Below are 55,937 nucleotides of genomic sequence, written 5' to 3' on the forward strand. Positions count from 1 at the left end.
TCCGGATCGGATCGTCCTGTTCCGCGAGCCGCACCTCGCGCAGTGCGAGACGGAGACGGAGCTGCGCGACGAGATCCACACCACTCTGGTGCACGAGATCGCGCACTTCTACGGCCTGGATGACGAGCAGCTCCACGAGATGGGCTGGGCATGAGCACTCCGGTCGCGCTCCCGGATCTCGAGGAGATCACCGACCTCCACGCCGCGCCCATGGAGCCGTGGGAGGTGGTCGTGTGGAACGATCCGGTGAACCTCATGAGCTACGTCGTCCGGGTGTTCCGCACGTATTTCGGCTACTCCACAGAGCGCGCCACGGCGCTGATGCTCGCCGTCCATCACGACGGACACGCGATCGTCGCGACCGGTCCGCGCGAGACGATGGAGGTGCACGCCCAGGCGATGCACGACTACGGCCTCTGGGCGACGGTGCGGAAGGTGTCCGGATGAGCGCCCGTGAGGTCGTCCTCTCGCTCGCCTTGATCGAAGGGGCGCATCTCCTGAGGCTCGTGGACGAGTTCGGCGAGCTGCTCCGTGCGCGCTCGACGGACGATCCGGCCGTTCGACGGTTGACGCCGACGGCTTATCCGGATGATGCGGAAGCGGCGGCAGCCTTCGCCGAGACCACCCGTGACGAACTCCTCGATCGGCGGCGCAGCGAGGCGACGACGGTGCGCGCGGCGCTCGCACCGTTCGACATCGAGATCGATGCCCTGTCCGAGAAGGACGCTCTGGAGCCACGCGATCTCGTCATCGCGGAAGACGATCTCGACGCCTGGCTGCGCACTCTCACCGCGATCCGGCTGGTCATCGCCGACCGTCTCGGGATCACCACGGAGGATCACACGAGCGATGACGGCCGCGGAGACATCTACGATTGGCTCGGTTACCGCCTCGAAGTGTTGATCCAGGCCGCCGACGAGATCGACGCGCGACGCGGCCGTTGATTCCCTAGGGGATCTCGACGATCCTGGTCGCCAGCGTCCGCGGGTCGTCGCGCTCCACGTGGAGGCGCTCCTGAGCCGCCCAGCGATCCCAGTGCGGACGATAGGTCTCTCCGTCGCGAGCGAGTGCGCGTGCCTTGCGCGCCGGCTCCCCGGACTCCACCCAGACCCGCACGTCCCCGAGACCGACCGTCGACGGCGTCAGGATGCCGCTTCCCTCGACGATGACGCCCAGGGCAGGATCGACGGCGTGGCTCTCCGCCTCCGTCTCGCGCTCCCAGTCCCATCGTCGCCAGGTGCCGAGGTACCCGCGTCCGTGCGGGCGGAGGATCCACTCGAGCGCTCGATCGACACCGGCGTCGAGCCCGTCCCATCCGGGGTACAGCGAATCCAGCGCGATGAGCTGCACGCGTCCGGCCAGCGGCCACCGTGCTGCCAGCCGTGCGGCGAGAGAAGTCTTCCCCGCGCCGCTGCGGCCGTCGATCAGCACGACGGGGTTCGCCGCCGCGAGAGCGAGGACGTCCTGCTCGATCAGCGTCGCGGCGCGATCGAGCGCGGCCGCGACGGGATCGTCACTTCTTGAGGGCACGGATGATGCGCGAGAGCGCCCGCCCGGTGACCCAGACGAACGGCACAGCAACGGCCAGCAGGGTGACGATGTTCGGCTCGAACCGCAGCCCCTCTTCGCGACGGACGTATACGCCGACCGGGATCGAGACTCCGCCGCCGCCACCGCCCTCGCCGCCTTCCGCGCTGCCGCCGCCGAAACCGGAGTAGGTGAGAGACACCGGAGTGATGCTCACCCCGTCGACGTCCTGCGGCTCACCGTACGCGCTCTTCACGCCGAAGGACGCGATCTGCTTTCCCAGTTCCAGTGCAATGTTCGGCATGGTCCCACGCTAGCCCACGAAACAGGGCGGCGTGCGGTCAATCCACGCCGTGCGCCTTCGGATGCTGGGCGGCGCCTCGCCCGTCACCCCGACCGATGTGACGTGCGCGACTGATCGTGGCCGTGCCGAACCGCGCGACCGCCTCGTCGACGGCCCCTTCGACCTTCCGCCAGTCCTCGTCGTCGTCCCAGAGCCCCAGGCCCCCACCACCGGCCGGTCGCAGGTTCTCGGCGCGCACACCGAGGAGGCGCACGGGATCGCGGCGGTCGATCTGCTCGTACAGGGCCTGCGCGGCCTCTCCGATCCGCTGCCCGACCGCTGAGGGCTCGCTCAACGTCTGGGAGCGGTTCAGCGTGCGGAAGTCATCGAATCGCACCTTGATCGCGACCGTGGCCGCCTCCCACTCCGCGCGACGGAGACGGGCCGCCACGCGGTCGGCGAGACGGAGCAGCTCGGCCCGGAGGAAGGCGCGGTCCAGGATGTCGTGATCGAAGGTCTCCTCGTGCCCGATGCTCTTCTCGATCCGCTCCGTGTCGACCACACGTGGGTCTTCTCCTCTGGCGAGCTGCGCGAGGCGGGCGCTCAGGGCGGCACCCACCGCACGGTCGAGCATCTCGGGCGACGACTCCCGGATGTCGTGGATGGTGCGGATGCCGCGGGCTTCCAGAGCCTCGGCCGCCTTCGGCCCCACACCCCACATCGCGCGAACCGGGCGCGGAGCGAGGAAGTCGAGGGTGTCGCCCGCCGCGACCACGAGCATCCCGTCGGGCTTCGCGATCGTGGACGCCATCTTCGCCACATGCTTGGTCGCGGCGACGCCGACGCTGCAGGTGATCCCGACCTCTTCGAGCACCCGGGCTCTGATGAGTCCGGCGATGCGCGCCGGACTCCCCCAGAGCCGCCGTACGCCCTGCACGTCGAGGAACGCCTCGTCGACGGAGAGCGGCTCCACCAGCGGCGTGAACGATTCGAAGATCGCCATCACCTGGCGGGAGACCTCCTGGTAGCGGTGGAAGTGCGGCAGGACGATGCGAGCGGTCGGACACAGACGCAGCGCCTGGGAGACCGGCATGGCCGCGCGCACGCCGTAGCGACGAGCCTCGTAGGACGCACTGGACACGACCGATCGTCCGTCCGGCGCACCGATGATCAACGGCAGACCGCGGAGGCTCGGGTCGTCGAGCACCTCGACCGCTGCGTAGAACGCGTCCATGTCGACGTGCAGGATGCGGGTTCCGGTGTCGTCGGCGTCGGTGGGCGAGGTGATCTGCCCTCTGCCGTCGCCGTGTCCCATGGATCCATTCTCTCCCGGACTCCGGACACGGGTGCGTCGACGGGCCCAGCGCGCCGAGGCGGCTGAGCCCGTCAAACCGCTACTGCGCGGCGCGCTCGAGGATGAGCTCGCGGACGCGTGCAGCGTCCGCCTGGCCCTTCATCGCCTTCATGACCGCGCCGATCACGGCACCGGCGGCCTGGACCTTGCCGTCCTTGATCTTGGCGAGCACGTCGGGCTGCGCGGCGAAGGCCTCGTCGATCGCGGCGATCAGCGCACCGTCGTCCGACACCACGGCGAGCCCGCGCGCGTCGATGACCTCCTGCGGGGTGCCCTCACCGGCGATGACGCCCTCGAGCACCTGGCGCGCGAGCTTGTCGGTGAGCGTCCCCGCGTCGATGAGCTTCTGCAGAGCGACGACGTTCTCCGGGCTGATCAGCTCGGCGGCATCCTTCTCCTGCGCGTTGGCCAGGCGGGAGATCTCACCGGTCCACCACTTGCGAGCCGTCGCGGGAGTCGCTCCGGCGGCGATCGTCGCCGCGACCTCTTCGAGGACGCCATTGTTGCGCACATCCTGGAACTCGAGGTCGGTGAAGCCCCACTCCGTCATCAGGCGACGACGACGGGCGACGGGCTGCTCTGGCAGCGCGGCGCGCAGCTCCTCGATCAGCTCGGCGGCCGGCTGCACGGGCAGCAGATCGGGCTCCGGGAAGTACCGGTAGTCATCGGCATCCGACTTCGGCCGTCCCGGCGACGTGGTGCCGGTGTCCTCGTGCCAGTGCCGCGTCTCCTGCGTGATCGTTCCGCCGTCGGCCAGGATCTGCGCCTGACGCTGGATCTCGTACCTCACCGCGCGCTCGACCGAACGCATCGAGTTCACGTTCTTGGTCTCGGTGCGCGTGCCGAGCTTCTCGGTGCCGCGCGGACGGAGCGAGATGTTGGCGTCGCACCGCAGGTTTCCGCGCTCGAGCCGAGCCTCGGAGATGCCGAGACCGCGGACGATGTCGCGGATCGTCTGCACGTACGCTTTGGCGACCTCGGGGGCACGGTGCTCCGTGCCGGTGATCACCTTCGTCACGATCTCGACCAGCGGCACACCGGCGCGGTTGTAGTCGACGAGCGAGTACTCCGCACCCTGGATGCGTCCGGTCGCGCCGCCCATGTGGGTCAGCTTGCCGGCGTCCTCCTCCATGTGCGCACGCTCGATGGGGATGGTCACGGTCGTGCCGTCCTCGAGCTCGACCTCGACCGACCCCTCGAACGCGATCGGCTCGTCGTACTGCGAGATCTGGTAGTTCTTGCCGAGGTCGGGGTAGAAGTAGTTCTTCCTCGCGAAGCGGCTGGACTCCGCGATCGAGCAGCCCAGCGCGAGGCCGAGGCTGATCGATGAGCGGATCGCGGTCTCGTTCACGACCGGCAGCGAGCCGGGAAGACCGAGGTCGACCGGCGCGATGAGCGTGTTCGGCTCGGCCGCGTGATACTTCTCGTTGGCCGGGTTCGGCGCATCCGAGAACATCTTCGTGTTCGTGTTGAGCTCGACGTGCACCTCGAAGCCGAGGACGGGCTCGTACAGCTCGAGCGCCTTGTCGAAATCCATGAGCTTGGCGGTGGCCATCAGCGGGTTCCTCCGTCCGTGGGTCCCTGAGCTTGTCGAAGGGCGGGTGCGCGGCTGAGGAGCGGTGCTCCCCAGGCGTCGAGCAGCACGGTCTCGAGCGCGGCGCCGACCTTGTACAGACGAGCGTCCTCGCGGGCGGGAGCCAGGAACTGGATGCCGACCGGCAGCCCGTCCTCCTCGGCGAGTCCGCTGGGGATCGAGATCCCCGGGACGCCGGCGAGGTTCGCGGGGATCGTCGTGACGTCGTTCAGGTACATCTGCAGCGGATCGTCGATCTTCTCGCCGATCTTGAAGGCGGTGGTCGGCGCCGAGGGCGTCGCGATGACGTCGACGTCGGCGAACGCGTTCGCGAAGTCCTGCTGGATGAGGGTGCGCACCTTCTGCGCGCTGCCGTAGTAGGCGTCGTAGTAGCCCGCCGACAGCGCATAGGTGCCGAGGATGATGCGGCGCTTGACCTCGTCGCCGAACCCGGCGTCGCGGGTCGCCGACATGACGTCCTCGACGGTCGGGTTGCCGTCAGGAGTGACGCGCAGCCCGAAGCGGACGGAGTCGAACTTCGCCAGGTTGCTCGAGGCCTCAGCGGGGAGGATCAGGTAGTACGCGGCGACACCGTACTCGAAGTGCGGCGCGCCGATCTCGACGATCTCCGCCCCCTGCGCCTCCATCAGAGCGAGCGCGCTGCGGAAGGATGCCGCGACGCCGGGCTGGAAGCCGCTGTCCGGCAGCTCCCGGATGACGCCGACCCTGAGGCCCTTCAGCACGTCGCCGCGGGCGCCCTCGCGAGCGGCATCCGCGAACGACGGCCAGGCATCGCGCAGCGACGTGGAGTCCTTCGGGTCGTGCCCGCCGATGACATCGTGCAGCAGACCCGCGTCGAGCACGGTTCGCGTGACGGGGCCGACCTGGTCGAGGCTCGAGGCCAGGGCGATCGCCCCGTAGCGGCTCACACCGCCGTAGGTGGGCTTCACGCCGACCGTGCCGGTCACGTGTGCGGGCTGACGGATCGATCCGCCGGTGTCCGAGCCGAGCGCGAGGGGTGCCTCGAAGGCGGCGACGGCGGCCGCGGAACCTCCGCCGGAGCCGCCGGGGATGCGGTCGAGATCCCACGGGTTGCGGGTGGGGCCGTAGGCGGAGTGCTCCGTGGAGGAGCCCATCGCGAACTCGTCCATGTTGGTCTTGCCGAGCGGGATGAGGCCGGCGGCGCGCGAGCGTGCCACGACCGTCGCGTCGTACGGCGAGCGGTACCCCTCGAGGATGCGCGATCCGCTGGTGGTGGGCTGATCGTGGGTGACAAGCACGTCCTTGATGGCCAGCGGGACGCCGGCGACCGGGCCGAGGTTCTCGCCGGCGGCGCGCTGCGCGTCGACCGCGGCGGCCGCTTCGAGAGCGCCGTCGTTCACATGCAGGAACGCGTGGACGTCGCCGTCGACGGCGGCGATACGGTCGAGGTGGGCCTGCGTGGCCTCGACACTCGAGATCTCGCGGGATGCGAGCTTGTCGGCGAGCTCCGCTGCGCTCAGTCGGATGATGTCGCTCACTGCTCTTCTCCCAGGATCGCGGTGACGCGGAAACGGCCGTCCGCGGCATCCGGAGCGTTCTGCAGCACCTGCTCGTGCGTCAGGGTCTCTCCGACGACGTCAGGACGGAAGACGTTGCTCAGCGGAATCGGGTGGCTGGTCGCGACGACGTCGGAGGTGGCCACCTCCGACACCTTGGCGATGTTGTCGACGATGGCGTCGAGCTGGCCCGTGAGCCGCGTCACCTCGTCGTCGTTCAGCTGGATACGCGCGAGCACGCCGAGATGGCGCACGAGATCAGGGGTGATTTCAGACACACCTCCAGTCTAGGTCGTGGCGCCGACCCGTCGTGGCGTGCGCCCGACGCGGTACTCGTCCGTGACGACACCGCTCGCGTCGCGATGGCTGGCGACCAGTTCGAGCGGAGACCGTCCCGTCTGCGGCGGCGCGACGGGTCGACCGGAGCCCAGCAGCATCGGCACGATCCGCAGGCGGAGGATGTCCACCTCACCAGCGCGGAACAGAGCATCGGTGAGCTGGAGGCTCCCCCAGATCGCGATGGACCGATACTGCGTCTTCAGGGACCGGACGGCGTCGACAGGTCCGTCGCGCAGGATCTCGATCTCACCATCGCCCCACGGAGCCCGGTCGAGCGTGCGACTCACGACGAACTTCGGCAGACGGTCGATCGGCGCGGCCACCGCGTCTTCCGACGGTTCCGTCTGAGGCCAGTAGGCGGCGAACAGCTCGTAGGTCCGCCGACCGAAGAGGATCGCGTCGACGCCGGCCAGCCACCGCATCTGCTCGGTGTCGGTGCGGGTCTGATCGCCGAAGTCGACGTCGTCGAAGAAGTCGATCCCGCCCGCTGCATCCATCGCGTATCCGTCCGCGGAGACGATCTGCTCGATCGTGATCTCACCCATGTGCTCCACCCATCTCTCGTCCGAGCTCGGTGACGGCCTCCCGCCATCCCGTCCACACGCTGTCCTCACGCCCGGTGTCGTCGACGTGTCCTCGCAGACGGAACACCATCTCCGTGCGTCCGCCGTCGATCGTCGCGAGCCGGACCTCGAGTTCCGCGACGGGTTCGTCGGGCGCACCCCACGTGCACCGGAGCAGCTCCGGTTCGCGCACCTCGAGGTACTCCCCTCCGCTCGCGTGAGCCGTGCCCGCCTCGTCGACCATCGAGAATCGGAACCGCCCGCCTGCGCGAAGGTCGACGAACACGGATTCCTCGGGTGTGCGCAGACCGTGCGGATGAAGCCAGCGCGCCATCACCGACGGCTGGGTCCAGGCGCGCCACACGCGCTCCCGCGTGGCGTCGAAGACGCGCGTGATCTCCAGCTCCCGCTCGCTCATCGCCCGGGCGCCGTCTGCTCGGGATCCGCTTCGGCGAGCACCGCGTCGAGCTGATCGAATCTGGTCTGCCACGCCTGGCGATTGCGCTCCACCCAGGCCGCGGCCTCGTCCAGTGGCTCATGCGAGAGCGAGCACACGCGCCACTGCGCCCTGGCCCGTCTTTCGATGAGCTTGGCCTTCTCGAGCACCCGCAGATGTTGCGAGACGGCCGGAGCGCTCATCGAGAAGGGGGCACCGAGCTCGCCCACGGTCGCGTCTCCGCGGCTGAGTCGTTCGAGCATGCTCCGTCGGGTCGGATCCGCGAGCGCATGGAACACCATGGACAGTTCGTCCGTCGCCGTGGGCATCGTCACCTCCTGATTAAGTACTTTCTTAATTACACCTGGCGTCCGAGAAGCTGTCAAGTCTCCGCCGCCTTATGCTGGGCTCGTGAGCCCGTTCCAGCCTCCTCGTCCATGGGTCGCCAGCTACGCCGCCGGTGTTCCCGAAGACCTCGCTCCCGTCGAGGGATCGCTGATCGACATCGTCGCGGCATCCGCCAGGGACTACCCCGAGGCCCCTGCTCTGCAGTTCTTCGGCAGAGAGACGACGTACGCCGAGCTGCAGGATGCGATCGACAGAGCCGCAGCCGGGCTTCGTGATCTGGGCGTGCGGGCCGGCGATCCGGTCGCGATCGTGCTGCCCAACTGCCCGCAGCACATCGTCGCCTTCTATGCGGTGCTCCGCCTCGGTGCCGTGGTGGTCGAGCACAACCCGCTCTACACCCCGCGGGAGCTGCGCAAGCAGTTCGAGGACCACGGCGCGAAGCATGCGATCGTCTGGAACAAGGCCGTCGCCACGGTCCAGGAGTTCCCCACCGACCTCTCCGTCACGAACCTCATCTCGGTCGACGTGACACGGGCGATGCCGTTCCTCACCCGCTTCGCCCTGCGACTGCCGGTCGCGAAAGCGCGGGAATCCCGCGCCGCACTCACCGAGAAGGTACGCGGCACCGTCACCTGGGACGCACTGGTGGCCTCCGCGCCCATCCCCGCGTCGCACCCGAAGCCGTCCACCGACGACCTGGCCATCATCCAGTACACGTCCGGGACCACCGGCACGCCCAAGGGCGCCTCGCTCACCCACCGGAATCTGCTCGCGAACGCGGCGCAGGCGCAGGCGTGGGTCCCGTCGATCCAGCGCGGCAAGGGCTGCGTCGTGTACGCGGTGCTGCCGATGTTCCACGCATATGGCCTCACGCTCTGCCTGACCTTCGCGATGTCGATGGGTGCCCGGCTCGTGCTCTTCCCCAAGTTCGATCCCGACCTCGTACTCGATGTGGTCAAGAAGCACCCCGCGACGTTCCTGCCGCTGGTGCCGCCGATCGCCGACCGCCTCCTCACGGCCGCGAGGGAGAAGGGTGTCTCCCTCGAAGGCATCGAGGTGGCGATCTCCGGCGCGATGGCGCTGCCGCACGAACTCGTCGTCCCGTTCGAGAAGGCCACGCACGGCTATCTGGTCGAGGGCTACGGCCTCAGCGAGTGCTCTCCGGTGCTGATGGCCAACCCCGTCGCCGAGCACCGGGTGCCCGGGACTGTCGGGCTCCCCCTGCCCGGGACCGAATGCCGCGTCGTCGATCCGGAGAACCCGACCGTTGACGTCCCCGATGGGACCGCCGGTGAGCTCGTCGTCCGCGGACCGCAGGTCTTCTCCGGGTACTACGGCAAGCCCGAGGAGACCGAGGCGGTCTTCGTCGACGGCTGGTTCCGCACCGGCGACATCGTCACGATCGACGACGCCGGTTTCATCCGCATCGTCGACCGCATCAAGGAGCTCATCATCACCGGCGGGTTCAACGTCGCGCCGACCGAGGTGGAGAACGCGTTGCGACAGCATCCTCAGGTGGCGGATGCCGCGGTGGTCGGACTCGCGAGCGAGCACTCCGGAGAAGAGGTCGTCGCGGCGATCGTCGTCGACAGCGGAGCGGACGTGGATGTCGAGGCGATCCGCGAGTTCGCCCGCGGCATCCTCACCCCCTACAAGGTGCCACGACGCATCTTCGTGGTCGACGAGCTCCCGAAGTCGCTCATCGGAAAGGTGCTCCGCCGGCAGGTGAAGGAGAAGCTCGTCGCGCTGACGACGGGCTCCTGAGGACGCCCTCACAGGCGCCGACATCTTCGGGGCGCTACCCTTGGGAAGTGACTCCTGAAGATGCAGTGCTGACCGACGCCCCCGAGGACTCCCCCGCGACCCCCGGATTCGAGGAACTCGGCATCACCGGGCCCGTCCTCAAAGCCATCAAGGACCTCGGATACGAGACCCCTTCTCCGATCCAGGCCGCGACGATCCCGACCCTGTTGTCGGGACGCGATGTCGTCGGCATGGCGCAGACCGGAACCGGCAAGACCGCCGCGTTCGCGCTGCCCGTGCTGGAGCGACTCGACGTGTCGCAGAAGATCCCCCAGGCCCTGGTGCTGGCCCCGACGCGAGAGCTCGCGCTGCAGGTCTGCGAAGCCTTCGAGTCCTACGCCTCGAAGATGAAGGGCGTCCACGTGCTCCCCGTCTACGGCGGTCAGGGCTACGGCGTGCAGCTGTCCGCGCTCCGCCGCGGTGTGCACGTGATCGTCGGCACGCCCGGGCGCATCATGGACCACCTCGCCAAGGGAACCCTCGATCTGTCCGAGCTGAAGTACCTCGTGCTCGACGAGGCCGACGAGATGCTGAAGATGGGCTTCGCGGAAGACGTGGAGCAGATCCTCGCTCAGACGCCCGCCGAGAAGCAGGTGGCCCTCTTCTCGGCGACGATGCCGCCCCAGATCCGTCGCCTCGCGCAGAAGTACCTGCAGGACGCCGAGGAGATCAGCATCACCTCGAAGACCGCGACCGGCACCAACATCACCCAGCGCTACCTCGTGGTGTCGTACGCGCAGAAGGTCGACGCGCTCACGCGCATCCTCGAGGTCGAGAACTTCGACGGCATGATCGTCTTCGTCCGCACGAAGAACGAGACCGAGACCCTCGCCGAGAAGCTGCGAGCCCGCGGATACTCCGCCGCCGCGATCAACGGCGACGTGCCGCAGGTGCAGCGCGAACGCAGCGTGAACCAGCTGAAGGACGGCAAGCTCGACATCCTCGTCGCCACCGACGTCGCCGCCCGCGGGCTCGACGTGGAGCGCATCAGCCACGTCATCAACTTCGACATCCCCACCGACACCGAGTCGTACGTGCACCGCATCGGCCGCACCGGACGCGCAGGCCGCTCGGGCGATGCGATCAGCTTCATCACCCCGCGCGAGCGCTACCTGCTCAAGCACATCGAGAAGGCCACCCGTCAGCAGCCGGCGCAGATGCAGCTGCCGAGCACCGAGGACGTGAACACCACGCGCCTCAACCGCTTCGACGACGCGATCACCACGGCGCTGTCCGAGACCGGTCGCATCGAGGCCTTCCGCGACATCGTCGCGCACTACGTGCGCCATCACGATGTCCCCGAGGGCGACGTCGCAGCGGCACTCGCGGTCGTGGCGCAGGGCGACAAGCCGCTGCTGCTCGACCCGGCCAACGACCCGCTGACGCGGGCGGTGGAGGCCGACAACCGTCCGCCGCGTGAGCGCGCCGGACGCGATGCCCGGGAGCCGCGCACCGAGCGTCGCGGTCGCGGGGACTACACCGCGTACCGCATCGAGGTGGGCCGACGTCATCGGGTCGAGCCGCGTCAGATCGTCGGCGCGCTCGCGAACGAGGGCGGCCTCGGTCGTGACGACTTCGGCGTGATCAACATCCGCCCCGACTTCTCGACGATCGAACTGCCTTCCAACCTCAGCCCTGCCGTGCTGGAGAAGCTGCGCGACACGCGCATCTCGGGACGCCTGATCGAGATCAAGCCCGATCGGGGCCCCGCGGGCCGTCGCAACAGCGGTCCTCGCGAGGGCGGTTACGAGCGCCGTGATCGCGACGACCGCCCCGCGCGCAGCGACCGCGAGGACAAGCCGTTCCGCAAGCCGCGTCACAAGGGCTGAGCGAGAAAACCTCTCAGCATCGCCCGAGAACGCCGCACGGATCCCGCCGATCCGTGCGGCGTTCCGGCGTCCGGTCGGTGCCGGCACCCCGGCGCTACACCGATTCGCGGGCGAGCTGTGCGGCGATGTCGATCAGCGGCTCAGGATGCGCGAGCAGGGCACGCTGCTCCGGATTCGCGATGAGATGCGCGAGCAGACGATGCGCACCGTCGACCGTGGGCGCCCAGTAACCTCCGACGTGGTGGCGACTCAGCGGCATGACCTGCTCTTCTCCGTCGACGGTCAGCGTCAGGGCTCCATCATCGGGGTCGACTCCGAGGTCGGAGAGCGCGACCGCGGTCAGCGCCCCGAGCACGATCGTGCCGACGAGACCGGGGAGCCGGACCCCCTCCCGGAGGATCACCGCATCCGGCGTGAGTCGCAGGTGGTTCCGCCCGGGGTCGCCGACGGCCAGCGCATCGGGGACGGCGATCAACGGTCCGTAGCGCTTCATGCGAGGGCGTCAGGACCCTCGGTCACGAGGATGTGGAACTGCGCCGCGTCGAGGATGCGGATGCCGAGCTCCTCGGCCTTCCCGAGCTTCGAGCCGGCGCCGGGGCCGGCCGCGACGAAGTCCGTCTTCTTCGAGACGCTCGAGGCGGCCTTGCCGCCCGCGTTGATGATGGCCTCCTGGGCGCCGTCGCGGGTGTAGCCGTCGAGGGAACCCGTCGCGACGATCGTGAGCCCTTCGAGCACACCGCCGGCAGCGACCGCAGCGCCGGGACCAGGATGCCCGGGAGTCGCCCACTGCACACCCGCCTCGGCCCACTGCCGCACGATCTCCTGGTGCCAGTCCACATCGAACCAGGCGAGCAGCGAATCCGCGATGATCCCGCCCACTCCCTCGACCGATGCCAGCTCATCGCGGGAGGCGGCGCGGATCGCATCGAGTGAGCCGAACCACTGCGCCAGCGCCCGTGCGGCGACAGGACCGACGTGACGGATGTTCAGCGAGACGAGCAGCCGCCAGAGTTCCTTCGTCTTGGCCTTCTCGAGCTCAGCCAGCAGGGTGACGGCCTGCGACGACGGCTGCGGACCCTCGGCTCCGGCCTTCTTCTCGGCCGCGGTGGGGTTGCGCCGGAACGGCGAGCGGGTCTTGACGAGGCCGTCGTCGTCTTCCTTCGGGAGCCCGGTCTCGGCGTCGCGGACGAAGAGCTCGATGGGCACGAGCTGGTCGATCGTGAGAGCGAACAGCCCTGCCTCGGTCTCGAGAGGAGGCACGGCAGGCGACGTGGGTTGCGTCAGCGCGGCGGCGGTCACCTCGCCGAGCGCCTCGACGTCGAGCGCGCCGCGAGACCCGATGTGCTCGACACGACCGCGCACCTGCGCAGGGCAGGAGCGCGCGTTCGGGCAGCGGAGGTCGATGTCGCCCTCCTTCATCGCCCGCAGCGGTGTTCCGCACTCCGGGCACTCGACCGGCATCACGAACTCGCGCTCGGTCCCGTCGCGCTTCTCGACCACCGGTCCGAGCACCTCGGGGATCACGTCGCCGGCCTTGCGCAGCACGACCGTGTCGCCGATCAGCACGCCCTTGGCCTTCACCACATCCTTGTTGTGCAGCGTCGCCTGGCGCACCACGGAACCGGCGACCTGCGCCGGGGCCATCACGGCGAACGGCGTCGCACGACCGGTGCGGCCGACCGAGACGACGATGTCGAGAAGCTTCGTCTGCACCTCCTCGGGCGGGTACTTGTACGCGATCGCCCAGCGCGGCGCACGGCTCGTGGCGCCGAGTTCGTCGTGCAGCTCGAGCTCGTCGACCTTCACGACGATGCCGTCGAGCTCGTGCTCGATGTCGTGCCGGTGCTCTCCGAAGTACTCGACGAACGAGGCGACCTCGTCGATCGAGGCGCACACCTTCGTGTGCGGGCTCGTCGGCAGGCCCCACCCGGCCAGCAGGTCGTAGACCTCGCTCTGCGCCCCGACCGGCGGATTCGCCCAGGCGCCGACGCCGTGCACGTAGAGGGCGAGCGACTCGATGCGCAGGAGCCCGGCCTCGAGCTCGAGCCCGTCCTTCTTGTCGATCTGCTGCCGGAGGCCGCCGCTCGCCGCGTTCCGCGGGTTCGCGAAGGACGGGAACCGCCGTGCGGCCGCGGTGCGGGCCTTCTCCTCATCGAAGGGCTTCTTGGCGCCGCCACGCGCCTCCCAGCGCGCGAGCGCGTCGCCGTACGCCCGGTCGCGGAACGCCGCCTGCGCGGCGTTGAGTCGCTCGAACGCCGCGACGGGAATGAAGACCTCACCGCGCACCTCGACGATCTCCGGGTGCCCCTCCCCGCTGAGCCGCTCGGGGATCTCGGGAAGCCGGAGCGCGTTCTCGGTGACGATCTCGCCCACGCGCCCGTCTCCTCGCGTCGCCGCAGAGGTGAGCACGCCGTTCTCGTAGCGCAGGTTGATGGCGAGCCCGTCGATCTTCAGCTCGGTGAGCCAGGCGACCTTCCGTCCCGCAGAGGCCTGGGTCTTGGCCGCCCACTCGCGCAGCTCTTCGATCGAGAAGACGTTGTCGAGGCTCAGCATGCGCTCGGCATGCTCGATCGTGGCGAGGCCCGTCGCCTCGGCGGCGCCGACCATCTGCGTCGGAGAGTCCTGCCCCTGCAGCTCGGGATGCAGTCGCTCGAGCTCCTCGAGGCGATGCATCCAGCCGTCGTACGTGAAGTCGTCGACGACGGAGGTGTCTCGCCCGTAATAGGCGTCTTTCGCCTCGAGGATGCGAGTGGTCAGCTCTTCGGCTTCGGTTCGGGCGTCTTCCAGCGAGATGTTCTCCGGCACCCCGTCAGTCTACGAGCGGGCGCCGACATCCAGCGAGAGCTACGCGCCGACGGGAACAGCCGACACCGTGGTGTCGATCGTGAACTGACCGAGCACGCGGGTCCCCACGTAGAGCACCGCGGTCTGCCCCGGCGCGACGCCGTCGAGCGGGATCTCCGGCACGACGCGCACGCCGTCGTCCGACACGGTGGCGACGGCCGCGACGGGCTCGGAATGCGCCCGGATCTGCACGTGGCAGTCGAAAGACGACTCGACGGGCCCCGCACCTGCCCAGCTGAACCGCTCCCCTGCGATCTCCGCGATCGCGAGGGCCTCCTTCGGGCCGACGACGACCGTGTTCGACACCGGGCGCACCTCCAGCACGAACCGCGGCTTGCCGTCGGCTGCCGGCACGCCGAGCTTGAGTCCTCGGCGCTGTCCGACCGTGAAGCCGTGCGCCCCCTCGTGCGAACCCACGACGGCGCCGGAGCGGTCGACGATCTCACCGGTGGCGGTGCCGACCTTCTCGGCCAGCCAGCCCCGGGTGTCGCCGTCGGGGATGAAGCAGATGTCGTGGCTGTCGGGCTTCTGCGCCACCGTGAGGCCGCGGGCCTCCGCCTCCGCGCGCACGATCGCCTTCGAGGGGGTCGTGCCGAGCGGGAAGTAGGTGTGCGCGAGCTGCTCGGCCGTCAGCACCCCCAGCACATAGGACTGATCCTTCGCGTTGTCCGAGGCCCGATGCAGCTCCAGTCCCTGCTCGCCGTCGATCAGGGTGGCGTAGTGCCCGGTGCACACCGCGTCGAAGCCGAGCTCGATGGCCCGCTCCAGAAGAGCGGCGAACTTGATCTTCTCGTTGCAGCGCATGCAGGGGTTCGGGGTGCGTCCGGCCTGGTACTCGGCGATGAAGTCATCGATCACGTCGTCGCGGAAGCGCTCCGAGAAGTCCCAGACGTAGAACGGGATGCCCAGCAGGTCGGCGGCGCGGCGCGCGTCCAGGGCGTCCTCGATCGTGCAGCATCCGCGGCTTCCGGTGCGCAGGGTGCCGCCGGCTCGCGAGAGCGCCAGGTGCACGCCCACGACGTCGTGCCCCGCCTCCACGGCACGTGCGGCCGCGACGGCGGAGTCCACTCCACCGCTCATGGCTGCAAGGATCCGCATGAGACCAGTCTACGAGCGCGCGCCTGTGCCGGACCCGGATGCCCGATCGTAGGCATCGGCGATCGCGGCGAGCACCGCGTCGACATCGGCATCCGTCGACGTCCGCCCAAGCGAGAACCGCAGCACGCTGCGCGCATCGCGCTCGCTCCGCCCCATGGCCATCACCACGTGCGACGGCTCCGCGACGCCCGCCTGGCAGGCGGAGCCGGTGGATGCCGCGACACCCGCGACGTCGAGGAGGAACAGCAGACTCTCCCCCACGGCTCCGGGGAACAGCATGTGCGCGTTGCCCGGAAGCCGGTGGACCGGATCGCCGAGCAGCTCGGCTGCGGGGACGGCCGAGCGGATGCCCGCGACGAGACGGTCGCGCAGTGCGGACAGCCGGACGGCCTCGCCGGCGCGCTCCGTCTCGGCGAGCTCCAGGGCGGTCGCGAAGGCCGCTGCCCCGGCCACGTCCTGCGTCCCGGCGCGGAGTCCGCGCTGCTGGGCGCCGCCGCGCAGCATCGCCGTCAGCCGGGCCGTCCTCGCCGCGACCAGGATGCCGACGCCGACGGGCGCGCCGATCTTGTGGCCGGCCAGGCTCAGTGCGACGAGCCCGACGCCGGGGGCCGCATCCGCCCGCAGCCCACGGAAGGAGAGGGGAAGATGGCCGAGGGCGGCGACCGCGTCGAGATGGAGCGGCACTCCGGCGGACGCGCTCGACGAGGAGAGCACCGCCGCATCGTTGACGGTGCCCGCCTCGTTGTTCGCGACGAGGGCCGTGGCGAGGGCTGCTCCGGGGAGCTGCTGAGCGAACGCGTCGACGTCGATGCCCGCCAGCGCGGTCACACCGACGCTCCGCACCTGCGCGCCCTCGTCGATCAGGGCAGCGACGGTGTCCATCGTGGCGTGGTGCTCGGCATCCGGCAGCACGATCGCCTCCGTGCCGTCGGGACGTGAGCGCCACAGTCCCTGCAGCGCGAGGTTGATCGACTCGGTGCCGCCCGAGGTGAAGACGATCTCGATCGGATCGGCATCCAGGACGGCGGCCACGCGCTCGCGCGACTCCTCGAGCAGACGCCGGGCGTCCTGCCCCGCGCCGTGCGTCGACGACGCGTTGCCGACCGTCTCGGTGGCAGCCAGCCACGCATCGCGCGCCTCAGGCCGCAGAGGCGTGGTCGCCGCGTGGTCCAGGTAGTGCCGCATCCCTCGATTCTCTCGCGAATCCGCGCGGCAGAGGCGACTGCGCGATGGAACCGAGTGCGATCTGTCATGGGACTGCAACACATCCCGCCTATGGTGTACTCATGCCCGAGTCCCGAGACTTCACCGCGCCCGGCGGTCCAGCCCTCGACAACCTCGGCGTCCGTCTGCACGACGGCGTCGGGACCCTCCGTATCTGGTCGCAGAACGCCTCCTCCGTGGAGCTGGTCGTCTTCGACGCGACCGACCTCGACTGGGCGACCGACGAGGTCCCGCTCGAGCGACGCCCCGGCGGCATCTGGGAGGTCACCACGCCGCTCCTGCAGCCCGGCGTCCGCTACGCGATCCGCGTCGGCGGTCCGCACGGCCCCGGCAACACGTTCAACCCGGAGAGCCTGCTGCTCGATCCCTACGCGCGGGGCCTCGCCCAGGGCGACGGCTACGAGGAATGGCGCTCTGTCGTCATCGTCGACGGCTTCGACTGGGGCGACTCGCAGAAGCCGCGCGTCCCCCTCGACCGGACCGTGATCTACGAAGGCCACCTCAAGGGCCTCACCAAGAGGCACCCCGACGTGCCTCCGGCTCTGCACGGGACGTATGCCGGACTCGCCCACCCGGCGATGATCGAGCACCTCCACTCGCTCGGGGTCACCTCGGTCGAGCTCCTCCCCGTGCACGCGTTCGTCCCCGAGCCGCGCCTGCTGGAGCGCGGGCTGACCAACTACTGGGGCTACAACACCCTCAACTTCTTCACCCCCCACACCGCGTACGCCACCGAGGAGGCCCGCAAGGAGGGCCCTGAGGCCGTGCTCGCCGAGTTCAAGGGCATGGTGCGCCTGTTGCACGAGGCCGGGCTCGAGGTGATCCTTGACGTCGTGTACAACCACACCTCGGAGGAGGGCATCGGCGGTCCCCGTTCGAGCCTGCGCGGCATCGACAACGCGAGCTACTACCGTCAGGACGAGACGGGCAGGTACATCGACACGACCGGCTGCGGCAACACGCTGAACACCTCGACGGATGCCGGGGCGCGGCTGGTCCTCGACTCGCTCCGCTACTGGGCTCAGGAGATGCAGATCGACGGCTTCCGCTTCGATCTGGCCGCCGCGATCGCCCGGGACGGCGCGCACACCTACACGCCGGAGCATCCGCTGCTGACGGCGATCGCCAACGACCCGGTCCTCGCCGAGACGAAGCTGATCGCCGAGCCGTGGGACGTCGGAATGGGCGGCTGGCAGACCGGGAACTTCCCGGCGGGGTGGCATGAGTGGAACGATCGCTACCGCGACCGGGTCCGCAACTTCTGGCTCAGCGACATCGACTACGCGCGGCGGGCCTCCGCCCCTGTCGGCATCGGCGGCTTCGCCACCCGGCTCGCCGGGTCGTCCAACACCTTCAGCGAGGCACGTGGTCCCCTGGCCAGCGTGAACTTCGTCACCGCCCATGACGGTTTCACCCTGCATGACCTCGTCGCCTACGACGTCAAGCACAACGAGGCGAACGGCGAGCAGAACCGCGACGGCGCCGACATGAACCGTGCCTTCAACCACGGTGTCGAAGGGCCCACCGACGATCCGACCATCCTGGCGGCCCGCCGCAAGGCGATGCGCAACCTCCTCGGCACCCTGCTCCTCTCCGCGGGCATCCCGATGCTCACCGCCGGGGACGAGGTCGGACGGACACAGCGCGGCAACAACAACGCCTACGCGCAGGACTCCGCCATGACTTGGCTCGCCTGGGAGTTCGAACCCTGGCAGAAGGATCTCCGCGCGCACGTGGCGCGGTTGATCAGCCTGCGCGCCGAGAACCCCGCGCTGCGCCCGAGCAAGTACGCGCGGCTCGGCGAGCACATCCCGAACGCCTCCGTCATGGACTGGTTCGATCAGAACGGCGAGACGATGGAGAGCGCCCAGTGGGCGGACCCGCGGAACCGTACGCTCCAGTACGTCGCGGCCTCCACGCCCGACAAGGAGGCGGCCAACCGGATCCTGCTGATCGTCCACGGAACCGAATCGCCCATCGATGTGCGTCTCCCCGACGAGATCGAGGACGCGACGCGTTTCGTCTCGCTGTGGTCGAGCGCCGAGGAGCGCCCGTCGGATGCCGCGGAGGTGTTCGCCCCCGGTGACGTCCTGCCCATCCCCGGCACCTCCATGCGCCTGTTCCGGGTCGAATGACATCGGTCTCCGACCCACCCCGGTGATCGCTTCCCGCGACTACCGCTGGGCGGTACGTTGAGGGGGTGGCTGCACGTGGTGGTACTCGGTCCTCGGCTCTCCGGAGCCCCGCTCAGATCCCGACGCGCCCCGGCGACGCCGTCACGATCGCGGAGGACACGCGCACGCCGCGCCTCCCGCTCCTGAACGGCTCGCCCGCGGTGCCGGGCGGGTTCCCCGCGAAGGCGTTCGTCGGCGAGGTGGTCCCGTTCAGCGTGGTGTCGTTCCGCGAGGGACACGACATCATCGGCGTGCATGTGCGGCTGACTGCTCCCGACGGGGAGGAGACCCTGCATCGGCTGTCCCCGCGGCTCGACGGCACCGACACCTGGTCCACCGAGATCGCACTCGATCTCCAGGGTCGGTGGAACTATCGGTTCGAGGCCTTCTCCGACGACTTCGCCACCTGGGCCCATGCCGCAGAGCTGAAGGTCGCCGCCGGCGTGGACGTGCCGATCATGGCGGCCCTCGGAGCACAGCTCCTCACGAGGGCGGCGGCAGAGAAGGATCGACCCGCCGCGCAGCGCAAGCGACTGCAGGCCGACGCCGCGTCGCTGGGTGGTGGCGACGCCGCGACGACGATCGCGCTGTCGACGGATGCCGCCCTCGCGCAGATCTTCGCGGATCGGCCACTCGCGAGCCTCCGCTCCGTCTCGGCACCGCAGACCCTGCTCGTCGATCGCGTCACCGCGGGCGTCGGCGCCTGGTACGAGTTCTTCCCCCGCTCGGAGGGCGCGCGCCGTCTGAAGGACGGCAGCGTCAGGACCGGCACGTTCCGCACGGCTGCGAAGAGACTTCCGGGCGTCGCGCAGATGGGTTTCGACGTCCTCTACCTGGTCCCCATCCATCCGATCGGGACGACGAACCGCAAGGGGCGCAACAACACCCTGGTCGCGGAGCCGTCCGACCCCGGATCGCCCTATGCGATCGGCGCCGCGGAAGGCGGGCACGACGCGATCCACCCGGATCTGGGCACGGCCCAGGACTTCCGCGCATTCGTCCGCGCCGCCCGGAAGGAAGGGCTCGAGGTCGCGCTCGATCTCGCCCTGCAGGCGTCGCCGGACCACCCGTGGGTCGCCGAGCATCCCGAGTGGTTCACCACGCTCCCCGACGGCACCATCGCCTACGCCGAGAACCCCCCGAAGAAGTACCAGGACATCTACCCGCTGAACTTCGACAACGATCCGGCCGGCATCTACGCCGAGATGCTGCGCATCGTCCGGCACTGGGTCGCGCAGGGCGTGAAGATCTTCCGGGTCGACAACCCGCACACCAAGCCGCTGCAGTTCTGGGAATGGCTCATCGGGACCGTGAACGCCGAGGACCCCGACGTCATCTTCCTGGCCGAGGCGTTCACCCGCCCGGCGGTCATGCGCGCGCTCGCCGCCGTCGGCTTCCAGCAGAGCTACAGCTACTTCACATGGCGGAACACCAAGGCGGAGCTGGAGGAGTTCCTCACCTCGGTGTCGCACGAGACCAGCGACTACATGCGCCCGAACCTCTTCGTGAACACGCATGACATCCTCACCGAGTACCTGCAGTTCGGCGGCAGGGCCGCATACCGGATCCGCGCGTGCATCGCGGCCACGGCAGCGCCGATCTACGGCGTGTACGCCGGGTACGAGCTGTTCGAGAACGTCGCTCGACCGGGCTCAGAGGAGAACATCGACAACGAGAAGTACGAGTTCAAGGTGCGGGACTGGGCGGGTGCGGAGGCGCGCGGCGAGTCGCTCGCCCCGCTGCTGCGTCGACTCAACGAGATCCGGTCCGCTCATCCTGCGCTGCGGCAGCTCCGCAACTTCGAGACGCACTGGAGCGACGACGACTCCGTCCTCGTCTACAGCAAGCACCTGGACGCGGCGTTCACCGGCACAGGCGCGGCCGACACGATCATCGTCGTGGCCAACGTCGATCCGCACTCGGTGCGCGAGACGACCGTCCATCTCGACACGACGCGCTGGGGCGTGCCCCTCGGCGAGTCCTTCGAGGTGGAGGACCTGCTGACGGGGGCCGTCTGGACGTGGAGCGATCACAACTACGTGCGGCTCGACGCCTTCGCGGAACCGGTGCACATCCTGAAGGTGAAGGAGCGATCATGAGCTACGTGGAAGACGCGACAGCGTCCGCCGACTGGGAGGCCATCGCCTCGGCAGAGCACCACGATCCGCACTCCGTGCTCGGCGCGCATCCGGTCAAGGATGCCGCCGACCGCACGGTCACCGTCGTGCGCGCCCGCCGTCCCCTCGCCGCATCCGTCGACGCGGTGTTCGGCGACGGGAGCCGCCTCGCGCTCTCGCACGTGGCCCACGGCATCTGGGAGGCCCAGCACGCCGGCCCGCCGCTCTCCTACCGCCTCGCCACCGCCTACGGCGACGACGAGGAAACCGTCCAGGGCGATCCGTACCGGCACTCCCCCGCGCTCGGAGACATCGACCTGCACCTGATCGCCGAGGGGCGCCACGAGCGGCTGTGGGAGGTTCTCGGCGCCCATCCCCGCACTCTCGACGGCGAGCAGGGCGTCTCCTTCGCCGTCTGGGCGCCGAACGCCTCGGCCGTCCGCGTCGTGGGAGACCACAACGGCTGGAACGGCGAGACGCACGCGATGCGTTCCATGGGCGTCAGCGGCGTCTGGGAGCTGTTCATCCCGGATCTTCCCGAGGGCACGAAGTACAAGTACCAGATCCGCACCCGGGAAGGCGCCTGGATCCTCAAGGCCGACCCGATGGCGCTCGCCGCCGAGGTGCCGCCCAACACGGCATCCGTCGTCACGTCGTCGTCGTACGTCTGGACGGACGGCGCATGGATGACCCGACGGGCGGCGACGCACGCGGTCGCGCAGCCGCTGTCGGTCTACGAGGTGCATCTCGGGTCCTGGCGACATGGTCTGGGCTATCGCGACATCGCCGAACCGCTCATCCGGCACGTCACGGATGCCGGCTTCACGCACGTCGAGTTCATGCCGCTCGCCGAGCATCCCTTCGGGGGCTCCTGGGGCTACCAGGTCAGCGGGTACTACGCGCCGACCAGCCGATTCGGATCCCCCGATGACCTGCGATACCTGATCGACCGGCTGCACCAGGCGGGCATCGGCGTGATCATGGACTGGGTGCCCGGCCATTTCCCCAAGGACGCCTTCGCGCTCGCGCGATTCGACGGGCAGCCTCTGTACGAGCACCCCGACCCTCGGCGCGGCGAGCACCAGGACTGGGGCACGCTCATCTTCGACTACGGCCGGAACGAGGTGCGCAACTTCCTGGTCGCGAACGCCCTCTACTGGTTCAGCGAGTTCCACGTCGACGGTCTGCGTGTCGACGCGGTCGCCTCGATGCTGTACCTGGACTATTCGCGGAACGCCGGCGAGTGGGAGCCGAACATCCACGGCGGTCGAGAGAACCTCGAGGCCATCCGCTTCCTGCAGGAGGTCAACGCGACCGCCTATCGTCTGCACCCGGGCATCCTGATGATCGCCGAGGAGTCGACGAGCTTCCCCGGCGTGACGGCGCCCACCGACCACGCCGGTCTCGGCTTCGGCTTCAAGTGGAACATGGGGTGGATGAACGACTCCCTCCAATACATCGAGCGCGACCCGATGTACCGCTCCCACCACGAGGGCGAGATGACGTTCTCGTTCGTGTACGCCTTCGGCGAGAACTATCTGCTGCCGATCAGCCATGACGAAGTCGTGCACGGCAAGGGCAGCCTGCTGGCGAAGATGCCGGGCGACCACTGGCACAAGCTCGCCAACGTCCGCGCCTACCTCGCGTACATGTGGGGGCACCCGGGCAAGAAGCTGCTGTTCATGGGACAGGAGTTCGGGCAGATCGCCGAGTGGTCCGAGGGCCGCGAGCTCGACTGGTGGCTGCTGGACCAGCCCTCGCACGTGCAGCTGCAGAGCTTCGTCGGGGCGCTCAACCACACCTACCGGGCCCAGGCGCCGTTGTGGGAGCGGGACAACGACGGATCGTCGTTCTCGCGGCTCGGTGCACCGGCGTGGGAGCCGACGGTGATCGCGTTCGAGCGTCGCGACGCGCACGGCGGCAGGCTCGTCGTCGTCAGCAACTTCGCCGGTGTCGAGCGCACCGGCCACCGCCTGGTGCTGCCGCGCGAGGGCGTCTGGCAGGAGATCCTCAACACGGATGCCGCGGACTACGGCGGCCGAGGCTCAGGGAACCTCGGCATGGTCATCGCCCACGCCGAGGGCGACGGTGCGCCGACGGCCACGATCACGCTGCCGGCGCTGTCGACGCTCTGGCTGCGTCACCAGCCGGAGCCTCACGTGCCGACGATCACGAACGGTTGAGCGAGGGAGCGCTCCTTCCGATCGGGATCGTCCCGGTCGTGACTCAGCTGCTCAGAAGAGCAGCGACGACAAGCGGTTGCGCGCGGTGATCACCCGCGGGTCTGCCGCGCCGATCAGCCCGAACAGCTCGACCAGACGCTCCCGCACGGGCGTGCGCTCGTCGGAGGGAAGCTGCGCGAAAAGATCGAGCAGACGACCGAACGCGTCCTCGACATGGCCTCCGGCGAGATCGAGATCCGCGACCGCGAACTGCGCCTGGACGTCCAAGGGCGCATCGGCGGCAACGGCACGCGCCGCCTGGAGATCGAGGCCCTGCACACGATCGAGCAGGCGGACCTGTCCCAGACCTGCCAGCGCATCCTCGTCGCGCGGGTTCTCCGCGAGCGCCTTCTCGTAGGCGCGGATGGCGGCTGCGTAGTCCCCCGTCTCGATCGCCGCGAACGCCTCGGCGTGCAGCGGAGGCAGCGGCGGCTCCTCGGCCGGTTCCGCGTCTCCGGCGTCTTCTCCGACGGAGAGCGAACCCGTCACGCCGTTCTGGGCGGCGACCTGGAGCAGCTGGGCGAAGACGTCGCGCACCTGCTGCTCGGGGACGGCACCGGTGAACATCGGGACCGGCTGACCGGCGATGAGCGCGACCACCATCGGGATCGACTGCGCCCGGAAGCTCTGCGCGAGCTGCGGGTTGGCATCGACGTCGACCTTGGCGAGCAGCACGCGGCCGCCGAGCTCCCTGGTCACCTTCTCGATGATGGGACTCAGCTGCTTGCAGGGTCCGCACCACTCGGCCCAGAGGTCCACGACGACGGGCACCGTGCGGGAGAGCTCGAGGATCTGGCCGAAAGTCTCGTCGGTGGCATCCACGACGACGTCGACGACAGCGGGCGCCGGAGCGCCGGCCGGCGCAGGAGCCGGTCGGTTGCGGAGGCTGGACAGGTCGACGGCGCCGCGCAGGGCGGCGGGAGAGATCTCACTCATTCGATCACCTTCACGGACAGCAGGTCCTGGCGGACGGCCAGAAGCTTGATCTGCTCCGTCGATCCCTGCGCCGGGACCGAGAAGAACAGCTGGAACTCGTACGTCGTCTCGACGCCCTTCGCGGACTCCGACACACCGGTCAGCGCCTTGGCCTGGGCGTTCTCGCCGAAGCGGATCACGGCATCCGTCGTGGTCGGCGTGACGCTCTCGGTGTCGGTCAGGGACACGGCCACGATCGCGCCGCTGTCGAGCGTCGTCATCGACACGGGCACCGAGGTGGTCGGCGCCATGTCGAACGCCGCCTGCGACGTCGCGGACGCCCCGTTGTCGGCGAGCGTCTGCACGACCGCCTGACGGCTGTCGACGATGGACTTCGCCAGGTTCAGCGACAGGTCGTCGAAGAGGCCGTAGGAGGCGCTCTTGTCACCGGAGTCGACGACGTCGGCGAAGGCGGCGGACAGCTCGCCGGGCGCGACGCGCAGGAACGCGGAGTCCTGCGGGACGAGAGAGGTGCCCAGCCACGCGGCCGCCACGTCCGGGAAGACGGCGTCGGCCGACATCTCCGCCATATCGGTGACCTTGTAGTTCGACCACGGGTCGGCCTGGGTCATGGTGAGGATGACGGGCGGGACGGTGTCGTCGCTCGCTCCCTTGGAGAGCATGAGAACCGTGCGGGGCCAGCGGTCGGTCGCTTCGGGGAGCACGACCTCGACCTCGTCGGTCGGGATGACGGACGGGAGCGGAGAGTCGGTGATCTGCGTGCGCAGCGCGTACTCCGTGGTCCGCGCCGCGAGGGCCGGTCCGTCCAGACGGGTCGACGCCAGATCGATGTCGAGAGCGGTGTCGGCCTCTTCGAGTGTGCCGGAGATCGTCTGCAGGATCCGTGTGGCCTGCGCCTCGGTGACGGCGGGCGGCTTCTGATTCTCCGGCGCGATCACGGTCGGGCTCGGCGATGGCGACGGCGCGCCCTCGTCGAACTGCGGCCACGAATCCGAAGAGCAGCCGGCGACGAGTAGAGCCGTCACGCCGAGAGCCGGGAGCGCCAGCATGCGGCGCCGACGGGCAGGGCGTGCGGCGCGCATCTGGTTCCTCGCACCCGGATCCTTGCCCTCGTCCACGATCTCCGCGTCTTCGATCTTCTTCTCCTCGGACGCGTCCGTCGGCGCAGCGGGCTCGGTCGACTCGATCGCCTCCCGCTCGGCCGGAGGCAGCGCGGCGACATCGATCGGCTGCGTGACCGGAAGCGGGCCGGGGCCCTTGCGACGGGGACCGCGCCCGCGACGCTGGTGCCGGATCCCGAGAACGTAGAGGATGAGCCCGACCAGGAGCACGGCACCGCCAGCGGCCATGAGCGGTCCGGCCCACGGCGTGGAGGTGTCGAGCGGCCAGGAGACCGCGATGTCGTCGGGTGCATCCTTCGTGCCGTCGTAGGCGATCAGGACGCTGGTGCCCTCCGGGAGCTGCATGTTGTCCGCGATGAGCGCGTTCTCGTCGCCGAAGGAGTCCAGCCAGAGGTCGGATCCCGCCGGGTTGCGGCCCGAGGACTCCTCGGTCGTCGCGTCGGAGCCATCCGTCCCCGCCTCGGGAGCGGTGGTCTCCTCGGGCACGGGCGTCTCCTCGGGCGCAGGGGTGGCATCCGAGTCATCCGATGCGGCCGCTGCCTCGACGTGCTCGACGTCGAGCGTGCCATCCTTCGCCACCGTGACGTGGTTGTAGTCCGAGTCGGCCAGCCACGCCTCCATGTCGGGCGTGCGTCCGTAGCTCGCGAAGATCTCTCCCTCGCCCCGGACGAGCAGCGTCTGGGCACCGGGGTTGGTCCGGAGCACATCGCCGTCGAGGAGCACGAACGGCGCCGATTCCGCGATCTCCACCTGGGTCTGCTGCGACGGCGGCCCCAGGAAGATGGTTCGCTGGGCGATCCCTGCCCCGATCAGCACCGCGGCCAGCACGAAGGCCACGACGGCCCATACGAAACGCACGAATAGTCTCCTCACGCATCCCGGATATCCACCCGAGACGCAACACTCGACATTTCAGACTAGCGAAACCTCCTGTGTGTTGCCCACGAGCAGCTCCGCTCCATGTCCGACCGGCACGTCGCACGGTCCGCCGAGACGCGGCTCGATAATCTGAGGCCACACGTTCCGAGGAGCCGAGATGAAGATCCACAATCCCTTCCGCACCGCCCTGGTGGCGACGCTCGGCGTAGGGCTCGGCATCCTGCTGATCGGCAGCGTCGAGACGCTGTCGACCGTGCTCCTGTATCTCGGCACCGCCCTGTTCCTCAGCCTCGGCCTCGATCCTCTCGTGTCGTATCTCGAGCGCCGTCGACTCCCCCGCTGGCTTGCCGTGCTGGTCACGATCCTCGCGGTGCTCGCGATCTTCGTCGGCATCGTGCTCATCGTCCTTCCTGTGCTCGTGAACCAGATCTCCCAGCTGATCGCCCAGATCTCGGCGATCGTCCAGCGGGGAACCGCGATCGACGATCTGAAGGACTGGATGAAGGGCGCCTTCCCGAACCTTCGCGTCGACGACGTCTTCAGCTACGTCGAGGAGTGGCTCAACACGAACCTCACGGAGATCGGCGGCTCGATCGGTCAGGGAGTCCTCGTGGCGAGCGGCGCCGTGCTCAGCGGCCTCTTCGGCGCGTTCATCGTGCTCATCCTCACGATCTACCTCACGGCCTCCACGCCCTCCCTCAAGCGCGCCGTCTACCAGCTGGCCCCGGCGTCGAAGCGCGACCGATTCATCGACCTGGCCGACCAGATCACCGACTCGGTCGGCTACTACGTCATGGGGCAGGTCACCCAGGGCGTGATCAACGGCGTGCTCAGCGCGGTGTATCTGTCGATCATCAAGGCGCCGTTCCCCGCCGTGCTCGCCGTGGTCGCCTTCTTCTTCTCGCTGATCCCGCTCGTGGGCACGCTGACGGGCTCGACGATCATCGTGCTGGCGTGCCTGATCCCGGGACTGGGCTCGCCCGCCACGGCGATAGCAGCGGGCATCTACTACCTGATCTACATGCAGATCGAGGCGTACATCATCTCGCCGCGCATCATGAGCCGAGCCGTGTCCGTGCCCGGCGCCGTGGTCGTGGTCGCGGCTCTCGCCGGCGGCAGCCTGCTGGGCCTGCTCGGCGCACTCATCGCGATCCCCGTCGCGGCGAGCATCCTGATCATCTACCGGCAGGTGCTCATCCCACGCATGAACGAGCTCTGACGTCCGCTCAGGCGGGCGGCCAGTGGGTCGCCAGAGGCAGCGCGGGCGCGTTCACCGCGGCCACGATCTCCGTGAGGACGCGTCGCGTCTGCGTCTCGCCGACCCAGAGGTGCTTGCCCCCGTCCACGGCGATGAGCTGCGCCTGCGGGATCGATGCGAAACGCTGTCGGGCTTCTTCCGGGCGGAGGTAGTCGTCCAGCTCGGGCACCAGGACGACGACGGGCAGATCCGTGCTCGCCCAGGCCGCCACTTCCTCTTCGGTCGCGCGGTGCAACGGGGGCGAGAGCAGGATGATGCCCTCGATCTCGTGCTCACGGCCGTACTTCAGCGCCAGCTCGGTCCCGAACGACCACCCCAGCAGCCAGGGGCGGGGAAGGCCGCGCTCGTGGACGAAGTCCATGGCGGCAGCCACATCGAACTGCTCGGCGGCGCCGCCGTCGAACCCGCCCTCGCTCGTGCCGCGGGGGGAGGTCGTGCCGCGGGTGTTGAACCGCAGCACGGCCAGGTCCGCGAGAGCCGGGAGGCGGGCTGCGGCCTTGCGAAGGATGTGGGAGTCCATGAACCCACCGCCGGTGGGAAGCGGGTGCAGCGTCACGAGAGTGGCGACCGGTGCGGTGTGCTCCGGTTGGGAGAGCTCCCCCACGAGCGTCAGCCCGTCGGCCGTCTGCAGCTCGATCTCGTCACGTCGGGCGGGGAGCTCCAGCGGCCCCCGGATCTCGATGCTCAAGCGACCCTCCAGCAATGCGTGTGCCAATGACGTCGTGCCGCGAGGTCCGCGGCATCTCCCAGAACTCCGTCAGCGCGCCACGCCACCAGGTGCGGCGTGCCGGGCTCGATGTCCTGCGCGCACCCGGGGCAGCGATAGGCCTTCTGCGCCTGGGGGGCGGAGACGGGCTGCACCGTCCACTCGCTGCCGCGTCGGACTTCCGTGCGCTTCCAGCCGGCGAGCAGGCGCTCGAGGGAATCCTCGGCGTCAGGGCGCGCCGGACGGCGGCGGTGGGAGCGTGGCACGATGCCGGCTCACCACCAGTGGTTGTTCGTCCAGAAGGCGTGCGCGCCGGCCCAGCTGCCGTAGCGACCCGTCGCGTAGCCGTTGGCCCAGCGCAGATTGTCCACGGGGTCGTAGCCGTTGCCCGGCACCTTGCTGCACGGCAGCGCCTGAACGAGACCGCAGGCCCCCGACGACGAGTTCGTCGCGTTGGGGTTCCAGCCGCTCTCCTTGGACACGATGTAGTCGACGTAGCCCCAGTCGCTCTCGGCGATGCCTGCGGCGGCCATCCACTCGGCCGGTGCTCCCCCGCCGGTGTAGTACAGGGGCCCGCTGCCCGACGACTCGTCACTCGAACCGGATGCCGCGGCGGGCACCGGGACGGGGACCGGCTTGGGCTTGACGTACACCTCGAACGTGCCGCGCACGGCCGGCGTGATGGGCGTTCCCTCGACCGTGACGGTGAGGTTCTGCGTGTCGGCGAGAGCGACGGAGTATGCCGAGTCCGGGGTCTCCTCCTGCACCGGCTCAGCCAGTGCCACTCCCGTGGGAGCGACCAGCGCGCCGGCGAATGCGACGACGGCGAGAGCACTGAAGACGCCGACGACCCCGCGGCGGCGTGACCACCGACGAGTGCCCTTGCGCGCGGAATTGACCGTCGCTGCGGGCACCAGCGACGAGTCGTTTCGTTCGAGTGTCATGTCGTTTCGGGAGTTCACGATGAGTGACAGTCTACGCAGACCTTGCTGAGACGGCCATCAGAAACGTCAACGAACGGCGAGGATGACGTCGATCGCCGCGTCGAGAAGGGCATCGACCTGCTCTTCGCGGTATCCCCCGCGCTGCATCCGGAACGCGGCCGACCTGAGCTGCTCAGCGGTCAGACCCTCGCCGTCGCGGAGGTAGCGCACGATCCGCGTGGTCACGTGATCGACCTCGTCGATCCGGTAGCCGAAGGTGAGCAGACCGGTGCGCGCGAAGCGGTGACGACGGGGGCGAGCGAGATGATCCAGGATGAGCTGGGCGTCTTCTCGTGCCTGCTCCACCCACGCCCCCGCTCCGCGCGAGCGCACGACCTGCTCGCGCTCGCGCGCGGCGAACGCGTCCTCGACGCGGCCCAGCGCGGCGTCCACATCGGCGACGACGTACCCGCCCTTCACGAGCGGGAAGGACGCGGTGCGCACGTCGACCGCGCCCATCTCGTCACGACCCGTCTCGAAGGCGCGTCGAGCCGATGCGAGGAAGGTGTCGACCGCCACGCGGTGATAGCCGCGCGTGCGACCCGTCGTCAGAGCGAACGCTGGCGGCGCCTGCGGCGCCGTCTGCTCGTCGATCCGGTCTTCAGTCATCAGAGAACCACCCAGGGAGAGAGAAGGAAGTACAGGCCCAGCGCGGGGATGGTCGACGGCAGGATGCTGTCCAGCCGGTCGAGCAGACCGCCGTGCCCCGGCAGCCACGAGCTCATGTCCTTGATGCCGAGGTCCCGCTTGAGCATGGATTCGCCGAGGTCGCCGAGCGTCGCCGTGAGCAGGATCGATGCTCCGAAGATCAGCCCGGCCCACCACGGGAGGTCGAGGAGGAAGATCGCCAGCAGGACACCGGCGGCGAGAGAGGCGAGCACGGCGCCTCCGAAACCCTCCCACGTCTTCTTCGGGCTGATCTTGGGCGCCATCGGGTGACGACCGAACGCCAACCCCGCCGCGTACGCGCCCGTGTCGGCGGCGACCGCGATCGCGATGAAGCTCAGGACCCACCACTGGCCGCCCTCCTGCTCGAGCAGGATGAGAGCGACACCCGCGAGGAACGGCACGTAGATCTGCACGAAGCCGCTGATGACGGCATCCGCCAGCACTTCGCCGTAGGTGCGGCCGTCCTTCACGACCATCTGGCCGACGAGGCGCCACACGATCACGAACGCCACCGCGACGAAGACCATCACCCAGCAGAGCCAGGGCTCGGCGAAGTACGCGGAGAGCACGAGGAACGTCGCCGCGATCAGCTGCGGCACGACGTCGACGCGGCGACCGGAGGCGCGCAGCGCGCGCGACAGCTCGTACACGCCGAGGAGAGCCGCGGCCAGAGCGAAAGGCACGAAGAGAGCCTTGATGAACAGCAGCGAGCCCAGCAGTGCGGCACCGAACGCGAGTCCGATCAGGGTCGCCAGGATCAGGTCCCGACCGGTGCGCTCCTTGATGCGCTCGTTCGCCTGGTCGATCTGATCCCGCGCGTGCGAGACGTGGCTGTTCAGCTCGTCTCTCCGCACGCGCCACTGCTCCCTGATCGCGTTGTGATCCGCGGTGTCCAGGGGGCCTGCGCCGGCGAGAGCCGCCTCGACGGGCGGCAGCGGCGGACGCGGCGGGACCGTCGCGGCGTCGAACGACGGGAAGGCCGCGTCGACGAGCGGAACGCCGTCGTCGGGGGTCACCGCATCGCCTGTCTCACCGTGCGTCGGCGATCGCCCCTCCTCGCCGCGTCTCGTGTCGTCGGACATCCGGACTACACCTCGAGGAGTTCGGCCTCTTTGCGCTTGAGAGCGTCGTCGATGAGGTCGACGTGCTGACGAGTCAGAGCATCGAGCTCCTTCTCGCCCCGCGCGAGTTCGTCCTCGCCGATCTCGCTCTTCAGCGCGTCGAGCTCGTCCTTCGCCTTGCGGCGGATGCCGCGGACGTGCACCTTCGCGTCCTCGCCCTTGGACTTGACGAGCTTGACGTACTCCTTGCGGCGCTCCGCAGTCAGCTCCGGCATCGTGACGCGGACCAGGTTGCCGTCGTTCGTCGGGTTCGCGCCCAGATTCGGCATGTCGCGAACGGCCTGCTCGATCGCCTTGAGGGCCGACTTGTCATAGGGGGTGATGATGAGGGTGCGCGCCTCCTGGTTGGCCAGCGATGCGAGCTGGGCCAGCGGGGTCGGCGTTCCGTAGTAGTCCACGAGCAGCTTCTGGAACAGCTGCGGGTTCGCACGGCCGGTGCGCACCGTGGAGAAGTCCTCCTTGGCAGCCTCGACCGCCCGCGACATACGGGAGGTGGTTTCAGCGAGGACATCCGCGATCACGGTGACTCCTATCGTCGGGGTGTTCTGGAAATTCTATCGGGCGAAGGCCACTCCACCCGCTCTTGCACTCAGGCGGTGACGAGTGTCCCGATGGGCTCGCCCAGCAGCGCCCGTGTGACGTTGCCCGCGGGCTCCATGCCGAAGACGCGCATGTCCATGCTGTTGTCCATGCAGAGGCTGAACGCGGTCGAGTCGACGACCTTGAGGCCGCGCTGCAGGGCGTCGCGGTAGGTGACCCGCTCGATGCGCTCGGCGTCGGCGTGCTTGTTGGGGTCGGCCGTGTAGATGGCGTCGACGCCGTTCTTGGCGACGAGCACCTCCTGCGCGCCGATCTCCAGCGCGCGCTGGGCGGCGACGGTGTCCGTCGAGAAGTACGGGAGGCCGGCACCCGCTCCGAAGATCACGACGCGCCCCTTCTCGAGGTGGCGCTCCGCACGACGCGGGATGTACGGCTCCGCGACCTGCGTCATCGAGATGGCCGACTGCACGCGCGTCGCGGCCCCTGCCTGCTCGAGGAAGTCCTGCAGGGCGAGCGCGTTCATGACGGTGCCCAGCATGCCCATGTAGTCGGCACGGCCGCGGTCCATGCCGCGCTGGCTGAGCTCGGCGCCGCGGAAGAAGTTCCCTCCACCGACGACGATCGCGACCTCGACGCGATCGACGGCAGCGGCGATGTCGCGCGCGATCTGCGAGACCACATCGGGGCTGACGCCCAGCTGACCGGCCCCGAAAGCCTCACCGGAGAGCTTGAGAAGGACGCGGCGGCGTCCAGTGCGTTCAGTCATGTGTGGGGTGTCCTCTCGTCCCGATTCAAGATAGTGCCTCGTGGGCACGAAGAAGGGGTTCGGATCGCGATGATCCGAACCCCTTCGACAGTGTTACGCGCCGACCTTGAAGCGCGCGAAGTCGGTCACGGTGATACCGGCGTCCTTCGCGACCTGGGCGACGGAGAGCTTGTTGTCCTTCGCGTAGTCCTGCTCGAGCAGGGCGACCTGCTTGATGAACGCGGACACACGGCCCTCGACGATCTTGGGCAGCGCTGCTTCCGGCTTGCCCTCGTTGCGGGAGATCTCGGTGACGATCTCGCGCTCCTTCTCGACCGCGTCAGCCGGGACGTCCTCGCGAGCGAGGTACGACGGGTTGGCGAACGAGATGTGCTGGGCGATGCTGCGCGCGGTCTCGGCGTCGTCACCCGAGTAGGCGACGACGACGCCGATCTGCGGCGGCAGGTCCTTGCTGGTGCGGTGCAGGTAGACCTCGACCTTGTCGCCCGAGATCGTGCGCACGCGACGCAGTTCGACCTTCTCGCCGATGATCGCCGCCTCTTCCGAGATCAGCTGCTCGACGGTCTGCGATCCCGCAGCGGCAGCGAGGCCGGCCTCGACCGAGTCGGCCTTGACCGCTGCGACAGCGTCCGCGACCTTGTCGGCGAGCGTGATGAAGCGGTCGTTCTTGGCGACGAAGTCGGTCTCGCAGGCGAGCTCGATGAGCGTCACGGCGCCGTCCTGCTCGCGAGCGACGATCAGTCCCTCGCTGGTGGAACGGTCGGCGCGCTTCGCGTTGCCCTTCGCACCCTTCAGACGCAGGATCTCGGTGGCCTTCTCGACGTCTCCGTCAGCCTCCTCGAGCGCCTTCTTGGTGTCGACCATTCCCGTGCCGAGCTGCTCGCGCAGCGCCTTGAGGTCGGCGATGGTGAAGTTGGCCATGTGTGGTGGCTCCTTGCTTCGTTATGTATGTGTGTGAACGAGGGGATTACTTGGCGTCTGCGGCCTCGGCTGCGGCGACCTCAGCGGTCTCCTCACCGGAAGCGGCGGCGATCGCCTCGTCGTGCGCCTCGGCACCGGCCTCGTCGGCCGCGGCCTCGTCAGCAGCGGGCGTCTCGACGACAGCAGCCTCATCGGCGGTCGGCTCGACCTCAGCCGCGTCAGCGGACTCCTCGACGACGGGAGCGTCGGCGGGGGTCTCGAGAAGCTCCTTCTCCCACTCGGCCAGCGGCTCAGCGTCGCCCGACTCCGGGTTGTGCTTCTGCTGCAGGCCCTCGGCCGCGGCGTCGGCGATGATACGCGTCAGCAGCGAGACGGAGCGGATCGCGTCGTCGTTGCCGGGGATCGGGTACTGGAAGTCGTCCGGGTCGGCGTTGGTGTCGAGGATGCCGATCACCGGGATGCCGAGCTTCTTGGCCTCGTCGATGGCGAGGTGCTCGCGCTTGGCGTCGACGACCCAGATCGCCGACGGCGTCTTCGTGAGGTTGCGGATACCGCCGAGCGACTTGTGCAGCTTGTCGAGCTCGCGCTTCTTGAGAAGGAGCTCCTTCTTCGTGAAGCCGCTGTTCGCGGGGACCTCGTAGTCGAGCTCCTCGAGCTCCTTCATGCGAGCGAGACGCTTGGAGATCGTCTGGAAGTTGGTGAGGAGTCCGCCGAGCCAGCGCTGGTTCACGAAGGGCTGGCCGACGCGCGTGGCCTGCTCGGCGAGGATCTCCTGCGCCTGCTTCTTGGTGCCGACGAAGAGGATCGTGCCGCCGTGGGCGACGGTCTCCTTGACGAAGTCGTAGGCCTTGTCGATGTAGCCGAGCGACTGCTGGAGGTCGATGATGTGGATGCCGCTGCGCTCGGTGAGGATGAAGCGCTTCACCTTCGGGTTCCACCGACGGGTCTGGTGTCCGAAGTGCACGCCGCTGTCGAGCAGCTGGCGGATGGTGACCACAGCCATGGTCGTCTCCTGGTTCTGGCGCGATTCTGCGCCGTTGAGGTTGTCTGCCGATCTTCTGATCGGACTTCCTGGTGCCCGGCGCACTCCCGCCCGCTCGTGGAGCGGGACCTGTGGGAATGGATGCCGCGACCTCTGTCTCTGCAGACGCCGGTCGCTCTGGGCACGCGTAGTCACCCCGATATCGAGGTGCTCCTCCAGCATACAGGATGCGGCGGTCAGACTCGCGCTGCACCCCGCGGTGCTCGCACCTGCTTCTCCCCCATGACCGCGCGTCCGGCGCAGGACACGAGCGGACCCCGCCGCCGTCGACCAGGATGCCGGGAATGCGCACCTCATCACGACTCGTGTCCGGGATCGCCCTGATCCTCCTCTCGCTGCTGTTCTCCCCCGCGCAGGTCGCAGCCGTCCCGCCTCCCGGAGCCGACGAAGTCCGGTGGCTCTGGCCGCTCGACGGCGTTCGCCAGGTGGTCGAGCCGTATCGCGCCCCCGCGCACGCCTACGGAGCGGGTCACCGCGGTGTCGATCTGGCAGCGCCCGCGGGAACGGTCGTCCTCGCTCCCGCCGCCGGGGTGATCGCGTACCAGGGCACCGTCGTCGACCGCCCGCTGCTCACGATCGAGCATCACGGGGGCCTCGTCTCGACATTCGAGCCTCTTCAGTCGCCGCTCCGGCCAGGCGATGCGGTCTCGGCCGGCGATGCGATCGGGGTCGTCGCCGTCGGCGGACACGCGACACCCGGGACGCTCCATCTGGGCGTGCGGCTCGACGGGGCCTACATCAACCCGATGATCCTGTTCGGCGATGTGCCGCGAGCGGTGCTGCTGCCGTGCTGCGACCCGGTCTGAGAACGTGCGGGCGCGCCGCAGCGAAGGTCATGCGCGCGGATGCGCCAGCCGGTAGGTCGCGGTCAGACGCTCGGCCGACACGTGGGTGTAGATCTGGGTGGTGCCGAGGCTGGCGTGGCCGAGGATCTCCTGCACGGCGCGCAGATCGGCGCCGCCGTCGAGGAGGTGGGTCGCCGCCGTATGCCGCAGAGCATGCGGGCCGACCGTCTCCGCTCCGACGATCGGCGCGAGCACGCGCGCGACGAGCGTGTAGACCGTGCGGGGTCCGATGCGCGCACCGCGGCTGCCCAGCATCACGGCCGGCGTGGCCGCCACGGCGCGGACGATCAGCGCCGGTCTCCCCCGGGTCAGATAGGCGCGCACGGCATCGCGTGCCGGTGCACCGAAGGGGACGACGCGCTCCTTGGAGCCCTTGCCGAGGACCCGCGCCGTGCCACGGTCCAGATCGAGGTCGTCGATGTCCAAGCCGCAGAGCTCCGAGACGCGGATGCCTGATCCGTACAGCAGCTCGAGGATCGCGTGGTCCCGCAGCGCGAGAGGGTCCCCGGAGTCCGCGGCGGTGCGGTGCGCGTCGAGAAGCTCCGACATCGAATCGCGCGAGGCCACCGTCGGCAGCGTGCGTCCCTTCTTCGGGGCGATCAGCCGCAGACTCGGGTCGTGCGCGACGAATCCCTGCTCCTGGGCCCAGCTGAAGAACGACCGGGCGGCGGCGGCTCGTCGCGCCAGGGTCGACCTCGCGTCCCCGCGTTGCGTCGCCCGCCAGAGCCAGTCCCGCAGCACTTCGAGGTCGACATCTTCCAGAGCGATCGGGCCCGCTGATGCTCCGAGATCCCGCAGGTCCGAGCGATACGCCTTGACCGTCGCCGGCGACAGCCGACGCACCCGCTCGAGGTGATCGGCGAACGCCTCGGCAGCGACCGCGAGTTCCATGGACCCAGTCTGCCCGCGTTCTCGCGGCGGTGGCCGAAGCCCCGCCGTGACGGCGACGACGCGCGTCTCATGCGGGGGCTGTCGCCGGCAGGCGTCGCCAGCCCCTGTCATCGCGCCGGACCTCCTCCTCGAGCTCGAGCAGGCCGAGCAGCGCGCGGACGCGGTCTGGCGGCAGCCCCGACCGGCGTACGAGCTCGTCGACGGATACGCGTGCCCTCGTGCTCATCGCGTCGAGCAGACGGATCCGATCCGGATCGACGGCCAGCACGTGCGACGATGTTCCGACGCCCATCCCCCAGAGCTCCCGCACCTCCGCAGCCGATGTCACGCACTGCGCGTCGTACTCGCGCAGCAGTCGATGACAGCCCGCGGATGCCGCCGAGGTCACCGGGCCCGGCACGGCACCGAGCGGACGCCCGAGCGCGGCGGCGTGCCCCGCCGTGTTCAGCGAACCGCTGCGCCACCCTGCTTCGATCACCACCGTCGCGTGCCCGAGCGCTGCGATCAGGCGATTGCGCGCGAGGAACCGCCACTTGGTGGGCGCCGCGCCGCAGGGCGGCTCGCTGACCACAGCACCTCGAGCGGCGATCTGCCCGATCAGATGCTGGTGACCTGCCGGGTAGGCACGATCGACGCCGCCGGCCAGGAACGCGACCGTCGCGCCGCTCACGCCGAGTGCCGCCCGATGCGCCGCCCCGTCGATGCCGTAGGCGCCTCCCGACACGATGACCGTGCCGGTGGCGGCGAGATCTCCCGCGAGCTCCGCCGCCACGTGTTCGCCATACCCGCTGGAGGCCCGCGCCCCGACGAGAGATGCCCGAGGCTCGGCGACCAGAAGCTCCGCCCTGCCCCGCACCCAGAGCGCCGTCGGCGCATTGGCTCCGAGGTCGTCGAGCGACGCCGGCCAGCACGCATCACCGGGGAGCAGCAGCGTCGCGTCGATGTCGTGCGCGCCCCGCAGCGCATCACGCACGGCGCGCGGATCGGCGCGCGGCATCCACCGCTTGCGCGCCTCGCTCAGAGCGCGCTGTCCGGTGCCGGCGACGTCCAGGAGCGCGAACGCGCCCTGCCGCGAGCCTCCGACGGCGACGGCCAGCGCATCGACCGCTCCGAGCTCGCCGATCAGCGTCCCCGCCACGGCATCGCCGGGCTCCGCGACGACGCTCCAGGCGACCCGCGCCAGAGCCTCGGCGACCTCATCCTCCCGTCGCAGCCGACGTGCGGCATCGACGATCTCGGCATCGCCGAGCAGCCTCTCGATCATGGAGTCAGTCCTCTCTTCAGGTGCAGCGCCCGGCCGATCTCGTCGAGGCCCGGACTCTCGAGATCCGCGAGGTCGGCCATCGTCCAGGCCAGCCGGAGCACGCGGTCGTATCCGCGCAGCGTGAGAGAGCCGCGTTCGAGTGCACGGTCCAGCGCGGCGCGGGTCGCCGGCGGAAGCCGCAGCGCGCCCTGACGCAGCCAGGTCCCCGGAACGTCGGCGTTGCGTCGCCACGGTGTGCTCCGCCATCGATCGGCCGCGCGTGCGCGCGCCGTCTCCACGCGCTCCCGGGCTCGCGCCGTGGTCACCTCGGAGCGGCCGCCGGCCGTCGCCCGGGATGCCGCGACCCGGGTCACCGACAGGTCGATGTCGACGCGATCCCGCAGCGGCCCGGACAGGCGCATCGCGTACCGCCTGATGCCGGCGGGAGGGCATATGCACTCCGCCCCTCGCACGCCGTAGTTTCCGCACGGACACGGATTCATGGCCAGGAGCAGCTGGAACCCGGCAGGGAATCTCGCCGTGAAGCCTGCCCTGTGGACGTCGATCACGCCGGATTCGAGCGGTTGCCGCAGCGCGTCGAGCGCGGCGCGCGAGAATTCGGCGGCCTCATCGAGGAACAGCACCCCGCGATGCGCCCTGGCTATCGCGCCGGGCCGGGCCACGCGCGATCCGCCGCCCACCAGGGCGGCGACGGACGCGCTGTGGTGCGGTGCTTCGAGCGGAGGGAGCGGGTCGAGGGCCGTCACCGTCTCGCCGCTGAGCGATCGGATGGAGGCGACTTCGAGAGCCTCCTGCTCCCCCAGGGCGGGGAGGATCCCGGGGAGGCGCCGGGCGAGCATCGTCTTCCCTGCACCCGGCGGCCCGCTCAACAGGAGATGATGACCGCCGGCCGCGGCCACGACGAGGGCCTCGACCGCCTCCTCCTGTCCGACCACGTCGGCAAGGTCGAGAGCCGCTTCGCGCACCGACGACGCACGGCCGACGGCGACGGCATCGACGTCCGGCACCTCGACGTCCGCACCGTGCCAGACCGCGACCTCGGCGAGGGAGGCGGCGGCCCGCACCTCGACGCCCGGCACCAGCCGGGCCTCGGCCTCGCTCCCCCGCGGCACGATGATGCGCTGGAAGCCCGCTCCGGCGGCAGCGAACACCGCGGGCAGGACTCCGGGGACCGGCCGGATGCGCCCGTCGAGCCCCAGCTCGCCGATGTGGACGGTGTCCGCGATCGAACGGCGTCCGATCGCGCCGCCCGCGGCCAGAGTCGAGACCGCGATCCCGAGGTCGAATCCCGCGCCGTGCTTCGGCAGGCTCGCCGGTGAGAGGTTGACCGTGAGACGGCGGCGCGGGAGGTCGAGGCCCGCGTTCTTGCACGCGTTGTGCACGCGTTGGACCGCTTCACCGAGCGACTTGTCGGGGAGCCCGATGATCTTGAAGTCCGGGGTCTGGTTCGAGAGGTCGGCCTCGATCTCGACCATGTGCCCGTCGACGCCGGTGAGGGCGACGGCCCAGGTGCGCGCGGTGCTCATGAGATGTCCACGAGATGCTCGAGCACACCGACGGCCGGGTCGCCACCGATGATGCCGATCGCCTCGATGCGCAGGTCGAGTCCGCGGGCGAGCTCCGGGTGCGCGGCCCTCCAGGCGAACGCCAGCCCCCAGAGGCGCCGTCTCTTCCGCTCGTCGATGGCCTCGAACGGGTGGCCGAAGGCCGCTGAGCGTCGTGTCTTCACCTCGATGACGGCCAGGTGCGCTCCCCGCGCGGCGACGATATCGATCTCGCCCTGCGCACACCGCCAGTTGCGATCCAGCACGGTGTAGCCGTGCCGCGTCAGGTGCTGCGCTGCGCGCTCTTCACCGGCTCTCCCGAGTTCGTCCTTCGCTGCCATGCCGACAGCATCGCGCCCGGTCGCGACACGAGGCGGCGAGGATCAGGGGAGCTCCCGACGACTCGGGAGAAGCTCCTCGATCCGAGATCTGTGGAGAGAGGGTGTCACTCGCCGTCGAGCGAGAGCTCCTGCGGCAGCTCGAACTCGCGACGCTGGAGTTCCTCGACGTTGACGTCCTTGAAGGTGAGCACCCGCACGGCCTTGACGAAGCGGTCGGCGCGATAGATGTCCCACACCCACACGTCGCTCATCGAGATCTCGAAGTAGAAGTCGTGCTCGGTGTCGCGTCGCACGACGTTGACCTCGTTCGCCAGGTAGAACCGGCGCTCGGTCTCGACGACGTACTGGAACTGGGACACGACGTCCCGGTACTCACGGAACAGAGCCAGCTCGAGCTCGCGGTCGTAGTCGTCGAAGGCTTCCTCATCCATGATGTGTCCATCCTAGAGTCGCTCGCCGCCCTGCGCGGCATCCGCCGTGTCCGAGGTCGCCGCCGCCGGTCAGAACAGCGTGGGGGCGTCTGTGATGGCCCAGGAGGCCCGGTGGAACGGCGAGAGCCCGATCTCCCGGATCGCCTCCCGGTGCTCGAGGCTCGCGTAGCCCTTGTTGCGGTCCCACTGGTACGCGCTGTGGTTGCCGTGCAGCTCGGTCATCAGACCGTCGCGGGCCACCTTCGCGATGACGGATGCCGCCGACACCGAGGCGCAGTCGCGGTCGGCCTTGATGACGGGACGCACACGCAGCGGCACCGGGTGCACCTTAGACACGTAGTCGTGGTTTCCGTCGAGCAGGACGAGGGCGTTCTCGAGAACAGCACCCTGGTCGACGACGGACTGCACGGCGCGGGATGCCGCGAGCCCCAGGGCGCGCATGATCCCGACCTCATCGATCTCCGCCGCGCTCGCCCAGCCGACGGCGGAGGCCTGCACCCACGCTGCCGCGCGCGCCGCGACCTCGGGTCGGCGCTTCTCCGTGACGAGCTTCGAGTCGCGGAGCCCTTCGGGCACACGTCGGCGGGCGCCGGCGGCGTCCATGACCGCCGCGCCGACGGCGACGGGGCCGGCCAGCGCACCCCGACCCACCTCGTCGAGCGAGATGATCAGCTCGCACTCGCCCAGGAGCCTGCGCTCCAGGGTCAGCCTCGGCGTGGCGACGGTCATTCCGGATCGGGGACGCCGTTGAAGATCTGGTGGTGACCGTCGATGGTCCCCAGCCGATCGAGGGGCCAGGTGGTGAGGAAGGCCTTGCCGACGACGTTCGCCAAGGGGACGAATCCGCCGCTGGGCAGTTCCTGGTGCGCTCGCGAGTCGCGCGAGCGATCGCGGTTGTCCCCCAGCAGCCACACGGAGTCCTCCGGGACGACGACGTCGAACGGCTCGTTGGAGGCCGCGGTGTCGCCCTCCGGCAGGTTCAGGTAGCTGAGCTCGTCGATCGGCGCCCCGTTGATCGTGATCTGGCCGAGCGCGTTGCAGCACACGACCCGGTCACCCGCGACGCCGATGACGCGCTTGACGAGATGGTCCTGCGAATCGGTCGCAGAGATGCCGACGAAGTTCAGCACCCAGTCGACGGCCTCGACGAGCGGCGGCTGCGCCGGCGTCTGCGGCTGGCCGTCGAGCCAGCCGCCCGGATCCTTGAAGACCACGACATCGCCGCGCTCGTACCCGGTCCAGCGCGGCGTGAGCTCGTCGACGAGGATCCGGTCGTTGATGAGCAGCGTGCGCTCCATGGACGCGGAGGGGATGTAGAACGACCGCACGACGAAGGACTTGACCACGAACGAGACGAGTGCGGCGATCAGGATGATGACGAGCACGTCGCGGAGGAAGACGAGGAACCCCCGACGGCGTCTGGACGAGGACGCGGTCGCGGTCGGAGAGTCGGTCATGAGGTTCCTTCGCAGTGTTCACCGCCGAGATCGCGGGCGTATCAAGGTTCGCACACCCGGGGCACAACAAAGCACCCCGGGACATCGTGTCCCGGGGTGCTGTGGAGTTGCTGCGACTCAGCGGTCGCGCTTCTCCTTGATCTTCGCCTTCTTGCCACGGAGCTGGCGGAGGTAGTAGAGCTTCGCGCGACGCACGTCACCGCGGGTGACGACCTCGATGTGGTCGATCACCGGGGAGTGCACCGGGAAGGTGCGCTCGACGCCCACCTGGAAGCTGATCTTGCGGACCGTGAAGGTCTCGCGCACGCCGTCGCCCTGGCGGCCGATGACGACGCCCTGGAAGACCTGGATACGAGAACGGTTGCCCTCGGTGATGTTCACGTGGACCTTCACGTTGTCACCGGGGTGGAAGACGGGGATGTCGGAACGGAGTGAAGCCGCGTCGACGGCGTCGAGGATCTGCATGATCGTCTCTCTCTGCACTCGCCACAGGTCGGATGCATGATTTCAGAAGGAACAAGAAAGGGATGTGCCGTACGGCGCTGACGCGTCCGCGGGCTCCCCTGAGGCAGAGCCGGACACGGCACAAAGAACCATTCTGCCACGGATGCAGTCCGCCGCCAAAACGCCGCGTCAGTCGCGGCTGTCGGTCTCCCTGACCACGATGACCTCGTGCGCCCGCGTCGGCGGGGCCTGCTCGTCGGACGCGGGGATCGTCGACCAGGAGATCGTCTCGCGCAGCCGCGCACCGCTCCCCTTCGCCTCGTTCCACAGCTGCCACAGCTGCAGCCAGACGAGGCCGATCCCGACGACGATCGCGGCGGCCAGCAGCCATCCGAACGCGCCGTCGATGAAGAATCCCACGGCGATCGTCAGCCCGTGCCAGAGCGCGAATCCGGCGACGTCCCACCAGGAGACGGCGCGCTCGATCCGCACCGAGGGCCGGGAGCGCGTGAGCAGCGTGAGCACGAGCTGACCCACGAACACCGACGGCATCGCGATCAGCAGCACCCAGAGGATGGACCAGCCGCCCTGGAAGACGCCCCATCCGATCAGCAGCCACAGGGGCAGCAGGAACGCGGCCGGCACGAGCCAGCGGAAGAACGCCTGACGCAACCACATGCTCAGATCGTACGACGCCGATCAGACGCCCGCCCCGGTGTTCGCTGTGAGCGCGCGAGGACCCGGGGCCGTCGCATCAGGGAGAATGGGAGGGACGAGAGGACACCCGATGATCGAACTGCGCACCCCCGCCGAGATCGACGAGATGCGCGCGGCCGGACGCTTCGTGGCCGAGACCCTGGCGACGCTGCGCGACGAGACGAAGGTGGGCACGAACCTGCTCTCCATCGACCGTCGGGCCCACGAGATGATCCGCAAGGCCGGTGCGGAGTCCTGCTACATCGACTACCACCCCTCCTTCGGCGCGAGCCCCTTCGGCAAGGTCATCTGCACCTCGGTGAACGACGCGGTCCTGCACGGGCTCCCCCACGACTACACGCTGCGCGACGGCGATCTCGTGACCCTCGACTTCGCCGTGTCCGTCGACGGCTGGGTCGCGGACTCGGCGGTCTCGTTCATCGTCGGCACACCTCGCGAAGAGGACCTGCGGCTCATCGACACGACAGAGCGCGCACTCGATGCCGCGATCGCGACGTCCGTCGTGGGCAACCGCATCGGCGACATCTCGGCCGCGGTCGCCGAGGTCGCGCATGGCGATGGCTACTCGATCAACACCGACTTCGGCGGCCACGGGGTCGGCCGCACCATGCACGGCGACCCGCACGTCCCGAACGACGGCCGCGCGGGCCGTGGCTTCCCGCTCCGCTCCGGCCTCGTCCTGGCCCTCGAGCCCTGGTTCCTCGCGACGACCGATGAGCTGGTGACGGATCCCGACGGCTGGACGCTGCGGAGCGTCGACGGCTCGCGGGGCGCGCACTCCGAGCACACCATCGCGATCACCGAGAGCGGTCCGATCATCCTCACCGACCGCTCGTTCCTCGGCGTCGACTGACGGAGCGGGACGCCGGCGCGGAGCGTGTGCCATCCTGAGTCCATGATCCCGCAGGACCGTCACGTGCCGGAGCGCCTGTTCCTCGCCCGGCACGGCCAGACGACCTGGAATCTCGAGCACCGGCTGCAGGGGCAGCTCGACTCCCCGCTCACGGCCGACGGCATCGCCCAGGCGACGGCGATGGCCGAGCACCTCGTCGGCTCGGGAGTGGTGACGGTGTGCAGCAGCCCTCTCGGTCGAGCGCTGCGGACAGCCGTGATCATCGCCGAGCGCATCGGCGCCGATCTCATCGAGGTCCCTGAGCTGGCGGAGCTACATCACGGCGAGTTGGCGGGGATGACGTGGGAGGAGATCGACCAGGAGTTCCCCGGAGCGCGAGAGGAGCGCGCCGACAATCGCTGGGGCTGGGCCTTCCCCGGTGGCGAGAGTTATGCCCAGGCGCGCGCCAGGGCGAGGAAGGCGCTGAGCAGCTGCGGGTGGGCCTCGAACGGCGTCCCGCTGCTGGTGAGCCACGAGATGATCGGGCGGATGCTGCGCGCCGAACTCCGCGGTCTCGACGCCACAGCCGCCCTGGGGCTGCGACATCCGCAAGGCGTCATCTTCGAGATCGAGCGCGGTTCCGAGCGGATGCTCTGACCGACGCGGCCCGACGGCTCAGGACTCGGAGCCGTCCTCGTCGGGCAGCAGATCCGGACGGCGGCGGCGCGTGCGCTCGATCTGCTGGTCGCGGCGCCAGGAGGCGATGACGGCGTGGTTGCCGCTGAGGAGCACATCCGGCACCGCCCGGTCGCGCCAGCTCGAGGGCTTCGTGTACGACGGGTACTCGAGGAGACCGTCCTCGTGACTCTCTTCGACGAGACTCTCCGGGTTGCCGACGACCCCGGGGATCAGGCGTCCGATGGCCTCGATCATCGCCATCGTGGCGACCTCTCCCCCGTTGAGCACGTAGTCGCCGAGACTGATCAGCCGCACCTCGCCGAGGTCGGCCGCGTACTCGAAGACGCGCTCGTCGATGCCCTCGTACCGGCCGCATCCGAAGATCAGGTGCTGCCGCGAGGACAGCTCACGGGCGGTCGACTGGGTGAAGACCTCGCCCGCAGGAGAGGGGAAGATGATCGTCGGGCGCTCTGCATAGGCCGAGGCGGACGGTGCCGCCAGTTCGTCGAGCGCGAGACCCCAGGGCTCCGGCTTCATCACCATGCCGGCACCACCGCCGTAGGGCGTGTCGTCGACCGTGCGATGGCGGTCGGAGGTCCAGTCGCGCAGGTCCCGGACGTGGAGGTCGAGGATGCCGGCGTCCCTGGCCTTGCCGAGAAGCGAGAGCGTCAGCCCGTCGAAGTACGACGGGAAGATCGAGAGGACGTCGATGCGCACGGGGGAACCGTATCAGCGCTCACTCGGACGCGTCGGCGTCCGCGGCGTCTTCCGACTCGGCATCCGGCAGTTCCTCGAAGAGCCCGGGAGGCGGCGTGACGATGACGCGGCCGCCCGCGACGTCGACGGTCGGCACGAGCGCCGCGACGAACGGGACCATGACCTCCCTCTCACCGGACTTGACGATGAGGAGATCCTGAGCCGGGAAGTGCTCGACGCGCGAGACACGCCCGACCACGACGTCGTCGCGGACGACGTCGAGACCGACGAGCTGGTGATCGAACCAGGCGTCGTCCTCGACCTCGTCGTCGTCCTGATCGATCCAGAGGATCGCCTTGACCAGGCTCTCGGCACCGTCACGGTCGTCGACGTCCTCGAAGAAAACGACGGGATTGCCGTTCATCACGCGGTACTCGCGGACGGTGATGTCCTTGCCATGCCACGGAGATGCCTCAGGCACCTGCAACGTGAACGCGGCTCCCGGAACGAAGCGTCGCTCCGGATTGTCTGTGTACAGCTCGAGCTTGAGGGCGCCCTTGAGGCCGTGGGCCTTGACGAGACGCCCGACCCGCAGCTGGTTCTTGCCCTGGTTCCGGTCCTTCGGCACCACGTCAGTCGTCCGCGACGTCGACGCGGACGCGACGCCCGTCGGCCAGAGCGCTGACGAGGGTGCGAAGGGCCTTGGCCGTGCGGCCGCCGCGCCCGATCACGCGTCCACGGTCATCGGGGTGCACGCGCACCTCGAGGAGGTCGCCTCGCGGCGATGTGGATTCGTTGATGCGGACATCCTCCGGGTGATCGACGATCCCCTTGACGATGTGTTCGAGCGCGGCGGCGAGCACGACGGCTTACTCTGCGTCGGCGGCGGGAGCCTCGGCGGCCTCCGCGTCGGCGGCGGGAGCGGCGGGAGCCTCCTCAGCGGGAGCCTCTGCCTTCTTCTCGACCTTGGGCTTCACGACCGACTTCTTGGAGCCGTCGATCTCGAAGGCAGCCTTGGGCTCCTTGACCTTGACGGTCGACTTCGCGTCCTTGTCGCCCTTGAACTTGCCCCAGTCGCCCGTGAGCTTGAGGATGGCGGCGACCTGCTCGGTCGGCTGCGCGCCGACGGAGAGCCAGTACTGCGCCCGGTCGGAGTCGACCTCGATGAAGGAGGGCTCCTCGGTCGGGTGGTACTTGCCGATCTCCTCGATCACGCGACCATCGCGCTTGGTCTTCGAGTCGGCGACGACGATGCGGTAGTACGGCGCGCGGATCTTGCCCAGGCGCTTGAGACGAATCTTTACAGCCACGATTCTCCTGAATTGTGTGGAAGGAAGGAACTGATCGCCTGGAGAGTGGGGTGCACACCCGGCGGAAGCTCAGGGGGTGGACGTCTGCTGGATAGAGGGTCGAGCAGGTCGTCCGACCTTCTATTCTGCCAGATGCCCGTCCCCGGCGCGAAACGCGGGGAAACGGCGCTGATCGTGTCGCGGTGGCTGCGTGTCAGACTGTGCTCGTGAAGCTCGAATTCGCCTCTTCTGCCCGATCCACCGTCGGCATCGAATGGGAGATCATGCTCGCGGACCCCGTGAGCGGTGACCTGGTCGGGCGCGCTCCCGAACTGCTCGCCGCACTGGAGGAGGAGAGCGCCGACGAGCGGCACACCGTGACCGGCGAACTCCTCACGAACACGATCGAGGTCACCAGCGGAATCGGCGACTCGGTCGCGCACGCGGTGGACGACATCGCCAACGCGATCGCCGCGGTCCGCTCGGCGACCGACCCCGCGGGCATCGAGCTCCTGTCGGCCGGGAGCCACCCGTTCGCACAGTGGTTCGACCAGGAGGTGACGGACAAGACGCGGTACCACACCCTCATCGAGCGCACCCAGTGGTGGGGGCGCAACATGATGATCTGGGGCATCCACGTGCACATCGGCGTCGAGGACCAGCGCAAGGTGTTCCCGATCATCAACGCGCTGGCCGGTTACCTCCCGCACCTGCAGGCCCTGGCCGCTTCGAGTCCGTTCTGGGCGGGCGAGCGCACCGGCTACGCATCGAACCGCGCCCTCGTGTTCCAGCAGCTGCCGACAGCGGGCCTCCCCTGGCCTCTGCAGGACTGGTCGCAGTACGAGTCGTACCTCGACGACATGGTGCGCACCGGTGTCATGGCCGATGCCACCGAGGTGCGCTGGGACATCCGCCCTGCACCGCGCTGGGGAACCATCGAGGTGCGCGCCTGCGACGGCATGTCGACCCTGCCCGAGCTGGCCTCTGTCGCCGCTCTCGTGCAGGTGCTGGTGGAGGACTTCTCCCGGCAGCTCGACGAGGGGCGCACGCTCCCCGAGATGCCGGCCTGGTTCCATCGCGAGAACAAGTGGCGCGCCGCCCGGTACGGCATGGACGCGCGCGTGATCGTCGACGCGGCGGGGACCCAGCGCCCGGTGCGCGAGCACCTCGCCGAGACGCTGGAGGAACTGGCTCCGGTCGCGGTGGAGCTCGGGTGCGTCCGCGAGTTCGGCAGCATCGCGACCACCCTGGAAGACGGTGCGAGCTACGAGCGCCAGCTCACGATCGCCAACGCGACGGGCGGCGACCTCGGCGCCGTGGTGCAGCATCTGATCCGCGAGTTCCGGTCCGGCCCCGAGTCGTCGATCGAGGAACCGTAGGGCTCAGTCCTCCACGAGCCGGCGCGCGAGCCCCTCGTCCAGGACGACATCGGTGATGAGCTCGGCCGCGATCGCGGCGTGCAGACTGACGAGCTTCGGGATGCCGGAGACCACGCAGACCCGCCGCGGCACACGACGGAGACGGTCCAGGCCCGGCCCGGTCGCCCGCGCGTTGACGCGGATGTCCCGCCACGTGCCGTCGGCCCGGAAGAACACCGTGGCCACGTCGCCGATCGCGTGGTCCTCACGGAGGCTCCGGTAGTCCTCGCGTCCGAGGTAGCCGCCGACGTACACGCGGCTGGGCACCTCGGCAGCGGGTGAGCCGAGGCTGAACACCGCGATGTCCATCTTCGCCTGGAGATCGAGGACGCGGCGCGTGCTCCGCTCCCTCCACATCGCCTCGCGGGTCGCCGGATCGTCGAAGAACGCCGGCACGGGGAACTGCTGCACCTGTGCGCCGAAAGCGCTGCCGAACCGCTGCAGGATGTCGCTGGAGTACTCGACGCCGCTGGTCTGCGTGTTACCCGCCCCGTTGAGCTGCACGAACGTCGTATTGTGCGTCTCCTTCTGGGTGAGCCCTCGACTGACCGCACTGATCGTCGATCCCCAGGCGACGCCGATGATCATGTTGGAGTCGACGAACTGGGACAGCAGGCGGCCGGCGGTCAGCGCGACCCGCTCCAGACGCTCGACCTCGCTGACGATCTCCGGCATCGGGACGACGTGCGCGGCGACGCGATACCGGTCGCGGATGCGCTGCTCCAGCATGCCGAGGCGCTCCAGCGGGGAGTTGATGCGGATGTCGACCAGTCCGCTCTCCCTGGCGAAGCTCAGCAGGCGCGAGACCGAGGATCGCGACGTGTGCAGCTCCTGCGCGATGACCTCCATGGTCTTGTCCTGCATGTAGTAGAGCTGTGCGGCGGTGAGCGCCGCGATCAGCTTCGCGTCGCGTGATTGCGCTCCGGGACCGGTCATGACATCCTCCTCGACCTCGATCCTTGCACATATGTGCAGTGGGGTTGCGCACGGCGGGCGCACAGGTCGATGCTGGGGGCAAGCAAGGAAGAGAGTTCGAGAATGAACGATTCGACACACTCATCGGCGGAGCGGGCCGAGGTCCGCGACATCCGCGAATCCGGCACGACGAGCGTCCTCGTCATCGGCGGCGGGATCAACGGCATCTCGACGTTCCGGGACCTGGCCCTGCAGGGTGTGGACGTGCTCCTCGTCGAACGCGGCGATTTCGCCTCCGGCGCATCGGCGGCATCGAGCCACATGATCCACGGCGGCATCCGGTATCTGGAGAACGGCGAGTTCCGTCTCGTCCGCGAATCCGTCCAGGAGCGCAACGGCCTCCTGAAGATCGCTCCGCACTACGTCAAGCCGCTCCAGACGACGATCCCGATCTACTCGACGTTCTCCGGCATCCTCTCCGCTCCCCTGCGCTTCCTCACGCACAAGAGCGGCAAGCCCCAGGAACGCGGCGCGTTCCTCATCAAGGTGGGCCTGACGATCTACGACACGTTCTCGCGTGACGGCGGCATGGTGCCGCGCCACCGCTTCCTCGGCCGTAAGCGCGCACTGTCGGAGCTGCCTTCGCTCGACCCGAACATCAAGTACACCGCGACGTACTACGACGCCTCGATGCACGACCCGGAGCGGCTCGCGCTCGACGTCCTGCAGGACGGCCTCGCCGCACACCCGGGAGCACACGCCCTCAACTACGTCGAGGCCGTGTCCCGCGACGGCGACAGGGTCGTGCTCCGCGATCGCGAGAGCGGCACCGAGTTCTCCGTGAAGGCCGACGTGGTCGTGAACGCCTCCGGTCCATGGACCGACCTGACCAACGACGCCCTCGGCGTCGACAGCCGCTTCATGGGCGGCACCAAGGGCTCGCACATCGTCCTCGATCACCCCGAGCTCCTCGAGGCGACACAGGGACGCGAGATCTTCTTCGAGCACTCCGACGGACGCATCGTCCTCATCTACCCGCTCAAGGGGCGGGTCCTGGTCGGCACCACCGACATCGACGCGGACCCGCGCGAGGTCGCGGTGTGCACCGACGAGGAGGTCGACTACTTCTTCGAGCTGGTCCACCATGTGTTCCCGAGCATCCCCGTCTCGCGGGAGCAGATCGTCTACAAGTTCTCCGGCATCCGTCCGCTGCCCCGTCACGAGGACACCGCGCCCGGCTTCGTGTCGCGCGACTACCGCATCGAGGTCGACGACAAGGGCTCCGTGCCGCTCGTCAGCCTCGTCGGCGGCAAGTGGACAACATTCCGCGCTCTGGGCGAATCGCTCTCCGACGTCGTGCTCGGCCTCATCGACCGCACCCGCACCGTCTCGACCGCCGGGCGCGCCATCGGCGGCGGACGCGACTTCCCGCGCACCGAGAAGGCGAAGCGCATCTGGATCCAGGAGAACCTCCCGGGGGCGGGCGCCAGGGCCGAGCGGCTCCTCGCCCGGTACGGCACGCGCGCCGCTCAGGTCTGGGAGTACGTCGAGCAGGGATCGGATGCACCTCTCGCCGGCGGCGACCTCTCCACGCGCGAGCTGGAGTGGATGGTCGAGCACGAGATGGTCGCCCGCCTGGAGGACGTCATCCTCCGTCGCACGAGCATCGCCTTCATCGGGAACGCGGATGCCGACGTGCTCGACGAGATCGCCGACGCACTCGCCCCTCTCCTCGGGTGGGATCGCGCACGGCACGACGCCGAGCTCGAGCAGACCCGCGTGCTCCTGAACGAACGACATGGACTCCACATCTCGTCCCGCGCCCGCGGCTGACGAGAGATCCGACCGTCGCCCTCCTTGCGGCGAAACTCCCTCACCGTGTCGGGGCAGAGGGGCCCTGACACTCAAGAAAGGTCAATGAAGACATGGCTGATGTGAATCTCGGTCTCTACTTCCTGTCGGAGCTCGTCGGCACAGCGATGCTGATCCTCCTGGGTTGTGGTGTCGTCGCCAACGTCGCTCTCGCGAAGAACAAGGGCTTCGCCGGCGGCTTCCTGATGGTCAACTGGGGATGGGGCCTCGCCGTCTTCGCCGGTGTGCTCGTCTCCGCGTACTCCGGTGCGATCCTCAACCCCGCCGTCGGCATCGGCCTTCTGGTCGCCGGCAAGATCTCCTTCGTGATGTTCCTCGTCGCCACCGGTGCGGAACTCCTCGGAGCGATCATCGGTGCGATCCTCGTGTGGCTGGCATACAAGCAGCACTTCGACGAGGAGCCCGAGCCCGCCAACAAGCTCGGCGTCTTCTCGACCGGCCCCGCGATCCGCTCGTACGGGTGGAACCTCATCACGGAGATCATCGGCACGTTCGTCCTGGTGTTCGTCATCTTCGCGTTCGCGGACTACGGCGACATCGAGGTCGGCACGCCCGGCGGCCTCGGCCCGCTCACGGCGCTTCCGGTGGCCCTGCTCGTCGTCGCTATCGGCGCCTCGCTCGGTGGACCGACCGGCTACGCGATCAACCCGGCACGTGACCTCGGTCCGCGCATCGCCCACGCGATCCTCCCCATCAAGGGCAAGGGCGCCAGCGACTGGTCCTACTCGTGGGTCCCTGTCGTCGGTCCCCTCATCGGTGGCGTGATCGCCGCCCTCGCCGCACCCGCGCTGCTCGGCCTCGCCGGCTGACGCTCGACGCATCCGCACAGCTATTCAAAGGAGAAGCACAGTGGCTGACTACATCATCGCCATCGACCAGGGAACGACCTCGAGCCGTGCCATCATCTTCGACAAGAAGGGCAGCATCGTCGAGTCCGGCCAGAAGGAGCACGAGCAGATCCTGCCGAAGGCCGGCTGGGTCGAGCACGACGCCGCCGAGATCTGGCGCAACGTCCAGGAGGTCATCGGGCTCGCACTGAGCCGCGCGGACCTCACGCGTCACGACATCGCCGCGATCGGCATCACCAACCAGCGCGAGACCGCGGTGGTCTGGGACCGGAAGACCGGCAAGCCGATCTACAACGCGATCGTCTGGCAGGACACGCGCACGCAGGAGATCGTCGACCGCCTCGCGGCGGACGGCGGCGGCGACCGCTTCAAGGACATCGTCGGCCTCCCGCTGGCGACGTACTTCTCCGGCACCAAGATCGCCTGGATCCTGGAGAACGTCGACGGCGCCCGCGAGAAGGCGGAGGCCGGAGACCTGGCCTTCGGCACCACCGACAGCTGGGTGCTGTGGAACCTCACCGGTGGCGTCGACGGCGGCGTGCACGCGACCGACGTCACGAACGCGTCGCGCACGATGTTCATGGACCTCGAGACGCTGGAGTGGCGCGACGACATCCTGGAGGCGTTCGGTGTGCCGCGCTCGATGATGCCCGAGATCCGCTCCTCCTCCGAGGTCTACGGCGCGGCGGAGGACTCGTCCCTGCTGCGCGAGACGCCGATCGCCGGCATCCTCGGCGATCAGCAGGCGGCGACGTTCGGACAGGCGGCCTTCAACACCGGTGAGAGCAAGAACACCTACGGAACGGGCTGCTTCCTCATCTTCAACACGGGCGAGGAGATCGTCCACTCGAAGAACGGGCTGCTCACCACCGTCGGGTACAAGCTCGGCGACGGTCCGACGCACTACGCGCTCGAGGGCTCGATCGCGGTCACCGGATCCCTGATCCAGTGGCTGCGCGACCAGCTCGGCATCATCTCCTCGGCCCCCGAGGTCGAGAAGCTGGCCGAGCAGGTCGAGGACAACGGCGGCGTCTACATCGTGCCCGCGTTCTCCGGTCTGTTCGCGCCCTACTGGCGCCCGGACGCTCGCGGCGCGATCGTCGGTCTCACCCGGTACGCGAACAAGAACCACATCGCTCGCGCGGCACTCGAGGCCGTGGCGTTCCAGACGCGCGACGTGCTCGATGCGGTCAACGCCGACGCCGGTGTGGACCTCACCGAGCTCAAGGTCGACGGCGGGATGGTCGCGAACGACGCGCTCATGCAGTTCCAGGCCGATGTCCTCGGTGTTCCGGTCGTCCGACCGGTCGTCGCCGAGACCACGGCGCTGGGCGCGGCCTACGCTGCGGGCCTCGCGGTGGGCTTCTGGAACGGTCTGGACGACCTCTCCGCCAACTGGCAGGAGGACAAGCGCTGGGAGCCGACGATGGAAGACGGCGAACGCGACCGCCAGCTGCGCCTGTGGCGCAAGGCCGTCACGAAGTCGATGGACTGGGTCGACGAGGACGTGAAGTAGTCCGCATCATCCGGAAGCGGGTTCGGAGGTCTCCTCCGGACCCGCTTCCTGCTGTGCGGACCCGACGGCGGCGAGGACGTCGAGGAAGGCGCGGGCGGCGCTGCGCGGTCCCGTCCTGTCCCAGGCGACGTATTCGTCCCGGACGGGACCGTGCCGCAGGTCCACGGTGACCACGTCGGCGTTCGATCGGGCGACCACCCCGGGCGCCAGCAGCGTGACCGCGAGCCCTGCCGCGACCAATCCGAGGATGAGCTCGGCCGAGTCCGCCTCGAACGCCACATCGCGCGCCACATGCGCCCCGTCGAAGGCCGCGTCGCTCTGCGCGCGCCCGGAGGTGCCGGCCGGGAAGTCGGCGAACGTCATGTCCGCGAGGTCGCTGATCCGGACGGATGCCGATTCCGCCAGAGCATGCCCGGAGGGGACGACGGCCACGAGACCCTCGGAGGCGAGGAGCCTCGAGGCCACGCCGCTCGGCTGAACCTCTTCCCGGAGCCCCAGGAGCCCGACGTCGAGCTCACCGGCACGGATCGCCGCCATGAGCGCATCGCTGTTCCCCACCCGGAGTTCCACCCTCGCCGACGGGTGCGCCGCGCGATACGCGACGAGGAGGGGGGGAACATCCACGGCCGTCACGGTCGGGATGACGCCGAGCCGAAGCGTGCCGACGATCTCGCCGGCGGAGGCGGCGGCATCCTCCTTGGCCTGCTCCGTCGCGAGGAGAGCCGCCCTGGCGTGCGGGACGAACGCCTCACCCGCCTCGGTCAGGCGGACGCTGCGGCTCGAACGCACGAACAGACGCTGACCGAGCTCGCGCTCGAGCGCGGCGATCTGATGGCTGAGCGCCGACTGCGTGACGAAGCACCGTTCCGCCGCTCGGGTGAAATTCGATGTCGAGGCCACCTCGACGACGTAGCGCAGCTGCTGCAGGTCCATTCAGCCATGATCTCGCTTCATGCTTTTCGTGACAACTATGCGTTGGACTCATCCGAGCCGAGCGAGGAGGCTGAGACCATGAACCGACTGACCATCCTCCTGCTGACGGCGCTCGCCCCGATCGCCTGGGGCACGACCTATCTCGTCACCACCGAGCTCCTGCCCGCCGGACACCCGCTGTTCGCCGGTCTCCTCCGCTCCCTCCCCGCCGGGCTGCTCGCCGTGCTGATCAGTCGGCGGCTCCCCCATGGCGCGTGGTGGTGGAAGTCCCTCGCACTCGGAGCGCTTAACATCGGCGCGTTCTTCCCGCTGCTGTTCCTCGCGGCGGAGCGGCTCCCCGGAGGCGTCGCCGCAGCCGTGGCCGGCGCCCAGCCGCTCATCGTCCTCGCGCTCGGCGCCCTCGTCCTGCAGGAGCGCGTCCGTCCGACCACGGCGGCAGCAGCGGTCGCGGGAGCCGGAGGCGTGGCGCTCGTCGTCCTCGGGCCTGCAGCAGAACTCGACTTCTGGGGCATCCTCGCAGCCCTGGGCGGCGTCTCGGCCACCGGAGTCGGCATGATCCTGACAAAGCGGTGGGGCCGCCCGAGCGGTGTCGGTCCCGTCGCCTACGCAGGGTGGCAGCTCACAGCCGGAGGGCTTCTGCTCCTGCCCGTCACGCTGATCGTCGAGGGCGTCCCTGCGGTGATCGACGGGGGCGCGGTCCTCGGGTACCTGTGGCTCGGCACCGCCGGCGGGATCGTCGCGTACACGCTGTGGTTCCGCGGCATCCAGCAGCTGCCCGTGATCGCTCCCGGCCTGCTCGCGCTGCTCTCCCCCATCGTCGCGACGGTCCTGGGAACGCTCGTCGCCGGAGAGGCCTTCACGCCCATCCAGGCTCTCGGGTTCACCATCACCCTCGGCGCGCTGGTACTCGGCCAGGTCTTCGCCCGTCAGGCGAGGATCGTCGCACCGCCCGCCGAGCCGGCGGCGGTGCCGGCACTGGTCGCTCCGCGCTGAGAGGGGCTCAGCCCTTGCCGAAGAGCTTCTGGATCTCGGCGAGGTCGGCCTCGCTGGGAGCGGCCTGAGCTGCTCCCCCACCGAGGCCGAAACCCGACCCGGTCGGCGCCGACGTCGCGGCGATACCCGCATTCTCGGCCGCGCGCTTGGCCGGGTTCCCGGACCGCGAGCCCCCGGACGACTTGCCCTTCTTCCCGCGCTTCGACGAAGCTCCGGGGCGACCCATGCCGGGCACCGCGCCCATGCCGGGGATGTTCGGGGTGCCGCCGCGAGCCACGGTCTTCATCATCTTCGCGGCCTGCTCGAAACGCTGCACGAGCTGGTTGACGTCGGTGACGGTCATGCCGGAGCCTCGCGCGATGCGCAGACGGCGCGAACCGTTGAGCACCTTCGGGTTGCGCCGCTCGCCCGGGGTCATCGAGCGGATGATCGCCTCGGTGCGGTCGATCTCGCGCTCGTCGAAGTCCTCGAGCTGCTGCTTCATCTGGCCCATGCCCGGGAGCATCCCGAGCATCTTCTTCATCGAGCCCATCTTCTTCATCTGCTGAAGCTGGTCGAGGAAGTCCTCGAGCGTGAAGGCCTCGTTCGCGATCTTCTCGGCCATCTTCGTGGCCTCTTCCTCATCGAAGGCCTGCTGGGCCTGCTCGATGAGGGTGAGGATGTCGCCGAGGTCGAGGATACGGCTCGCCATGCGGTCGGGGTGGAACGGCTCGAGGTCTTCGAGACGCTCGCCCGTCGAGGCGAAGATGATCGGGCGGCCGGTGACCGAGGCCACGGAAAGCGCAGCACCACCGCGGGCGTCGCCGTCGAGCTTGGACAGCACGACGCCGGTGAAGTCGACGCCTTCCTGGAAGGCCTTCGCGGTGTTGACCGCGTCCTGTCCGATCATCGCGTCGATGACGAAGAGGACCTCGTCGGGGTTGACCGCCTTGCGGATGTCGGCGGCCTGCTTCATGAGCTCGGCGTCGACGCCGAGGCGGCCGGCGGTGTCGATGATCACGACATCGTGCTGCTGACGACGCGCGTGCTCCACGCCGTCCCGAGACACCCGCACCGGGTCTCCGACGCCGTTGCCCGGCTCCGGGGCGTACACCGCGGCTCCGGCCTGCTGCGCGACGACCTGGAGCTGATTGACGGCGTTGGGGCGCTGCAGGTCGGCGGCGACGAGCAGCGGGGTGTGCCCTTCCCCTTCGAGCTGCTTGGCGAGCTTGCCCGCGAACGTCGTCTTGCCCGAACCCTGGAGGCCGGCGAGCATGATGACGGTCGGCGCGGTCTTCGCGAACTGCAGACGCCGCTGCTCGCCGCCGAGGATCTGCACGAGCTCCTCGTTGACGATCTGCACGACCTGCTGCGCCGGGTTGAGCGCCTTGTTCACTTCGTCGCCGAGGGCGCGCTCACGCACCTTCGCGGTGAAGTCCTTCACCACGACGAGCGCGACGTCGGCGTCGAGCAGCGCGCGACGGATCTCGCGCACGGTGCCGTCGACGTCGGCCGCGGTGAGCTTCCCCTTCGTGCGCAGGTTGCGGAAGGTCTCGGTGAGCCGATCGGAGAGCGTGCCAAAGGTAGCCATGGTGCTGTCGATTCTACGCGAGCGGAGCGGCGGCGCTCAGCGCGGGGCGGAGCCCGCCGTGCCCGAGGGGATCAGACCGCCCACGGAAGATCATGGATCGTCCCGAGCGCGTCCAGCAGGACGGCCTCCGGCGTTCCCAGACCCGCTCCGTGCTCGGCCCACACGCGCAGCGATGACAGCACCGCGGCCGCGTGCGCCGCGCCGAGGATGTCCGCACAGACGACGTCGA

At 69.2% G+C, this 55,937-nt stretch carries 58 protein-coding genes (2 of these 58 only partly in view); 17 read left to right on the forward strand and 41 right to left on the reverse strand.

Annotated elements, in window-relative coordinates; all coding sequences use genetic code 11:
* The 3 genes in view from DC434_RS09445 to DC434_RS09455 are tightly spaced (each overlapping or abutting the next) and all read left to right on the forward strand, a layout consistent with a single transcriptional unit that may run on beyond the window.
* Positions 1–154, forward strand: partial view of a metallopeptidase family protein gene (locus tag DC434_RS09445; RefSeq protein WP_116635030.1) — the 3' end only. 194 nt of this gene lie to the left of the window's left edge; 154 of the gene's 348 nt are visible here — the last part of the coding sequence; the start codon falls outside the window, past its left edge; its stop codon occupies positions 152–154.
* Positions 151–447, forward strand: a complete 297-nt coding sequence (gene clpS / locus DC434_RS09450; RefSeq protein ID WP_116635031.1) for an ATP-dependent Clp protease adapter ClpS — start codon at positions 151–153, stop codon at positions 445–447. Before DC434_RS09445 ends, clpS begins: the two co-directional genes overlap by 4 nt.
* The gene (locus tag DC434_RS09455; RefSeq protein ID WP_116635032.1) at positions 444–944 is read left to right on the forward strand and encodes a DUF2017 family protein; all 501 of its coding nucleotides are present in this window, start codon (positions 444–446) and stop codon (positions 942–944) included. Before clpS ends, DC434_RS09455 begins: the two co-directional genes overlap by 4 nt.
* A 4-nt stretch (positions 945–948) precedes the next feature.
* Here DC434_RS09455 and DC434_RS09460 read toward each other — a convergent pair whose 3' ends face one another.
* From DC434_RS09460 to DC434_RS09500, 9 genes are all read right to left on the reverse strand, one after another.
* The gene (locus tag DC434_RS09460; RefSeq protein ID WP_116635033.1) at positions 949–1,530 is read right to left on the reverse strand and encodes a hypothetical protein; all 582 of its coding nucleotides are present in this window, start codon (positions 1,528–1,530) and stop codon (positions 949–951) included.
* On the reverse strand, positions 1,514–1,831 hold the full coding sequence (locus DC434_RS09465; RefSeq protein WP_116635034.1) for a hypothetical protein: 318 nt from the start codon (positions 1,829–1,831) through the stop codon (positions 1,514–1,516). The genes DC434_RS09460 and DC434_RS09465 overlap by 17 nt, the downstream gene beginning before the upstream one ends.
* Positions 1,832–1,868: 37 nt before the next feature.
* On the reverse strand, positions 1,869–3,125 hold the full coding sequence (gene dinB, locus DC434_RS09470; RefSeq protein ID WP_116635035.1) for a DNA polymerase IV: 1,257 nt from the start codon (positions 3,123–3,125) through the stop codon (positions 1,869–1,871).
* A gap of 79 nt (positions 3,126–3,204) precedes the next feature.
* Entirely contained in the window at positions 3,205–4,719 is a 1,515-nt protein-coding gene (gene gatB, locus DC434_RS09475) for an Asp-tRNA(Asn)/Glu-tRNA(Gln) amidotransferase subunit GatB (RefSeq protein WP_116635036.1), read from the reverse strand.
* Positions 4,719–6,257: an Asp-tRNA(Asn)/Glu-tRNA(Gln) amidotransferase subunit GatA gene (gene gatA / locus DC434_RS09480; RefSeq protein WP_116635037.1), complete on the reverse strand. Its 1,539-nt coding sequence runs from the start codon at positions 6,255–6,257 to the stop codon at positions 4,719–4,721. Before gatA ends, gatB begins: the two co-directional genes overlap by 1 nt.
* A complete protein-coding gene (gatC, locus tag DC434_RS09485; RefSeq protein ID WP_116635038.1) occupies positions 6,254–6,553 on the reverse strand; it encodes an Asp-tRNA(Asn)/Glu-tRNA(Gln) amidotransferase subunit GatC in 300 nt (99 codons plus the stop codon). The genes gatA and gatC overlap by 4 nt, the downstream gene beginning before the upstream one ends.
* A gap of 9 nt (positions 6,554–6,562) precedes the next feature.
* Entirely contained in the window at positions 6,563–7,159 is a 597-nt protein-coding gene (locus DC434_RS09490; RefSeq protein WP_116635039.1) for a dihydrofolate reductase family protein, read from the reverse strand.
* On the reverse strand, positions 7,152–7,595 hold the full coding sequence (locus DC434_RS09495; protein ID WP_116635040.1) for an SRPBCC domain-containing protein: 444 nt from the start codon (positions 7,593–7,595) through the stop codon (positions 7,152–7,154). Before DC434_RS09495 ends, DC434_RS09490 begins: the two co-directional genes overlap by 8 nt.
* Entirely contained in the window at positions 7,592–7,942 is a 351-nt protein-coding gene (locus tag DC434_RS09500) for a metalloregulator ArsR/SmtB family transcription factor (RefSeq protein WP_116635041.1), read from the reverse strand. Before DC434_RS09500 ends, DC434_RS09495 begins: the two co-directional genes overlap by 4 nt.
* 82 nt (positions 7,943–8,024) lie before the next feature.
* Here DC434_RS09500 and DC434_RS09505 point away from each other — a divergent pair, with 82 nt between their 5' ends.
* Together DC434_RS09505 and DC434_RS09510 are read left to right on the forward strand one after the other, a co-directional pair.
* Positions 8,025–9,725 (forward strand): long-chain-fatty-acid--CoA ligase, encoded by a 1,701-nt coding sequence (locus DC434_RS09505; RefSeq protein WP_116635042.1) that lies wholly within the window; start codon positions 8,025–8,027, stop codon positions 9,723–9,725.
* Positions 9,726–9,790: 65 nt separating this feature from the next.
* Positions 9,791–11,593 carry a DEAD/DEAH box helicase gene (locus tag DC434_RS09510; protein ID WP_116635043.1) on the forward strand — a complete coding sequence of 601 codons (1,803 nt, stop codon included), beginning with the start codon at positions 9,791–9,793 and terminating at the stop codon, positions 11,591–11,593.
* A gap of 94 nt (positions 11,594–11,687) precedes the next feature.
* Here the strand turns inward: DC434_RS09510 and DC434_RS09515 are convergent, their stop codons facing one another.
* The 4 genes from DC434_RS09515 to DC434_RS09530 are packed head-to-tail and all read right to left on the reverse strand — an operon-like array spanning position 11,688 to position 16,720.
* Positions 11,688–12,086 (reverse strand): hypothetical protein, encoded by a 399-nt coding sequence (locus DC434_RS09515; RefSeq protein WP_116635044.1) that lies wholly within the window; start codon positions 12,084–12,086, stop codon positions 11,688–11,690.
* Positions 12,083–14,398, reverse strand: a complete 2,316-nt coding sequence (ligA, locus tag DC434_RS09520) for an NAD-dependent DNA ligase LigA (RefSeq protein ID WP_116635045.1) — start codon at positions 14,396–14,398, stop codon at positions 12,083–12,085. Before ligA ends, DC434_RS09515 begins: the two co-directional genes overlap by 4 nt.
* Positions 14,399–14,437: 39 nt before the next feature.
* A complete protein-coding gene (gene mnmA, locus DC434_RS09525; RefSeq protein ID WP_116635046.1) occupies positions 14,438–15,535 on the reverse strand; it encodes a tRNA 2-thiouridine(34) synthase MnmA in 1,098 nt (365 codons plus the stop codon).
* A gap of 9 nt (positions 15,536–15,544) precedes the next feature.
* Complete coding sequence (locus tag DC434_RS09530; protein WP_116635047.1) at positions 15,545–16,720, reverse strand: cysteine desulfurase family protein; 1,176 nt, start codon at positions 16,718–16,720, stop codon at positions 15,545–15,547.
* Between the two features lie 101 nt (positions 16,721–16,821).
* On the opposite strand from DC434_RS09530, the gene glgX reads away from it, so the two are divergent.
* The 3 genes from glgX (at position 16,822) to glgB (ending at position 23,233) form a co-directional block, all read left to right on the forward strand.
* Positions 16,822–18,894: a glycogen debranching protein GlgX gene (glgX, locus tag DC434_RS09535; protein WP_116635048.1), complete on the forward strand. Its 2,073-nt coding sequence runs from the start codon at positions 16,822–16,824 to the stop codon at positions 18,892–18,894.
* 65 nt (positions 18,895–18,959) lie between these two features.
* Positions 18,960–21,032 carry an alpha-1,4-glucan--maltose-1-phosphate maltosyltransferase gene (locus DC434_RS09540; RefSeq protein ID WP_116635049.1) on the forward strand — a complete coding sequence of 691 codons (2,073 nt, stop codon included), beginning with the start codon at positions 18,960–18,962 and terminating at the stop codon, positions 21,030–21,032.
* Positions 21,029–23,233 carry a 1,4-alpha-glucan branching protein GlgB gene (glgB, locus tag DC434_RS09545; protein ID WP_116635050.1) on the forward strand — a complete coding sequence of 735 codons (2,205 nt, stop codon included), beginning with the start codon at positions 21,029–21,031 and terminating at the stop codon, positions 23,231–23,233. Before DC434_RS09540 ends, glgB begins: the two co-directional genes overlap by 4 nt.
* A gap of 51 nt (positions 23,234–23,284) precedes the next feature.
* Here glgB and DC434_RS09550 read toward each other — a convergent pair whose 3' ends face one another.
* Positions 23,285–24,208: a tetratricopeptide repeat protein gene (locus DC434_RS09550; RefSeq protein WP_116635051.1), complete on the reverse strand. Its 924-nt coding sequence runs from the start codon at positions 24,206–24,208 to the stop codon at positions 23,285–23,287.
* Positions 24,205–26,187, reverse strand: a complete 1,983-nt coding sequence (locus DC434_RS09555) for a glycosyl transferase (protein ID WP_116635052.1) — start codon at positions 26,185–26,187, stop codon at positions 24,205–24,207. Before DC434_RS09555 ends, DC434_RS09550 begins: the two co-directional genes overlap by 4 nt.
* 178 nt (positions 26,188–26,365) lie before the next feature.
* Between DC434_RS09555 and DC434_RS09560 the strand changes: the two genes are divergently transcribed.
* Positions 26,366–27,427, forward strand: coding sequence for an AI-2E family transporter (locus DC434_RS09560; protein ID WP_116635053.1), 1,062 nt, complete (start codon positions 26,366–26,368; stop codon positions 27,425–27,427).
* 7 nt (positions 27,428–27,434) lie between these two features.
* Here DC434_RS09560 and DC434_RS09565 read toward each other — a convergent pair whose 3' ends face one another.
* From DC434_RS09565 to rpsB, 9 genes are all read right to left on the reverse strand, one after another.
* Positions 27,435–28,148: an alpha/beta fold hydrolase gene (locus tag DC434_RS09565; protein WP_116635408.1), complete on the reverse strand. Its 714-nt coding sequence runs from the start codon at positions 28,146–28,148 to the stop codon at positions 27,435–27,437.
* Between the two features lie 2 nt (positions 28,149–28,150).
* Positions 28,151–28,438: a hypothetical protein gene (locus tag DC434_RS20335; RefSeq protein WP_116635054.1), complete on the reverse strand. Its 288-nt coding sequence runs from the start codon at positions 28,436–28,438 to the stop codon at positions 28,151–28,153.
* 9 nt (positions 28,439–28,447) lie between these two features.
* Positions 28,448–29,116, reverse strand: a complete 669-nt coding sequence (locus DC434_RS09575; protein ID WP_243408877.1) for a transglycosylase SLT domain-containing protein — start codon at positions 29,114–29,116, stop codon at positions 28,448–28,450.
* Between the two features lie 66 nt (positions 29,117–29,182).
* Positions 29,183–29,764 (reverse strand): DivIVA domain-containing protein, encoded by a 582-nt coding sequence (locus DC434_RS09580; protein ID WP_116635055.1) that lies wholly within the window; start codon positions 29,762–29,764, stop codon positions 29,183–29,185.
* Complete coding sequence (locus DC434_RS09585) at positions 29,764–30,906, reverse strand: phosphatidate cytidylyltransferase (RefSeq protein WP_116635056.1); 1,143 nt, start codon at positions 30,904–30,906, stop codon at positions 29,764–29,766. The genes DC434_RS09580 and DC434_RS09585 overlap by 1 nt, the downstream gene beginning before the upstream one ends.
* Before the next feature lie 5 nt (positions 30,907–30,911).
* Positions 30,912–31,466, reverse strand: coding sequence for a ribosome recycling factor (gene frr, locus DC434_RS09590; RefSeq protein WP_116635057.1), 555 nt, complete (start codon positions 31,464–31,466; stop codon positions 30,912–30,914).
* Positions 31,467–31,534: 68 nt separating this feature from the next.
* On the reverse strand, positions 31,535–32,251 hold the full coding sequence (gene pyrH / locus DC434_RS09595; RefSeq protein WP_017202017.1) for a UMP kinase: 717 nt from the start codon (positions 32,249–32,251) through the stop codon (positions 31,535–31,537).
* Positions 32,252–32,344: 93 nt separating this feature from the next.
* On the reverse strand, positions 32,345–33,172 hold the full coding sequence (tsf, locus tag DC434_RS09600) for a translation elongation factor Ts (RefSeq protein ID WP_116635058.1): 828 nt from the start codon (positions 33,170–33,172) through the stop codon (positions 32,345–32,347).
* 46 nt (positions 33,173–33,218) lie between these two features.
* Positions 33,219–34,175, reverse strand: a complete 957-nt coding sequence (rpsB, locus tag DC434_RS09605) for a 30S ribosomal protein S2 (RefSeq protein WP_116635059.1) — start codon at positions 34,173–34,175, stop codon at positions 33,219–33,221.
* Between the two features lie 323 nt (positions 34,176–34,498).
* Here rpsB and DC434_RS09610 point away from each other — a divergent pair, with 323 nt between their 5' ends.
* Positions 34,499–35,020: a M23 family metallopeptidase gene (locus DC434_RS09610; RefSeq protein ID WP_116635060.1), complete on the forward strand. Its 522-nt coding sequence runs from the start codon at positions 34,499–34,501 to the stop codon at positions 35,018–35,020.
* 27 nt (positions 35,021–35,047) lie between these two features.
* Here the strand turns inward: DC434_RS09610 and DC434_RS09615 are convergent, their stop codons facing one another.
* The 9 genes from DC434_RS09615 to DC434_RS09655 all read right to left on the reverse strand — a co-directional run bounded on the left by DC434_RS09615 (position 35,048) and on the right by DC434_RS09655 (position 42,109).
* Positions 35,048–35,950 (reverse strand): tyrosine recombinase XerC, encoded by a 903-nt coding sequence (locus DC434_RS09615; RefSeq protein WP_116635061.1) that lies wholly within the window; start codon positions 35,948–35,950, stop codon positions 35,048–35,050.
* Between the two features lie 67 nt (positions 35,951–36,017).
* Complete coding sequence (dprA, locus tag DC434_RS09620; RefSeq protein ID WP_116635062.1) at positions 36,018–37,214, reverse strand: DNA-processing protein DprA; 1,197 nt, start codon at positions 37,212–37,214, stop codon at positions 36,018–36,020.
* Positions 37,211–38,740: a YifB family Mg chelatase-like AAA ATPase gene (locus DC434_RS09625; protein ID WP_116635063.1), complete on the reverse strand. Its 1,530-nt coding sequence runs from the start codon at positions 38,738–38,740 to the stop codon at positions 37,211–37,213. Before DC434_RS09625 ends, dprA begins: the two co-directional genes overlap by 4 nt.
* A complete protein-coding gene (locus tag DC434_RS09630) occupies positions 38,737–39,099 on the reverse strand; it encodes a YraN family protein (RefSeq protein ID WP_116635064.1) in 363 nt (120 codons plus the stop codon). Before DC434_RS09630 ends, DC434_RS09625 begins: the two co-directional genes overlap by 4 nt.
* A gap of 104 nt (positions 39,100–39,203) precedes the next feature.
* Positions 39,204–39,530, reverse strand: a complete 327-nt coding sequence (locus DC434_RS09635; protein ID WP_017204525.1) for a DUF2469 family protein — start codon at positions 39,528–39,530, stop codon at positions 39,204–39,206.
* Positions 39,531–39,599: 69 nt separating this feature from the next.
* Entirely contained in the window at positions 39,600–40,259 is a 660-nt protein-coding gene (locus DC434_RS09640) for a ribonuclease HII (protein ID WP_116635065.1), read from the reverse strand.
* Complete coding sequence (gene lepB, locus DC434_RS09645; RefSeq protein WP_116635066.1) at positions 40,256–40,987, reverse strand: signal peptidase I; 732 nt, start codon at positions 40,985–40,987, stop codon at positions 40,256–40,258. Before lepB ends, DC434_RS09640 begins: the two co-directional genes overlap by 4 nt.
* A 117-nt stretch (positions 40,988–41,104) precedes the next feature.
* A complete protein-coding gene (gene rplS, locus DC434_RS09650; RefSeq protein ID WP_116635067.1) occupies positions 41,105–41,452 on the reverse strand; it encodes a 50S ribosomal protein L19 in 348 nt (115 codons plus the stop codon).
* Positions 41,453–41,620: 168 nt separating this feature from the next.
* Positions 41,621–42,109 carry an MFS transporter permease gene (locus tag DC434_RS09655; RefSeq protein WP_116635068.1) on the reverse strand — a complete coding sequence of 163 codons (489 nt, stop codon included), beginning with the start codon at positions 42,107–42,109 and terminating at the stop codon, positions 41,621–41,623.
* Between the two features lie 109 nt (positions 42,110–42,218).
* Here DC434_RS09655 and map point away from each other — a divergent pair, with 109 nt between their 5' ends.
* Complete coding sequence (map, locus tag DC434_RS09660; protein ID WP_116635069.1) at positions 42,219–43,001, forward strand: type I methionyl aminopeptidase; 783 nt, start codon at positions 42,219–42,221, stop codon at positions 42,999–43,001.
* Between the two features lie 42 nt (positions 43,002–43,043).
* Complete coding sequence (locus DC434_RS09665; protein WP_243408878.1) at positions 43,044–43,637, forward strand: histidine phosphatase family protein; 594 nt, start codon at positions 43,044–43,046, stop codon at positions 43,635–43,637.
* A gap of 18 nt (positions 43,638–43,655) precedes the next feature.
* On the opposite strand, the gene trmD is transcribed toward DC434_RS09665, so the two are convergent.
* The 4 genes from trmD to rpsP are packed head-to-tail and all read right to left on the reverse strand — an operon-like array spanning position 43,656 to position 45,664.
* Entirely contained in the window at positions 43,656–44,375 is a 720-nt protein-coding gene (gene trmD / locus DC434_RS09670) for a tRNA (guanosine(37)-N1)-methyltransferase TrmD (protein WP_116635070.1), read from the reverse strand.
* A 19-nt stretch (positions 44,376–44,394) separates the two neighbouring features.
* Positions 44,395–44,985 carry a ribosome maturation factor RimM gene (gene rimM / locus DC434_RS09675; RefSeq protein ID WP_116635071.1) on the reverse strand — a complete coding sequence of 197 codons (591 nt, stop codon included), beginning with the start codon at positions 44,983–44,985 and terminating at the stop codon, positions 44,395–44,397.
* A 1-nt stretch (position 44,986) separates the two neighbouring features.
* Entirely contained in the window at positions 44,987–45,217 is a 231-nt protein-coding gene (locus tag DC434_RS09680) for an RNA-binding protein (protein WP_017830729.1), read from the reverse strand.
* A gap of 6 nt (positions 45,218–45,223) precedes the next feature.
* The gene (gene rpsP / locus DC434_RS09685; RefSeq protein ID WP_116635072.1) at positions 45,224–45,664 is read right to left on the reverse strand and encodes a 30S ribosomal protein S16; all 441 of its coding nucleotides are present in this window, start codon (positions 45,662–45,664) and stop codon (positions 45,224–45,226) included.
* A gap of 206 nt (positions 45,665–45,870) precedes the next feature.
* Between rpsP and DC434_RS09690 the strand changes: the two genes are divergently transcribed.
* Positions 45,871–47,022, forward strand: coding sequence for a glutamate--cysteine ligase (locus DC434_RS09690; protein ID WP_116635411.1), 1,152 nt, complete (start codon positions 45,871–45,873; stop codon positions 47,020–47,022).
* A 3-nt stretch (positions 47,023–47,025) separates the two neighbouring features.
* Here the strand turns inward: DC434_RS09690 and DC434_RS09695 are convergent, their stop codons facing one another.
* Positions 47,026–47,997, reverse strand: coding sequence for a sugar-binding domain-containing protein (locus DC434_RS09695; RefSeq protein WP_116635073.1), 972 nt, complete (start codon positions 47,995–47,997; stop codon positions 47,026–47,028).
* Between the two features lie 102 nt (positions 47,998–48,099).
* Between DC434_RS09695 and DC434_RS09700 the strand changes: the two genes are divergently transcribed.
* From DC434_RS09700 to glpK, 3 genes are all read left to right on the forward strand, one after another.
* On the forward strand, positions 48,100–49,809 hold the full coding sequence (locus tag DC434_RS09700; RefSeq protein WP_116635074.1) for a glycerol-3-phosphate dehydrogenase/oxidase: 1,710 nt from the start codon (positions 48,100–48,102) through the stop codon (positions 49,807–49,809).
* Positions 49,810–49,901: 92 nt separating this feature from the next.
* Positions 49,902–50,657: an MIP/aquaporin family protein gene (locus tag DC434_RS09705; RefSeq protein WP_116635075.1), complete on the forward strand. Its 756-nt coding sequence runs from the start codon at positions 49,902–49,904 to the stop codon at positions 50,655–50,657.
* A 40-nt stretch (positions 50,658–50,697) separates the two neighbouring features.
* Positions 50,698–52,212, forward strand: a complete 1,515-nt coding sequence (gene glpK / locus DC434_RS09710) for a glycerol kinase GlpK (protein ID WP_116635076.1) — start codon at positions 50,698–50,700, stop codon at positions 52,210–52,212.
* Positions 52,213–52,218: 6 nt separating this feature from the next.
* On the opposite strand, the gene DC434_RS09715 is transcribed toward glpK, so the two are convergent.
* Positions 52,219–53,145 carry a LysR substrate-binding domain-containing protein gene (locus tag DC434_RS09715; RefSeq protein WP_116635077.1) on the reverse strand — a complete coding sequence of 309 codons (927 nt, stop codon included), beginning with the start codon at positions 53,143–53,145 and terminating at the stop codon, positions 52,219–52,221.
* A gap of 78 nt (positions 53,146–53,223) precedes the next feature.
* Between DC434_RS09715 and DC434_RS09720 the strand changes: the two genes are divergently transcribed.
* Complete coding sequence (locus DC434_RS09720; RefSeq protein WP_116635078.1) at positions 53,224–54,138, forward strand: EamA family transporter; 915 nt, start codon at positions 53,224–53,226, stop codon at positions 54,136–54,138.
* A 7-nt stretch (positions 54,139–54,145) separates the two neighbouring features.
* Here DC434_RS09720 and ffh read toward each other — a convergent pair whose 3' ends face one another.
* Positions 54,146–55,708, reverse strand: coding sequence for a signal recognition particle protein (ffh, locus tag DC434_RS09725; protein WP_116635079.1), 1,563 nt, complete (start codon positions 55,706–55,708; stop codon positions 54,146–54,148).
* A 71-nt stretch (positions 55,709–55,779) separates the two neighbouring features.
* On the reverse strand, positions 55,780–55,937 hold the 3' end of the coding sequence (locus DC434_RS09730) for a TetR/AcrR family transcriptional regulator (protein WP_116635080.1). Its footprint extends 430 nt past the window's final position; the window shows 158 of its 588 coding nt (coding positions 431–588); the start codon falls outside the window, past its right edge; its stop codon occupies positions 55,780–55,782.

This window comes from Microbacterium sp. TPD7012, from assembly GCF_003075395.1.
In the GTDB taxonomy this organism is placed as follows: Bacteria; Actinomycetota; Actinomycetes; order Actinomycetales; family Microbacteriaceae; genus Microbacterium.

Excerpts from the sequence above, each read along its gene's own strand:
- glgX (WP_116635048.1), top strand. The coding sequence starts at position 16,822 with ATGCCCGAGTCCCGAGACTTCACCGCGCCCGGCGGTCCAGCCCTCGAC.
- DC434_RS09490 (WP_116635039.1), bottom strand. The coding sequence starts at position 7,159 with ATGGGTGAGATCACGATCGAGCAGATCGTCTCCGCGGACGGATACGCG.
- DC434_RS09560 (WP_116635053.1), top strand. The coding sequence starts at position 26,366 with ATGAAGATCCACAATCCCTTCCGCACCGCCCTGGTGGCGACGCTCGGC.
- map (WP_116635069.1), top strand. The coding sequence starts at position 42,219 with ATGATCGAACTGCGCACCCCCGCCGAGATCGACGAGATGCGCGCGGCC.
- rplS (WP_116635067.1), bottom strand. The coding sequence starts at position 41,452 with ATGCAGATCCTCGACGCCGTCGACGCGGCTTCACTCCGTTCCGACATC.
- DC434_RS09500 (WP_116635041.1), bottom strand. The coding sequence starts at position 7,942 with ATGCCCACGGCGACGGACGAACTGTCCATGGTGTTCCATGCGCTCGCG.
- DC434_RS09635 (WP_017204525.1), bottom strand. The coding sequence starts at position 39,530 with ATGGATGAGGAAGCCTTCGACGACTACGACCGCGAGCTCGAGCTGGCT.
- dinB (WP_116635035.1), bottom strand. The coding sequence starts at position 3,125 with ATGGGACACGGCGACGGCAGAGGGCAGATCACCTCGCCCACCGACGCC.
- DC434_RS09585 (WP_116635056.1), bottom strand. The coding sequence starts at position 30,906 with ATGTCCGACGACACGAGACGCGGCGAGGAGGGGCGATCGCCGACGCAC.
- lepB (WP_116635066.1), bottom strand. The coding sequence starts at position 40,987 with ATGACCGACTCTCCGACCGCGACCGCGTCCTCGTCCAGACGCCGTCGG.
- DC434_RS09700 (WP_116635074.1), top strand. The coding sequence starts at position 48,100 with ATGAACGATTCGACACACTCATCGGCGGAGCGGGCCGAGGTCCGCGAC.
- DC434_RS09695 (WP_116635073.1), bottom strand. The coding sequence starts at position 47,997 with ATGACCGGTCCCGGAGCGCAATCACGCGACGCGAAGCTGATCGCGGCG.
- DC434_RS09625 (WP_116635063.1), bottom strand. The coding sequence starts at position 38,740 with ATGAGCACCGCGCGCACCTGGGCCGTCGCCCTCACCGGCGTCGACGGG.
- DC434_RS09515 (WP_116635044.1), bottom strand. The coding sequence starts at position 12,086 with ATGAAGCGCTACGGACCGTTGATCGCCGTCCCCGATGCGCTGGCCGTC.
- glgB (WP_116635050.1), top strand. The coding sequence starts at position 21,029 with ATGAGCTACGTGGAAGACGCGACAGCGTCCGCCGACTGGGAGGCCATC.
- pyrH (WP_017202017.1), bottom strand. The coding sequence starts at position 32,251 with ATGACTGAACGCACTGGACGCCGCCGCGTCCTTCTCAAGCTCTCCGGT.
- DC434_RS09550 (WP_116635051.1), bottom strand. The coding sequence starts at position 24,208 with ATGAGTGAGATCTCTCCCGCCGCCCTGCGCGGCGCCGTCGACCTGTCC.
- DC434_RS09495 (WP_116635040.1), bottom strand. The coding sequence starts at position 7,595 with ATGAGCGAGCGGGAGCTGGAGATCACGCGCGTCTTCGACGCCACGCGG.
- DC434_RS09705 (WP_116635075.1), top strand. The coding sequence starts at position 49,902 with ATGGCTGATGTGAATCTCGGTCTCTACTTCCTGTCGGAGCTCGTCGGC.
- DC434_RS09665 (WP_243408878.1), top strand. The coding sequence starts at position 43,044 with ATGATCCCGCAGGACCGTCACGTGCCGGAGCGCCTGTTCCTCGCCCGG.
- DC434_RS09465 (WP_116635034.1), bottom strand. The coding sequence starts at position 1,831 with ATGCCGAACATTGCACTGGAACTGGGAAAGCAGATCGCGTCCTTCGGC.
- DC434_RS09720 (WP_116635078.1), top strand. The coding sequence starts at position 53,224 with ATGAACCGACTGACCATCCTCCTGCTGACGGCGCTCGCCCCGATCGCC.
- DC434_RS09630 (WP_116635064.1), bottom strand. The coding sequence starts at position 39,099 with ATGGCAGCGAAGGACGAACTCGGGAGAGCCGGTGAAGAGCGCGCAGCG.
- mnmA (WP_116635046.1), bottom strand. The coding sequence starts at position 15,535 with ATGCGGATCCTTGCAGCCATGAGCGGTGGAGTGGACTCCGCCGTCGCG.
- gatB (WP_116635036.1), bottom strand. The coding sequence starts at position 4,719 with ATGGCCACCGCCAAGCTCATGGATTTCGACAAGGCGCTCGAGCTGTAC.
- DC434_RS09610 (WP_116635060.1), top strand. The coding sequence starts at position 34,499 with ATGCGCACCTCATCACGACTCGTGTCCGGGATCGCCCTGATCCTCCTC.
- tsf (WP_116635058.1), bottom strand. The coding sequence starts at position 33,172 with ATGGCCAACTTCACCATCGCCGACCTCAAGGCGCTGCGCGAGCAGCTC.
- clpS (WP_116635031.1), top strand. The coding sequence starts at position 151 with ATGAGCACTCCGGTCGCGCTCCCGGATCTCGAGGAGATCACCGACCTC.
- DC434_RS09530 (WP_116635047.1), bottom strand. The coding sequence starts at position 16,720 with ATGCGGCACTACCTGGACCACGCGGCGACCACGCCTCTGCGGCCTGAG.
- DC434_RS09715 (WP_116635077.1), bottom strand. The coding sequence starts at position 53,145 with ATGGACCTGCAGCAGCTGCGCTACGTCGTCGAGGTGGCCTCGACATCG.
- rpsB (WP_116635059.1), bottom strand. The coding sequence starts at position 34,175 with ATGGCTGTGGTCACCATCCGCCAGCTGCTCGACAGCGGCGTGCACTTC.
- DC434_RS09655 (WP_116635068.1), bottom strand. The coding sequence starts at position 42,109 with ATGTGGTTGCGTCAGGCGTTCTTCCGCTGGCTCGTGCCGGCCGCGTTC.
- DC434_RS09640 (WP_116635065.1), bottom strand. The coding sequence starts at position 40,259 with ATGACCGTCGCCACGCCGAGGCTGACCCTGGAGCGCAGGCTCCTGGGC.
- DC434_RS09455 (WP_116635032.1), top strand. The coding sequence starts at position 444 with ATGAGCGCCCGTGAGGTCGTCCTCTCGCTCGCCTTGATCGAAGGGGCG.
- DC434_RS09580 (WP_116635055.1), bottom strand. The coding sequence starts at position 29,764 with ATGACTGAAGACCGGATCGACGAGCAGACGGCGCCGCAGGCGCCGCCA.
- DC434_RS09575 (WP_243408877.1), bottom strand. The coding sequence starts at position 29,116 with ATGACACTCGAACGAAACGACTCGTCGCTGGTGCCCGCAGCGACGGTC.
- DC434_RS09615 (WP_116635061.1), bottom strand. The coding sequence starts at position 35,950 with ATGGAACTCGCGGTCGCTGCCGAGGCGTTCGCCGATCACCTCGAGCGG.
- dprA (WP_116635062.1), bottom strand. The coding sequence starts at position 37,214 with ATGATCGAGAGGCTGCTCGGCGATGCCGAGATCGTCGATGCCGCACGT.
- ffh (WP_116635079.1), bottom strand. The coding sequence starts at position 55,708 with ATGGCTACCTTTGGCACGCTCTCCGATCGGCTCACCGAGACCTTCCGC.